The sequence below is a fragment of the Nocardioides sp. S5-5 genome (assembly GCF_054954065.1).
In genome coordinates, this window is record NZ_CP199913.1 from 1182698 (window position 1) to 1239578 (window position 56881).

Genomic DNA, 56881 nt, shown 5'->3' on the forward strand with positions numbered 1-56881 from the left:
GAGCCGCCGCCCGGCACGATCTTCCTCGGCGGGGCCGACATCACCACCCTCGACCTCCACGAGCTGCGCCGCCGGGTCGGCGTGGTCACCCAGCGCACCGAGATCCTCGCCGGCACCCTCGCCGACAACATCACCCTGTTCGCCGCGGTCCCGCGCGAGCAGGTCGTGGCGGCGGTCGCCGAGCTCGGCCTGACCGAGTGGGTGGCCGGACTGCCCGACGGACTCGACACCCTCCTCGGCCCGGGCGGCACGACCCTGTCGGCGGGGGAGGAGCAGCTGGTCGCCTTCGCCCGACTGCTGGTGCGTCACGTGCAGGTCGTCGTCCTCGACGAGGCCACGGCCCGGATGGACCCGGTCACCGAGGCGCGCGTCGTCGCGGCTGCCGACCGGCTGATCAGCGGTCGCACCGGCATCCTGGTCGCCCACCGACTGAGCACCATCGAGCGCGCCGAGGCCGTTGCCGTGCTCGACCACGGCGCCGTCATCCAGCACGGCCCGCGCGACGAGCTCGCCGTCGTCGACGGTCCGTTCCGCCGCCTGCTCGCCGCCAGCGACACCGAGGGCTTCGCCGACCTCGACCCGGCCGACACCAGCGCCGCGGTGGGCGGGCGGCGGCGCACCGGCACGCCGCCGGAGCGGCCCGAGGTCGACGCCGGCTCCTCGCTCGCGCGCGGCACCTGGAACGCCTTCTGGGTGCGCCCGTGGTGGGGTGCCTGGTCGGTCCTGCTCTTCCTCGGCGGCACGATCTTCGCCCCGCTCGGCGCGATCACCGGCTTCGTCTGGGGGCGGATCGTCGAGCGGCTCTCGGCGGGCGAGTCCTCGGCCGCGCTGGTCGGGGTGCTCGTGGTCAGCCTGCTGGTCGCGCCGTTCCTGCTCGCCGACGCCTTCCGGCGCTACCCGCGCTGGTGGATCGAGGTCATGCTGCGGGTGCGGATGTCCGTGCTGCTCGGCCAGGTCCGCGGCCACCGGCTGCCGCGCACGCCACCCGGCGAGGTGGTCGCGCGGTCGATGGACGCCGACCGCTATGCCCGGTACGCCGACCGCTGGGTCGACTTCGTCAACGGCCTGCTCATCGCCGCGATCACCATGGTCGCCGGCGGCACCTGGCTGGCCGGCGGCGTGCTGCTCGTCGTGATGCTCACCAGCGCCCTGGCGTCCTCGATCGGCCGCCCGATCGCCGGCCGCTCGGCGGCGCGATCGTCAGCGGCCCGGGCCCGGTTCGGTCGTGCCGTCGTGTCGGCCGTCGAGTCCGCGCGGACCGTGAAGCTGGCCGGGCGCACCCCGCAGGTGCATGCCCACCTGCGCAAGGTCGATGACGGCCGGGTCGAGGCGGCGGTCTTCGAGCACCGGGTGCAGGCGGTCCTCGACGGCGTCCCCATCGTGATGGTGCAGGTCGGCGTGGTGGCCGCCTGGGCGCTCTACCTGTGGGATGTCTGGGGCCTGGCCACGGCGCTGCTCGTCGCCACGGCGGTCAACGGCTTCGACTGGTTCGGCCGGGTCGCCGGCGCCGTCGTCACCGAGGCTCCCGGCACCCGCGCCTGGCAGCAGGCCACCGCGGGCTTCGCCGGCGGTCGCGACCTGATGGCGATGGCCGACGGCATCGACCTGGTCGGCGGCGTCGCGCCGTCACCCCAGGCGCCCGGCCGGGTGCCGCTCGAACGGCTCGAGCTGGCCGGCTACACCGCGGTCCACGACGACGGCACGATCGGAGCGGCCGGCGTCGACCTGGCCGTCGAGCGCGGCGAGCTGGTGCTGCTGGTCGGGCAGGTCGGCTCCGGCAAGTCCAGCCTGCTGTCCTCGCTGGCCGGCCTGATCGACCACCGCGGCGCGCTGCGCTGGAACGGCCAGGAGGTCGCCGACCCCGAGACCTTCCTGCGGCCCGGCCAGGTCGCCCACGTCGCCCAGGTGCCGCGGGTGCTCTCCGGCACCTTCGCCGACAACATCCTGCTCGGCCACGACCGCGACATCACCCAGCCGATCGAGACCGCCCGGATGGCCGAGGACGTCGCCGACGCCGGCGGACCCGACGCCGTGATCGGCCACCGAGGCGTCCGGCTCTCGGGCGGCCAGGTCCAGCGCCTCGCCCTCGCCCGCGCGCTGGCGGCCGACGCCGAGCTGCTGCTCGCCGACGACGTCTCCAGCGCCCTCGACGCGGCCACCGAGATCGAGCTGTGGGCCGCCCTGCGCGAGCGCCACACCACGGTGATCGGCGCGACCTCCAAGCGCGCCGCGCTCGCCCAGGCCGACCGGGTCGTCGTCCTCGTCGACGGCGTGGTCGCCGCCGTCGGACCGTGGTCGGAGCTCGCCGGTGACTGGGGTCACCTCGCCGGCTGAGACGTCCGACGTCTTGGAATAGGACGCCGACCGGCGCGGTTACGATCCCCCGTGACCTCCTCGCCGACGACCACCTCGACCGAGGGGCGCCCGGCGGTGTCCCATCACCGACCCGCGCTGGCGATCCTGGCGCTCGCGGTCGGCGGGTTCACCATCGGCACGACCGAGTTCATGACGATGGGCGTGCTGCCCGAGATCGCGAAGGGCGTGGACGTGTCGGTGCCCGACGCGGGGCACGTGATCTCGGCGTACGCGCTCGGCGTCGTGGTCGGCGTACCCATCCTCGCGTTCTTCGGTGCCGCCCTGCCCCGCCGCGCGATGCTGGTCGGCCTGATGGCTGCGTACGCCGCCTTCAACCTGCTCAGCGCGGCCGCGCCCGGCTACGAGGTGCTCGCCGCGGCCCGCTTCCTCGACGGCCTGCCGCACGGCGCGTACTTCGGCGTCGCGAGCCTGGTCGCCGCCAGCCTGGTCGTGCCGGAGCGGCGTGGGCGGGCGGTGGCGAGCGTGATGCTCGGCCTGTCCGTCGCCAATGTCGTCGGCGTCCCGCTGGCCACCTTCCTCGGCCAGCAGCTGGGATGGCGCTCGACGTACCTCCTCGGCGGGCTGCTCGCCCTGGTCGCCGTCGCGATGGTGCTCGCCGCGGTCCCGTCGATGCCGGGCGACTCCGAGGCCAGCGGGCGCCGCGAGGCCCGCGAGTTCTTCGGCAGCCTGCAGGTGTGGCTGACCATGGCGGTCGGCGCCGTCGGCTTCGGCGGGATGTTCGCGGTCTACTCCTACATCGCCAAGACGGTCACCGTCGTCGGCGGCCTCGAGCGCGGCACCGTGCCGTTCTTCGTGCTCGCCCTCGGCCTCGGCATGGTGGCCGGCACCTGGCTCGCCGGCGAGCTCGCGGCCTGGTCGGTCTTCCGCAGCCTGCTGCTCTCCGGCGTCACCGGCATCGTGCTGATGCTCGTCTACTACACCGCCGCGCCCCACGGCTGGCTGCTCCTCCCGGTCGCCTTCCTCGTCACCGCGGCCGGCTCGGTGCTCGTCGTCAACCTCCAGCTGCGGCTGATGGACGTCGCCGGCGACGCCGTCACCCTGGGCGCCGCGATGAACCACGCCGCCCTCAACATCGCCAACGCCCTCGGCGCCTGGCTCGGCGGCCTGGTCATCGCCGGCGGCCACGGCTACCGCGCGCCGGCGCTCGTCGGTGCCGGCCTCGCCGCCGTCGGTACGGCGATCCTGCTCGTCTCGGCCCTCGCGCACCGGCGGGCCGCTCCGGGCGCGAGCTGAGCAACGGACGGGGCCGTTACGCCCCACGCGCCCGGCCTGAGAGAATCGCTGCCATGTCCGCCACCACCGAGCACCCGCCCGTGCCGGAGACGGCCCAGCCGGCCGCGCCCGAGGGAGCCGCGCGCCCGCGCGTCCTCTCCGGCATCCAGCCGACCGCCGACTCCTTCCACTTCGGCAACTACCTCGGCGCGACCCGTCAGTGGGTGGACCTGCAGCGCGACCACCAGCCGTTCTTCTTCATCGCCGACCTGCACGCGATCACCGTCGAGCACGACCCGAAGGTGCTGCGCGAGCGGACCCTGCGTGCCGCCGCCCAACTGCTGGCGATGGGCATCGACCCCGCGCGCAGCGCGATCTTCGTGCAGAGCCAGGTCCCGGAGCACGCTCAGCTCGCCTGGGTGCTGAACTGCCTGACCGGCTTCGGCGAGGCGCGCCGGATGACCCAGTTCAAGGACAAGTCGGCCAAGGGCGGCGAGGGCGCCGCGAGCGTCGGTCTGTTCACCTACCCGATCCTCCAGGCGGCCGACATCCTGCTCTACCGGCCGCACTACGTGCCGGTCGGTGAGGACCAGCGCCAGCATCTCGAGCTGACCCGCGACCTCGCGCAGCGCTTCAACTCCCGCTACAAGAAGACCTTCCGGCTGCCGGAGCCCTACATCCTCAAGGCGACCGGCAAGATCGGGGACCTGCAGGAGCCGACGAAGAAGATGTCGAAGTCGTCCTCGTCGCCGTCGGGGATCATCGAGATGCTCGACGACCCGGCCCGCTCGGCGAAGAAGATCCGCTCTGCGGTCACCGACTCCGGGACCGACATCCGCTTCGACCCCGAGGAGAAGGCGGGGGTCAGCAACCTGCTGACCATCTACTCCTCGCTGACGGGTGAGCCGATCCAGGCTCTCGAGGAGCAGTACGCCGGCAAGATGTACGGCGACCTCAAGAAGGACCTCGCCGACGTGGTGGTCGGGTTCGTGACCCCGTTCCGGGACCGCACTCTCGAGCTCCTCGACAACCAGGACCACCTGATGCAGGTGCTCGCCCAGGGTGCCGAGACGGCGGGCGCCGTCGCGGAGAGCACGCTGCGCGACGTCTACCAGCGGGTCGGCTTCGTGGCACCGGTGGAGCGTCGTACGGAGGCAGGCTGATGCCGGTGATCGGCGTCGCCGTCGCCATCCCGGAGCCCTGGGCCTCCGAGCTGGTCGACTACCGGCACCGGATCGGCGACCCGACCGCCGAGGGCGTGCCGAGCCACATCACCCTCATCCCGCCGACCGAGGTGGCCGACGACCTCGGGGAGATCGAGGCGCACCTGGCCTCCGCGGCGAGCGAGGTCGCGCCGTTCCGGGTGCATCTGCGGGGAACGGGTACCTTCCGGCCCGTGTCGCCCGTCGTCTTCGTCAGCCTCGCCGAGGGAATCTCCCAGTGTGAGCAGCTCGCTGCCGTCGTACGGCGCGGGCCGCTCGCCGTCGACCTCGACTACCCCTACCACCCGCACGTCACCGTCGCCCACCACCTCGACGACCCGACGCTGGACGCCGCGTTCGACGACCTGGCCGGCTTCGAGTGCGCCTTCGCCGTCACGGGCTTCCACCTGTACGTCCACCACGAGCAGGAGGGCTGGCGGTCCACCCGCACCTTCCCGCTCGGCTGAACCGCACCGGAGGCTGCCATGACGATCGTCGAACGCGCGAAGGCGAAGCTCGCCGAGCTCCGTGAACGGTGGCCGCTGGTCGACCACGCGGTGCGCACGCAGGAGCACTACGGCGCCGTCCAGGGCAGCCAGCAGGCCGGCGGCGTCACGTACTTCGGCTTCCTGTCGGTCTTCCCGATCCTGGCCCTCGCGTTCTTCGTGGTCGGCTGGGTCGCGCAGGTCTACCCCGACGCACAGGACACCCTCGTGAAGTCCATCGACGAGGTGCTGCCCGGCCTGGTCGGCGACGGCGACGGGCAGGTCGACCTCACCGACATCCAGGACGCGGCCGGTACCGTCGGGATCATCGGCCTGGTCGGCGTGCTGTACGCCGGGCTGGGCTGGCTCTCCTCGCTCCAGTCGGCGCTCACCGTGCTCTTCGAGATGCCCGCGCGGCTGCGCCCCAGCTTCGTCCTCGGCAAGGTGCGCGACCTGATCACCCTGGTCGTCCTCGGCATCGTCTTGTTCGCCAGCGTGATCGCCTCCGCGGTGCTCACCCGGACCTCCCGCGCGCTGCTCGACGCCGTCGGCGTCGGCGCCCAGCTCGGCTGGCTGGTGGCCGTGATCGCGGTGCTGCTGGGCCTCGCGGCCTCGGCAGCGCTGTTCTTCCTCATGTTCCGGCTGCTGGTGCGCCCCTCACTGCCGGACCGGGCGCTGTGGTCGGGTGCCGTGCTGGGGGCGCTCGGCTTCGAGGTGCTCAAGCAGCTCTCCGGCCTGCTGCTCACCAGCACCCGCGGGCAGCCGGCCTTCCAGGCCTTCGGCATCGCGTTGATCCTGCTGGTCTGGATCAACTACTTCTCCCGGGTGATCCTGTACGCCGCCGCCTGGGCCCAGACCAGTCCGCTGGCCGAGCGTGCGCCCGTGCCGGTCCCGGCCGCCACCGCGATCGCGGCCGCCACCTCCCCGCGGCCCGCCGCCGCCCTTCACGACGCTCCGGCCGCCCGCACCCCGCGCCTGCTCGCCTTCGCCGCGGGCGGTGTGGCGGGGGCCCTGGTCGCCCGGGTCGGTCGGCGTACCGCACGGTCTGGGAGACGGGACCGGTGAAGTTCGAGCGCAAGCACGCCTGAGCCCGCCCCTCGCCGACCCGGCGCATCCTTACCTCGAAAACGCGCTGACTCGGCGCAAAGCGAACGCTGTTTCGAGTTCGCTTTGCGCCGGGTCGGCGTCAACCAGACGTAAGAGTGTGCCGGGTCAGTGACCGTTCTTCAGCGCGGTGCGCAGGTCCTTGTTGAGCTGGGAGATCACGTCGAGGGGGATCTCCTTCGGGCAGGCCGCCGCGCACTCACCGATGTTGGTACAGCCGCCGAAGCCCTCGTGGTCGTGCTGGCCGACCATGTCGACGACCCGCGACCAGCGCTCCGGCTGGCCCTGCGGCAGCTCGCCGAGGTGGGTGATCTTGGCGCCCAGGAACAGCGAGGCGGAGCCGTTGGGACAGGCGGCGACGCACGCGCCGCAGCCGATGCAGGTCGCGACGTTGAACGCTCGCATCGCCTTGTCGCGCGGCGCCGGCACCGAGTTGGCCTCGGGGGCCGAGCCGGTGTTGGCCGAGATGTAGCCGCCGGACTGGATGATCCGGTCGAACGCCGAGCGGTCGACGACCAGGTCCTTGAGGACCGGGAACGGCTCGGCGCGCCACGGCTCGATGGTGATGGTGTCGCCGTCGTTGAACGAGCGCATGTGCAGCTGGCAGGTCGTGGTGACCTCCGGGCCGTGCGCCTGGCCGTTGATCATCAGCGAGCACATGCCGCAGATGCCCTCACGACAGTCGCTGTCGAACGCGACCGGCTCCTCGCCGCTGGTGACCAGCTGCTCGTTGAGCAGGTCGAGCATCTCCAGGAAGGACATGTCGGAGGAGACGCCGTCGAGCTCGTAGGTGTGCATCGCACCCTTGGCGGCCGCGTTCTCCTGGCGCCAGATCTTGAGGGTGAGTCTCACTTGTAGCTCCTCTGCTTGAGCTCGATAGCGGTGTAGATGAGGTCTTCCTTGTGCAGGACCGGCTTGCCGCCCTCGTTGGAGTCGCCGCCCCACTCCCAGGCCGCGACGTAGGCAAACTCGTCGTCGTGGCGCAGCGCCTCGCCGTCCTCGGTCTGCGACTCGGCGCGGAAGTGGCCGCCGCAGGACTCGCGCCGGTTGAGGGCGTCGATGCACATGAGCTCGCCGAGCTCGATGAAGTCGGCGACCCGGTTGGCCTTCTCGAGGTCCTGGTTGAGCGAGTCGGGGGAGCCGAGGACACGCACGTTGGTCCAGAACTCCTTGCGCAGCTCCTTGATCTTCTCGATCGCGAGCTTGAGGCCCTCCTCGGTGCGCTCCATGCCGCAGTACTCCCACATGATGGAGCCGAGCTCCTTGTGGATCGACTCGACCGAGCGGGTGCCGTTGATCGACATCAGCTTGGCGACCCGCTCGTTGACGGCGTCCAGGGTCGCCTTCACGTCGGGGTGGCTGTCGTCGATCTTCTCGAAGGGCCCGTCGGCGAGGTACTCGCGGATGGTGTTCGGGAGCACGAAGTAGCCGTCGGCCAGGCCCTGCATCAGCGCGGAGGCGCCGAGGCGGTTGGCGCCGTGGTCGGAGAAGTTGGCCTCGCCGGTGACGAACAGACCGTCGATGTTGGAGCGCAGCTCGTAGTCGACCCACAGGCCGCCCATGACGTAGTGGACGGCGGGGTAGATGCGCATCGGCACCTCGTACGGGTTCTCGCCCGTGATCCGCTCGTACATGTCGAGGAGGTTGTCGTACTTCTCCTCGACGCCCTCCTTGCCCAGGCGCTTGATCGCGTCCGCGAAGTCGAGGTAGACGCCGCGGCGGACCATCTTGGTGGTGCCGTCGGGCTGGGTCTCCTCGATCGCGGGTCCGACGCCGCGGCCCTCGTCGCACATGTACTTCGCGGCCCGCGAGGCGATGTCGCGGGGGACCAGGTTTCCGAACGACGGGTAGATCCGCTCGAGGTAGTAGTCGCGGTCCTCCTCGGGGATGTCTCGCGGGTCCTTGTCGCAGTCCTCGACCTTCTTCGGCACCCAGATCCGGCCGTCGTTGCGCAGCGACTCCGACATCAGGGTCAGCTTCGACTGGTGCGCGCCCGAGATCGGGATGCAGGTCGGGTGGATCTGCGTGTAGCAGGGGTTGGCCATGTAGGCGCCCTTGCGGTGCGCCCGCCAGGCCGCCATCACGTTCGAGCCCATCGCGTTGGTCGACAGGTAGAAGACGTTGCCGTAGCCACCGGAGGCCAGGACGACGACGTCGGCGAGGTGGGTCTCGATCTCGCCGCTGACCATGTCGCGGGCGACGATGCCGCGGGCCTTGCCGTCGATGACGATCAGGTCGAGCATCTCGTGGCGGGTGAACTGCTCGACGGTGCCGGCCGCGACCTGGCGCTCCATCGCCTGGTAGGCGCCGATCAGCAGCTGCTGGCCGGTCTGACCGCGCGCGTAGAAGGTACGGGACACCTGCACGCCGCCGAAGGAGCGGTTGTCGAGCAGACCGCCGTACTCACGGGCGAACGGGACGCCCTGGGCGACGCACTGGTCGATGATGTTGGCCGACACCTCGGCGAGGCGGTAGACGTTCGACTCGCGCGAGCGGTAGTCGCCGCCCTTGACCGTGTCGTAGAACAGGCGGAACGTCGAGTCGCCGTCCTCGCGGTAGTTCTTGGCCGCGTTGATGCCGCCCTGGGCGGCGATCGAGTGCGCCCGGCGCGGGGAGTCCTGGTAGCAGAAGGACTTCACGTTGTAGCCGGCCTCGCCGAGCGTGGCGGCGGCGGCGCCACCGGCCAGGCCGGTGCCGACGATGATGATGTCGAGCTTGCGGCGGTTGGCCGGGTTGACCAGGCGGTTCTCGAACTTGCGGGTCGTCCAGCGCTCGGCGATCGGGCCGGTCGGCGCGTGGGTGTCGACGACCTTCTCGCCGAGCTCGTAGAAGCCCGCGGCGTCGTCGGAGGTCTGGACCGACGGCTGGTTGGTCTCGGTCAGACCGGGGAGGTAGTGGGTTCCTGCAGCCATGTTCGTTGGCCCCTTACTTCTCGATGATGCCGACGAGCACGGACAGCGGGACCAGCGAGAAGCCGCCGGCGACGACGATGGCGACGACCCAGCCGGTCGCGCGGGCGCGGGCCCGGGACGTGGCCGAGTTGGTGAGTCCCAGCGTCTGCAGCGAGCTGAAGGTGCCGTGGTGCAGGTGGAGGCCGAGGGCCACCATCGCGACCAGGTAGATGATCGTCATCCACCAGATGTCGAAGGTGTCGACGACCAGGTCGTACGGGTTGTGGCCACCGGTGTCGCCGTTGCTCGGGTTGATCTTGACGATCGTGAAGTTGAGCAGGTGCCACACGATGAAGAGCAGCAGCGTGAGGCCGCCCCAGCGCATGGTGCGCGAGGAGATCGACGAGCCGGCGTTCTTCTTGGCGACGTACTTCACCGGGCGGGCCGCCGTCGCACGGCGCCAGAGGATCACCGCGCAGGCGATGTGGACGATGATCGCGGCGAGCAGGCCGACGCGCATGATCCACAAGAAGCCCTCGTGCGGGAGCATCGGCTCGCCGAGCTCGCGCAGGTGGTGGGCGTACTCGTTGAACGCCTCCTCGCCCGCGAAGGCCTTGAGGTTGCCGTACATGTGTCCCAGCACGAAGCCGATGAACAGCAGGCCACTCACGGCCATGAGCAATTTCAGGGCGATGGTCGTGCGCGCTGCACGGCTGCCCTTCACTAGTTGAGGACGCGTCGTCGATGCCACGGGGGGCCACGCTACTCCCGCTACTGACCAGTAGGTGACCCGGATCATGTGAGATATGCACGTAAGGCAAGCCTTACCGGCCTGCCGGTCGCCCGGCTCAGGAGGTGAGCCGGACCGCCGCCTCCGGCGTCGCGACGTGGAAGGTGAAGCTCTCCTCGAGGTAGAGCGTCACGGTCTCCGCGTCGTGGCGCTCGTAGCCGAGCGCGATGTCCTGGCCGGCCTCGAGGAGGTAGTCGCCGCCGCGCTGGCTGACCAGTACGCCGCCCGCCAGCCCGGGGGTCCACACGATCGGACCCTCGACGATCCGGCCGAGGTGCTCGCGCAGCGCGTAGCCGCCGTGCTCGGTCGACTCCATCACGACGCGGTACTCGTCGTTGCCGAGCGCGAGGCCGTAGGGACCGCCGACGCCTTGCTGGAGGAGCCGCTCGACGGCGGTCGCGACCGCCTGCGGCCACGCCTCGGGCGTCGTGCCCAGCGGTACGGCGTCGTGGGGTGTCGCGTCGCCGATGCCGGTCACCGCGTCGGCCCAGCCGCGCAGCACGGCGACGTTCTCGGCGGTCGCGGAGTTCAGAGGCTGGGGTAGTCGGTGTACCCGCGCGCCCCTCCGCCGTAGAACGTTGAGGGGTCGGGCTCGTTGAGGGCGGACCCGCTGAGCACCCGTTCGGGCAGATCCGGGTTGGCGATGAAGGAGCGGCCGAAGGCGACCGCGTCGATCAGGCCGGCGTCGAGAAGCTCCCCGGCCTTGGCGGCGGTGTAGTTGCCCGCGCCGACGATCGTTCCGGGGAAGCGCGAACGCAGCGCATGGCGGAACGAGGCGGACAGCTGCGGGCCGCCGGCCCAGTCCGGCTCGGACAGGTGCAGGTAGGCGATCCCGCGGTCGCTGAGGCGGCTCGCGAACTCGAGCGCGATCTCCTCGCCGCCTTCGTCGTTGAGCCCGTTCACCGTCCCGGAGGGGGACACGCGCACCCCGATCCGGTCCGCGGACCAGGCGTCGGCGACTGCGTCGACGACGGCGAGTGAGAAGCGGAGCCGGTTCTCCATGCTGCCGCCGTAGGCGTCGGTGCGCTGGTTCGACAGCGGGGAGTGGAACTGGTGGAGCAGGTAGCCGTGCGCCGCGTGGATCTCGATCATGTCGAAGCCCGCCGCCCGGGCCTGTTCGGTGGCGTGGGCGTAGTCCGCGCCGATCTGGGCGATCTCGTCGACCTCGAGGGCGCGCGGCGTGGGGCAATCCACCCGCAGCGGACGCCCGTCCTCGCCCTTGACCGTGGTCCGATTGCGGAAGGGGAGCGCGGATGCGGACACGGGGAGGTCGCCGTCGAGAAGGCTGGGGTGGGAGACCCGGCCGACGTGCCACAGTTGGGCGGCGATGAGGCCGCCGGCCTCGTGGACGCCCGCCGTGATCGCGGCCCAACCGGCGACCTGCTCGTCGGTGTGGATGCCGGGGGTGTCCATGTAGCCCTTGGCCTGAGCCGAGATCTGCGCCCCTTCGGCGATGATCAGGGCTGCCTGGCTGCGCTGGCGGTAGTACTGTCCCATCAGGGCGGTCGGAACGTCCCCGGCAGGGTCGGCGCGCATCCGGGTCAGCGGCGCCATCAGGATCCGGTGGGGGAGGTGGACGGCGCCCAGTTGCAGAGGTTCGAATAGAGCGGCCGTGGAGGCTGCGACAGTCACGGAGCCTAATCCTTCATGCGTGGGTGGGGAGCCTCGCTGCGACCGGCAGGTCACCGACGTCCCCGCCAGCCCTGTGGCGGCGGTGCTGATCGGTGCCAAACGCCGTTTTGGCGGGCCAGGGCTGTGCGGACTGACTATTCGTCGTCCGGGCCGTGCATGACGGCGCGGAGCAGGCTGGCGTCAGTCCACTCCTCTGCGTCCTTGATCGCGGTGAGGTGCCCTCGGTAGAAGGTGCCGATCCGATCGGAGATCCCTGCGATCTCGCCGGTGTCGGATGAGGCGACCAGGACCGCGAACCCCTCATTGCACATCGCCCGGATCTTGTCGTAGATCTCAGCTCGGGCGCCGACGTCGACACCGCGGGTCGGCTCCTCGACGAGCAGCACGGCGGCCTCGCCGCCGACCCATCGACCGAGGGCCACCTTCTGTTGGTTTCCGCCGCTGAGAACATCGGCGTCGGAGGCCATGCGGGCGGCATCGATGGACATCGCACTCGCCGCCCGGCCGGAGAGCTCCATCTCTGCGCGCTTGCTCAGCACTCCCCAGCGGCTCGACTTGCGCAGCCAGGGTGAGGAGAGGTTCCGGGCCACGGGGACGCGTGGGAAGAGGCCGTCGTGCTTGCGGTCTGCCGAGCAGTAGGCGATGCCAGCCTCGATCCCGGCGGCTCGGCTGCGCAGGCTGACCGAACGCCCCGAGATCCCCACGCTGCCGACGGCTCGCGGATGCTGTGCCGCGATGGCCTGGACGACGACGCCGGCACCGCTTCCCATCTGGCCGGTGAGGCCGAGGATCTCGCCCGCACGCACCTGAAGGCTGATCGGCTCGGCGATACCCGGGGCGAGGAGATCCTTGACGACGAGTCGGGCCTCGCCGAAGGAGTTCGCACGGGCCGGGAAGAGCTGGTTGAGACGCCGTCCCAGCATCATCGAGACGATGTCGTCGACCGGGATCTCGGCCACGGACTGTGACTCCATGTGCTGGCCGTCGCGGAAGATGGTGACTCGGTCGGCGATCTCGTAGACCTCGCGCAATCGGTGCGTGACGTAGATGATCGAGCGACCCTGTGCCGCGAGCGACTTGATCACGCCGAGGACGCGCTCGATCTCGGTGTCGGAGAGCGCGGCCGTCGGCTCGTCGAAGATGAGGATGCCGCTGTCGCGCGCGACCACCCGGGCGATCTCGAGGAGCTGACGCTCCGCGACGCTGAGTCCAGCGAGCACCTCGGAGGGGTCGAGATAGTCGAGGCCGACGGTCTCGAGCAGCGGTCGAGCAGCTGCGGCCAGGGCGCGTCGCCGCCAGATCCGGGGCGCCGCAGCCTGGCCGAGGAAGAGGTTCTCAGCGATGGTGAGGCTGGGGATCGAACTGTACTCCTGCTGGACCACCGCGATTCCCGCCGCCTGGGACGCCGCGCTGGAGCGCAGCGAGATGACAGAGCCGTTGATGCTCACCTGGCCCTCGTCGGGCTCGACCAGACCGGAGAGGACCTTGACCAGGGTGCTCTTGCCCGCGCCGTTCTCGCCCAGCAAGGCCATGATCTCGCCGGGCATGACGGTCAGGTCGACGTCGCGCAGGGCATGCACCGCGCCGTAGCGCTTCGAGACTGCCTTGACCGCGAGTCGCGGTACAACCTGACTGGAGGTGCTCATTGGTGCTCCTATCGCCTTCGTGCCGTGCTCCGTCAACGTACGGAATCAACTCTCTTAAGGCAAGCGTTGAATCAGTAGATGGTTGATTGGTCGGACAAAAATCGATTAAATGGAGTTCCGGGGTCGATGGGCCCACAGTGGATCAGACGTAAGGGGCGAAAATGGGTCAGCTCGACGGGCAGGTAGCCGTCATCACCGGTGGGGCGAGGGGTCAGGGCCGCAGTCATGCGATGCGGCTCGCTTCGGAGGGCGCAGACATCGTCCTGGTCGACTCCTGTGGGCCCAGTGGCGTCGCGGAGTACCCGCTCGCATCTGCGGACGACCTGCGTGAGACCCAACGCGCCGTCGAAGGGCTCGGGGTCAGGGTCATCGCGGCGACGGTCGATGTCAGAGACCTGCCTGGCTTGCAGCGGCTCGCCGGCCAGGTTGCCGAGGAGTTCGGGCGCGTGGACGTGGTCGTCGCCAATGCCGGCATCTCGGCGCCGATGGCCTTCTTGGAGTCCACTGAGGAGAACTGGCTGGAGGTCATCGACGTCAACCTCTCGGGCGTGTGGAGGACCTGCCGGGCGTTCCTGCCGCCCATGGTTGAGGCGGGAAACGGCGGGTCGGTGATCTTGATCGGATCGATCGGCGGGGTTCGCGGCTCGCGCAACATCGCCAACTATGTCTCCGCCAAACATGGACTCGTGGGTCTGATGAAGTCGATGGCGAACGAGTTCTCCGCCGCTGGGATCCGGGTGAACACGGTCCATCCGACAAACGTGCGCACTGACATGATCCTGAATCAGAGTGCCTACAGCGTCTTCGCGCCCGACTTGGTGGAGCCGACGCTCGAGGACGTGAAGCCGCGTTTCGCCAGTGTCAATCTGATCGACGTCCCCTATGTCGAGCCCGAGGACATCAGCAACGCGGTGTTGTGGCTCGCTGGCGATCAGTCGCGCTATGTGACTGGCTTGGAACTGCTCGTGGACGCCGGGTCGGCGGTCAAGCGGCGATGACCTCGTCGCCCATGGGCGGGTCCGATGGCGTCGCCGACGGCAATCCGGCCGGGATCTCGGGGGTCCATCACGTCGGCATCACCTGCCGCAACCTCGATGAGGCTGTGGAGTTCTATTGCCAGGGGCTCGGCTTCGCCTTGGAGCGTCGCTTCTCCCGCGAGGACGAGATGAACGCTCAGGTCGTGGGTGTCGACGTCCGGGTGATCGCCAACGCCTTCGTCCTGGCGCCCGATGGGACCCGCGTCGAACTCCTCCAGTACGACGACGGTGCTGCCGCTGCCTCGACCGCGTCCCCGGGCGCGGTGGCTGCGGCGCACCTGTGCCTGAGCGTGCGGGACCTGGAGGCGGCCAGGGATCGCATGATCTCGTTCGGCGCGCGTGTCCAGTCCCGCGGTCCGGTCCGTGTCGATCGCCCTGACGGCAGCTCGGTGCGGCTGCTCTACCTGCGAGATCCCAGCGGATTCGTGATCGAGCTTTCCGCGTCCTCCTGACCAAGAATCAACTATGGCGTAAGAAACGATTCATTGGTAACGTGTCGTTTGCGGTCGAAAGTCGGCCGGTCAATGCACGAGTGGAGATAAAGATGCGCTTCGCGAATCTCGACGGTCGGGCCGTGGTCCTGGTGGGCGAGGGTCTTGCGGCTGACATCGAGCTGGCCTCCGATGGCCGCTTCGGCCCCGACCCCCAGCACGTCGTCGAGCAGTGGGACGAGTTCCGCGAGTGGGCCTCCACCGCATCGTTCGGCGCTGGCACCCGGTTCGACCAGGCGCAGCTCGGTGCGCCGGTGCCGCGGCCCCGTCAGGTGTTCGCGATCGCGCTGAACTATCGCGCGCACGCCGAGGAGGCGGGTCGAGAGGTCCCGCCGAACCCCGGCGTCTTCACCAAGTTCCCCACCTGCCTGGCCGGCCCGTTTGACGAGATCGAGCTTCCGACCAGCACGGTCGATTGGGAGGTCGAGTTGGTGGTCGTCGTGGGCACCTATGCGCACAAGGTCCGTGCCGAGGACGGCTGGGCCCATGTCGCCGGGTTGACTGCAGGGCAGGACCTGTCGGAGCGGGTCTTGCAGCGGACTCCGGCATTTCCGCAGTTCTCGTTGGCGAAGTCGATGCCGGGTTTCGGCCCGACCGGTCCCGCGCTGGTGACGCCGGAGGAGTTCGCCGATCGCGACGACATCGCGTTGGAGTGCTCGGTCAACGGCGACCTGCGCCAGAAGTCGCGCACGAGCGACCTGATCTTCGACGTGCCGACGCTGATCGCCGAGCTGTCCGCGGTGTGCCCGCTCCTGCCGGGTGACCTGATCTTCACTGGAACCCCGAGCGGCGTCGGCGGCACCCGCAAGCCCCCGGTCTACCTGGGGCACGGCGACGTGCTGGTCACGACCGTCGAGGGCATCGGGTCGCTGGAGAACCGACTCTGGTCGGCGAACGGGTGAGCCGGCGGAACCTCGAGCGAGAGCACGAGGACTTCCGTCAGACCGCACGGCACTTCGCTGCAGGCCTTCCCGCCGGCGGCGAGGGGCTGCAGCGCGGTGATTGGCTGGCCGCCGGGAGCCTGGGGCTCCTCGGGCTCGGCGTTCCCGAACAGTACGGCGGGTCGGGTGTGGAGGACTATCGCTTCAGCGCGGTCCTCACCGAGGAGATCGCCGCTCGTTCGCTGGCCTTCTCCTCCTGCCTGGGCATCCACTACGACATCGTCGCGCCGTATCTGGTGGAGCTCACCACCGAGCGGCAGCGTGCTCGATGGCTACCTGGATTCTGCTCCGGGGAGACGATCGCGGCGATCGCGATGACCGAACCGGACGTCGGCTCCGACATCGCCCGCCTCGCCACCCGGGCGACGCCGACCGCGGGAGGCTGGCTGCTCAACGGAGCCAAGACCTTCATCACCAACGGAGGTTCTGCCGATCTGGTCGTGGTGGCGGCGCGCACCGGAGATCCGGGGCCGCGCGGTATCTCGCTCTTCGTGGTCGAGGCGGACTCGCCGGGATTCTCCCGCGGGCGCGTGCTGGACAAGATCGGCCAGCCGGAGGCGGACACGGCGGAGCTCTTCTTCTCCGACGTCTTCGTCGCCGAGGGCAACCTGTTGGGCCAGGAGAACCAGGGATTCGCGGCGATGATGGGCCGACTGCTGCAGGAGCGGCTGCATGGCTCGATCGCGAATGTCGCGCACGCGGCCTCGGCGCTGGAGATCACCCGTGAGTATGTGGGGGCTCGTCGAGCGTTCGGCACCACCCTCGCGGGGCTGCAGAGCACCAGGTTCCGGTTGGCCGAGCTCGCTACCCAGGTCGAGGTGGCTCGTACCTTCGTCGACAGCTGCGTGGCCGACCACGTGCGGGGCGAGTTGAGTGCGCAACGCGCGGCGATGGTCAAGCTCCATACCTCGGAGATGCAGGGCGAGGTGGTCGATGCCTGCGTGCAACTGCACGGTGGGCACGGCTACATGCGCGAGTCGGCGGTGGCCCGGGCTTTCGTCGACGCACGCATCACGCGGATCTGGGGCGGCGCGAGCGAGGTCATGAAAGAGATCATCGGCCGATCTCTGGTCGAGCAGGGAAGATGAGATGACGCAGACAGAACGAGTGTCCACGGACCTGTTCGCCGTGCAGGACAGCGTTGTCGTGATCACCGGGGGAGGGACCGGGATCGGAGCGGCGCTGGCCCGTGGGTTCGCTGACCGCGGCGCGCATGTGGTGATCTCGGGTCGCCGGGCGGAACTGATCGACCGGGCGCAGGGAGAGATCCGCGACGCAGGCGGCTCCTGCCTGGGCGTGGTGGGCGACGTGACCGATCGCGAGCAGTGCGCGCAGATCGCAGCGGCCGCCGGAGCGGCCTTTGGTCGAGTCGACGTGCTGGTGAACAACGCTGGGGCGGCGAGTGCGGTGCCTGCCTCGCGCGAGTCGCCAGAGGAGTTCGACCGGATCGTCCGGGTGAATCTGCACGGGTCCTACTTCATGGCTCAGGCGTGCCTGCCGCTGATGCCGCCGGGCTCGTCGGTGATCAACGTGAGCAGCGTCTTCGCCCTCACCTGTGGCGGTCTGCCGCAGGCTGCCTACAGTTCGAGCAAGGCCGGTGTCCTGGGTCTGACGCGCGATCTCGCTGCGCAGTGGACCGCCCGGCGTGGGGTGCGGGTCAACTGTCTGGTTCCGGGGCTCTTCACCACCGAGATGACCGATGAGTTCCCGGCCGGCTTCACCGAGGATCTGATCGAGCGCCGGATCCTCTCGGCTCGAGCGGGAGCCCCCGAGGAACTGGTGGGTCCGGCGATGTTCCTGGCCAGTGCTGCATCCAGCTACGTCACGGGCGCGGTCGTGGCCGTGGACGGCGGGCTCCTGCTCACCTGAGTCACGCGGTCGCTGTAAGCCGTTCGCCCTCCCTGTCGGGGTGGGCGAACGGCTTGTCCGCGTTCAGGACTTGACTGCCCCGCCCGCGTCGACCGGCAGACTCACGCCGGTCAGATAGCGGGCGCGGTCGGAGGTCAGCCACGCCACGGCCTCGCTGACGTCCTCGGGCATCACATAGGGCACCGGCAGCAGGTTGAGCTGGCGGAAGTGATCGGTCGCGTCGGCTTCGGTCGGCTGCTCGAGGTCCGGGCGGAAGATCCGGAACATCGACTCGTTGAGCAGCATCGGCGTCGCCACGTTGGTCGGATTGACGGAGTTCACCCTGATTCCGAACGGTGCGAGTTCGTTCGCATAGGTCATCATCATCCCGATCACGGCGTGCTTGGAGGCCGTGTAGTGGATCGCATTGCGCTGGCCCTGCATTCCGGCGAGGGAGCTGACCAGGACGACGGACCCTGCGCCCCGCTCGATCAGGTGGGGGATGGCGGCGGTCATGGTGGTCCAGGTTCCCGTGAGATTCGTCCCGATGACGTCGTGCCACGCCTGTTCCGGAAGCTCCCAGCTGCGGCCGAGTGTGATGATGCCGGCGTTGGCCACGACGATGTCGAGGCCACCCAGCTCGGTCACCGCGCTGTCGACCGCTTCGCGTACCTGAGCGAGCTCGCGTACGTCGGCGACGGCAGGGATGGCTCGTCGTCCCTGGGCGGAGACCAGGGCGCACGTCTCTTCGAGATCCGCGCGGGTCGCCATGGGGTAGGCGACGGTGTCGACGTCCGCGCACAGGTCGAGGGCCACGACGTCGCACCCCTCCTGTGCCAGGCGAACTGCGTGTGCCCGTCCTTGGCCGCGGCCGGCGCCGGTGATCAGGGCGACGCGGGGGGATGTTGAGGTCATTTCTCACCTTTCAAAAGTGTCGAGTATTCATAGCATAGTTGACTATCGGGCTTCGGCTGACTAGCGTCACGCCTCATGAACGAGTCATCCGCGGGCGCTACGTCCCTCGCCGCCGATGCTCCGGCAGAACCGCCGATGTCGGCCCCAGAACACCGCGGAACCGCGTTCGTGCGGGCGCTGTCGGGTACGCCGTGGCAGTTGCCGGCCATCATCGCCGTTCTGAGCGTCCTGCTCGGCCTGGTCACTCCGGGATTCGCCACGCAGGACAACATGAAGGCGATCTTGAGCAGCGCCTCGCTGGTCGGGATCGTCGCTGTCACGGCCACCTTCGTCACCCTGTCCGGCAACTTCTTCTCCCTGGGCACCCAGCAGGCGGCGGTCCTCGGAGCGGTGACCTTCGCCTATCTGATCGGCCAGGGAGTCGATCCCTTCCTCTCGATCGGCGCGGTGATCCTCCTCGGCGGAGTCGTGGGCGGCCTGCAGGGATCGATCGTCGCGGCCGGTCTCAATCCGATCATCACCACCCTGGCTGCTGGCGCGATCATGCTCGCTGTCGTCGATTCGCTCACGCACTCCAACAACGTGAGCATGGGCGACAACGCGGTGAGCTGGCTGGGCGGGACGGTCGTCTTCGGCATCGCACCGGTGGTCTTCGTCTTCGGGCTGGTCACTGCGGTGTTCACCTGGCTGGGCGCGAAGACCGTCTACGGTCGTGAGTCGTTGCTGACCGGAGCCAACCGAGACACGGCGCGGATCAGCGGGATCTCCTTCCCGAAGGTCACCGTGTGGGCCTTCGTCATCGCCGGGGTCGGCGCCTCGATCGCAGGCATCATGAGCGCCTCGGCCATCGAGTCCGCCAACACCCAGTTCTTCGGCACCCTGACCTTCGACGTGGTCGGAGCGCTCTTGGTCGGGGGCACCGCCATCCACGGCGGATACGGATCGCCGATCCGTTCTGCCTACGGCGCGATCCTGATCGCGGTGATCGCCAACGCGCTCCTGCTGCATCAGGTCGAGCACGGCATCAGCCTCGTGGTCCAAGGGATTCTCGTTCTCGGCGTGATCGTCCTTCTTCAGTCGCCCTTCAGCAGGAGGAAATAGCAGATGACTCGCCTACGGGCCTTCGCCCCGAGGTACGGACTCCAGGTCGCCGTCCTGGCGGCGCTGTGGATCGGATTCGCCATCACGACGCCCGCCTTCCGCGGTGTCTCCAGTCTCTACTCCGTGTTGACCGGGTTCGCCGTCCTCGGTCTCATCTCGGTCGGCATGGCCGTCACGGTGTTCGTCGGTGGCTTCGACATGTCGGTGAGTTCGATGGCGGCCCTCGCTGGTGCGATCGCCATCCACGCGGCAGGCCTCGGTCTCGTCGGTGCCCTACTGGTCGCCACGCTTGTCGGTGCGGTCATCGGAGCCCTTCAAGGACTGATGATCTTCCGACTGGCGATCGATTCGCTGGTGTTCACCATCGGAAGTCTCATCCTCTTGCGAGGGCTGGCCTACGTCGCGATGGACAACGCGCCGATCTCGCTGAAGGACTTCGCGATCACCGACCCGCTGCTCGAGCGTTGGGAGTTCCTGGCGCCGGACTCGGTCCTGAGCATCCTCGTCTTCGTGGGGGCCTGGCTCTGGATCTCCTACACCCGGTCCGGTCGGGGCCTGTACGCCTCGGGTGGTGGTCGCAAGGAGGCCATCTCTGCCGGCGTTCCGGTCGGCCGCGCGGTGATGATGGCGTTCGCGTTCTCGGGTGCCTGTGCGGCGCTGGCGGGGGCGATGGCCTGTCTGAAGGGGGGAAGTGCGACTCCGGACTCCTTCGGCAGCGTGCTCCTCTTCGCCCCGGCGGCGATCCTGGTCGGTGGCGTGAGCCTGCAGGACGGTCGCGGCACGGTGCTGCACGTGACATTGGGGGTGGCGATCCTCTCGGTTCTCACCTCGGCGCTGGGCGTGCGCGGTGCGGCGCCGTACACCGTCAACCTGTGGGTCGGGAGCCTCCTTCTCGCCGTGGTCACGCTTCAGTTCGTGGTGGCACGGGTCAATGAGCGTCATGCGCTCGACGCGGCGGAGCGGCGAGCAGCCCAGCTGCTGGACCTGCCGCCGCAGCGCGTGGGCGAAGAGCAGGGCCAGGCGGTATGAGCGGCTCCCCGGGCGAGGGAGAGGCGCGAGACGAGGCAGTCCGACTCCTCGTCGAATACTGCAGGCGGGCGGACGCGCTCGACGCCGCAGGTCTCGGGCGATTGATGGCGCAGGCGAACTACGTCGCCCCAGGGGGCCGCTCGTTGTTCGGTGCCGAGGAGGTGGAGAGGTTCTTGACCTCCCTCTTCGCGGGCGCTCGTCCGGGTCGTCACGTGGTCCGTGACATCCGAGTCAGCAGGGCCGACGACTCCGCGACTGAGTGGAGCGTCGAGTCTCGCTATCGCAAGTGGTCACCTGATCGCACCCGGCTCGACTCGGAAGGGCGATATCTGAGCCGGATCCGTAGCGGCTCGCAGGGCAATGGTGGTTGGGTGTTCATCCGCCACGAGGTCGCGACTGACTGGCGTCGCTGACGGCCTGTATCGACAATCCTGTCAAAGTCGAGCATCAAGTGTAAGATTGATTCATGGCGAGACGTGGAGCGGCTGAGACGCTGGCAATGGACGTCTATACCCAGATGCGCGGCGATATCCTCGCCGGGCGGCTCGAGCCGGGTTCGAGGATCTCCCCGGCGGAGGTGCGCGACCGGTTCGGAGTGAGTGTCGGGGTCGTCCGTGAGGCGCTGACGCGCCTTGCCGAGCAGCACCTGGTGCGCGCCGAGTTCAACCGGGGCTTCCAGGTCGCCGGCATCTCGACCGACGAGTTGCGCGAGTTGACCGAGGCTCGACGCCTGAACGAGTGTCACGCTCTGCGGCTTTCGATCGAGCATGGTGACGTCGAGTGGGAAGCACGCGTCATCGCGGCTCATCACCACCTGCGCCGCAAGCCCGTGGTGGACGGCGATCCGGCGGCGCTCGAGGACTTCGCCATCGCGCACGAGGCGTTCCATATGGCACTGCTCGACGCCTGCGAGAACAGGTATCTCTTCGAGTTGTCCAAGCGGCTCTTCGGGGCCGCGGAGCTCTATCGACGCTGGTCGATCGCGCGTGGTCGAGCGCGTGGGTCGGACGCGAAGAAAGAGCACCTCCAGATCATGGAGGCCGCCCTGGATCGTGACGTCGACAAGGCCGTCGACTACTACGCCAAGCACATTCAGCGGACGGTGGACGTGATTCTCTCCGCCCCTATCACCGACTGAGTTCGTGGTTCTCACTGGCTCGGGCGAGGTCGAACGCTGGTCTGTGACGCCCGAGCCAAGGCATCGACTTTCAATATGAGTGTCGATTCTCAACTAATTATCGGATACCTCTTGCATAGTTGACTGTCCTGCGTAACAGTGAGGCATCCGGTGATCTCGGGACGAGTCCGGATGGTCTTACTTCGCACGTACCGGCGCGAGCCGGACGGTCCCTAGGAGTGGTGTGGTGAAAATGAAGAGGCTGAGAGTCGGCATCGCGGTAGGTGCGGCCATCTCGCTGTTGATGGCTGCCTGCGGGTCCTCGGGCGGTTCATCCTCCGAGGGTGGCAATGACAGCAAGCTTGTCGTGATGTTCGCGTTGCAGCCGTTCGCGCCCTATATCCAGGGCCAGCAGGACGGCGTCAAGAAGACGTTGGAGAAGCACGGATACGAAGTCCGTGTCATCACCAACAATGCGAGCCAGAGCGAGCAGGATCAGCAGGTTCAGCAGTTCCTCGCCTCCGGCGAGAAGGCGGCGGCGTTCATCTGGTGGCCGACGACCTCCTCTGCGGGCATCAATGACACGCGGCTGCTCTCTCGCGAGGCCCCGGTCATCCAGATCAACCAGCAGGTCCTGCCCGAGGGCAAGGAGTACGTCAAGTTCTTCGTCGGCAACCTCGACACCCGCACGGGAACCAACCTGGGAGAGAACATGATCAAGGCTCGGGAGGCGGCGATCGCGGAGGGGCGCGAGCTCCACAGCGACGGCGGCAACATGCTGGTGTTCACCTCCACCGCCGGCCAGCAGGGCGGCATCGACCGCCTGGCTGCCTTCGATGAGGCGACCAAGGGACAGCCCTTCAACAAGCTCGCCGAGACGCACAACGCCAACGCCGACGACGCCTTCAAGGCGGGCACCACTCTGGTGCCCAAGTACAAGTCGGACGGGATCGACTTCATCTACGCCTTCGACGGCCGCCACGCCACCGGTGCCATCAAGGTGCTGGAGCAGAATGGCCTGACCCCGGGCAAGGACGTCACCATTGTCGACGGCAACTGCACGACGCCGGTCGACCCGTACCTCAACGGTCAGATCTTCGCGACCTCCCTGCAGTCCGGGGTGATCGAGGGCATCGCCACCGCGGAGCTGACGGTGAAGTACCTGGAGAACGGCAAGGTCAACGACGGGGTCCAGGAGTTGCCGAACAGCGAGACCATGCCGACCGAGTTCGAGGACCCCTCCGAGGTCAACGCGATCCCGCTGCCGGCAGTGTCCGGCAAGGACGAGTTCGCGGCCGCCGAACTCTGGGGCTATTCGGCCGAGCAGATCTGCAACCAGGAGTACTGAGCGCAGCCGGGTACTCGCCCGTCTGTTCCCCCCAACACGAGAGAAGCCACGAGAAAGCAATGACTGGAATCGCAGAACTCGGACATGTGGGCATCTATGTCAACGACCTCGCCAAGCAGCGGGACTTCTATTCGCGGGTGGTCGGGCTGACCGTCACCGACGAGGACCCCCATCTCGACATCGTGTTCCTCTCCGCCCGGCCGGGCGAGGAGCATCACGAGTTCGTGATCGTCGGCGGGCGCGACGTCTCGGAGGAGGGGAAGCTGGTCAACCAGATCTCCTGGCGGGTCACCAGCCCGGAGGCACTCAAGGCGGCTCACGAGCGGCTGGTCGCAGATGAGACTCGGATCCAGCACGTCGTCACCCATGGCAACGCGATCGGGATCTACTTCCTCGATCCCGAGGGGAACCGGTGCGAGCTGTACGTCCAGACGGGCGTCGACGTGCCTCAGCCCTTCCGGCGCGAGATCGACATCGCGAACCTGGCTGCCGAGGAGCTGTTCGAGGAATCTGCCCGCTTGGTTGCCACGGCCGACAAGCCCTACTGATTCGTCGCTGCAGCGAGGAAGGAAGCAAGCAGCATGCAGAGCACCATGCAGGATCATCGTCAGCTGACCACCAGCTTGATCCTCCAGCACGGTGTGGCCAACTACCCGTCCAGCCGGGTCGTCACGTACGACCCGGCTGGCTCACGGATGCACAGCTATGCCGACATCGGTCGGCGGGCGGCGCAGTTGGCCCACGCCCTGAGTGATCGTGGAGTCCGGTCCGGAGACCGGGTCGCGACCTTCTTGTGGAACACCCACGAGCATCTGGAGGCCTACCTCGCAGTGCCTTCGATGGGGGCGGTCCTTCATACGGTCAATGTGCGGCTCTCCGCCGACGAACTCCGCTACATCGTTCACCATGCCGACGATCGGGTGGTCGTGGTGGACGCGGGCCTGGTCGAACTCGTCGTCGAGATCCTCGCTGAGTGCCCCAGCATCGAGCACGTCCTCGTGGTCGGTGCATCGACGCTGCCGGCGCCGGTCGGCGGAGAGTCGTGGGCCCACTACGAGGAGGCGATCTCGACACGTGCGCACGAGTACCCGTGGCCGGAGATCGACGAGAATTCCGCCGCCGCCGTCTGCTACACCTCCGGCACCACCGGCCGGCCGAAAGGCGTAGTGTACAGCCATCGCTCCACCTACCTGCACACGGTGGGCGTGTCGGTGCCCAACGTCTTCGGGCTGAGCCACCACGACGTCGTCATGCCGATCGTTCCGATGTTTCATGCCAATGCCTGGGGCATGCCCTATGCGAGCTGGATGGCCGGCTGCGATCAGGCGATGCCAGGCCCCCATCTTCAGGCCGAGCACGTCTGCCGCCTGGTGGAACAGGAGAGCGTGACCTTCTCCGCCGGTGTGCCGACGGTGTGGTCCGACACCATCGCCTATGCCCGCAACCACGAGGTCAACTTCACCAGTGTGCGTCTGCTGATCGCAGGCGGATCAGCCGTGCCGCGCAGCCTGATGGAGGAGTACCAGACACTTCTGGGTGTCGAACTCCTGCAGGGATGGGGAATGACGGAGACCTCGCCGGTAGCCGCGATCGCGCGCCCGCCCAAGGACTCGCCCGGCTCCGACCGGTGGCGATGGCGCACCCGGACCGGCCAGATGGTCGCCGGAGTCGAGTGCGCGATCCTGGATGACGACGGCGCCTGGCTGCCGGCCGACGGCGAGTCCGTCGGACAGTTCGCCTGCCGTGGCCCGTGGGTCACCGGTCGCTACCACGGCGAGGATCAGCTGGAGAAGTTCCACGAGGGCTGGCTGCTCACCGGTGATGTCGGCACCTTGGACCAGACCGGATTCATGCAGATCACGGACCGGTCCAAGGACCTGATCAAGTCCGGCGGTGAATGGATCAGCTCGGTCGACCTGGAGAACGAGATCGTCGCCCATCCCAGCGTGCGTGAGGTCGCAGTGGTCGCTATCCCCGACGAGCGCTGGCAGGAGCGACCACTCGCCCTGGTCTCTACCGACACCGCGGTCGACTTCGACGAGCTGCGCACCTTCTTGTCACAGCGGGTTGCGCGCTGGCAGGTGCCGGACAGCTGGGCCGTGGTCGAGCAGATCCCGCGCACCTCGGTCGGCAAGTACGACAAGAAGCTGCTGCGCAGTCGTCACGCCGACGGTTTGATCCAGGTGGTCACCGTGGCAGGCGAGGTCCGAGAGTGAGTGGCGCAGAGGACGAGCGCCGCTGGGCCCGAGTGGAGGATCGTGGCCAGCTCCTCGGAGCCTGGGCACTGTCGTCGTGGGTGTCCTACGCACATCCCAGCGGTGAGATCAGCTATCCGCTCGGGGAGGCCCCCCTCGGCCGATTGACCTACACCGACTCAGGGCAGATGACCGGGCTGATGGTGCGCGGCGATCGTGCCGCGTTCGCCCATCACCGAATGGCCTCGACCGATCGCGAGGCGGGTACCGACGCGGAGATCCGCAAGGCCTTCGACGACATGTTCGGCTACGCCGGTTCCTATGCCTTCGACGACAGCGTCGTCGTCCACACCATCGCGGTCTGTGTTGTTCCGGGGTGGGAAGGGGTGCAGATGGTCCGTGAGGCCCGGATCGCCTCCGACACCGGTGCCCTGCGTCTGACCACTCCGGTGCGCACGGTCCGCGGCAACGACGAGCACTCGGTGCTGGTCTGGGAGCGGATCGGTGCCTGATTTACCGCGACCAACGGGGCGCGGCCGACCAGTACAGAATCAGAAGGAGCCGATGATGCGGGCTGCCGCCATCAACGCCGAGCGCAAGATCGAAGTGCGTGAGGTCGAGCCCGAGCCGCCCGCACCGGGACAGGTCCGGGTCGAGGTCCGAGCGTGCGGAGTGTGTGGGTCCGACCTGCACATGCGCCCCAACGCCGAGCGGTTCGGAGTCGGCTATGTGATCGGGCACGAGGTCGCGGGAGTCGTGGCAGAGCTCGGTGAAGGGGTCGAGAGTCTCCAAGTCGGTGACCGGGTGGCGGTCTACCACTCGGTGGCCTGCGGCGAGTGCCGGATGTGTCGCCGTGGCGAAGACCACTTGTGTGAGAGCGCGCCCGCGCGCTCGATCGGCACCGGGGTCGTTCCCGGCGGCTACGCCGAGAGTGTGACCACCTCGGCCGCGGTCTGCTTCTCGCTGCCTGATGGTGTCGACGACGTCACCGGAGCGTTGGTCGAGCCACTGGCGATCGCTCTGCATGGAATCTCCCGTGCCGCCGTTCGGCCGGGAGACGACGTGGTCATCGTCGGCGGGGGGCCGATCGGAGCCTTGGCAGGGCTGGCGCTGCTCAGCAGCGGGGCAGGCGTGGTCGTGATCGAGCCCAATCCAGCCCGGCGTGAACTACTGGAGAGCCTCGGCCTGCGGAGTTGGGGAGTCGACAGCGGACCCGACGACATCGTCGGCACGCTGCCGGCAGCGCCGCGTGTGGTGCTGGAGTGTTCCGGCACTGCGGCCGGGCTCGCCTCGGGGATCTCGCTGGTGGACTTCGGTGGCGTGGTCGTCCTGTTGGGTCTGCCGCGGCAGCCGCCGACGGTGGACCTGATGTTGGCGATCCGGAAGGAGATCGCACTGATCGGAGCAGTCAGTTGCACCCTGGACGAGTTCGGGACAGCCATCCGGATTCTCGACCGACAGTCCATCGACGCCGCAGCACTGGTGACCCGGACGGTGGGGCTGGAGGAAGTTGATCGAGCGATCGACAGTCTGCTCGAGCGGGAGAATCCGGACATGAAGGTCGTCGTCGTTCCGCACGTGACGAACCGGAGCTGAAGCGGTGGGGGTGTCGGCGGGGGCCGACCGGTCGGGAAGCCGGCAGCCACGACTGGTGCCTGCGCAGCTGACATCCGCCCAGACCGAGTTGTACGAGACGATCCTGACGGGGCCGCGCCGAGACGGCGGCTTCGCCCTCGCAGACGCCGACGGCGCGCTCCGGGGGCCCTTCGGCGGCTTCCTACTCGTTCCCGACCTCGGGCACGCGCTGCAGCAACTCGGTGCGGCCGTTCGGTTCCGGGGTCGCCTGAGTCCTCGGTCACGGGAGCTGTCGATCATGATCGTGGCGGCGCACCGAGGAAGCCGCTTCGAGCTCTCGGCCCACCAGGTCCTCGGACGTGCCGCCGGCCTGTCCCGCGAGGAGATCCTCAGCCTGCGGGAGGGTAGCGTTCCGGAGCTGGCCGACCCGGTGGAACGCGCTGTCGTCGAGGTCACCGCCGCTCTCGCCGACGGCGACCTGAACGACGAGACCTGGGCCCGCTGCGTGCCGCCGCTGACCGCAGAGCACGTCTTCGAACTGACCACCATTGTCGGCTACTACTCCCTGCTGGCCATGCAGATGCGGGTGCTGCGAGTGGACGAGGGCGATCCGGACTGAACGGGTGCCGGCCGAAAAGGGCGGAATCGCAGGTGGCGGTCCGCCGAATTGGCCAGAGTCCTCAGGTGAGGACAATCGGGCGAGGGCGAGGCGCTGACTTGAGCGCGGTGCGCTCGGCGTTGGCGGTTCCGGCGGTCGGCGCGTGTTGTTGTGCGGCGAAGAGGTGTGGGCAAGTCCCACCTGGTCGACCCGTGCGCGAGGTCGCTGACGGCGATGGTCGCGGCACCCCTGGCCGCCCTTCCCGCAGGCGGGCGTTGGCCATCGGTGACCTGGCCAGTGCAACGAGGTGTCGCTGGGTGTCGCGTTGCGGGCGTCGCAGCGCTGTCACCAGCGCACCCTGGTGGCCAGCGTGCGCTGGTGAGTCCGCGCAGATGCCGACGATCCTGGCAGACCTGGTCCACGACGCGCAGAGTGTGCTGAGCGCCGTCGACAAGTTCGACCGGGCCGATGCCGAACCGTTCGTGGAGATGCTGCCGGGCCACGTCGTCGACATGGTGGTGGAGGAGGTGTGGCGCATGGTCGGCGGCAACGCGCTCTTCCTCAGCTAGGTCGTCGGCCAGGCACGATGCGCCGGAACCCTGCGCCGTACGACGTCGGGCTGGGTGACGCAGGGCATCTGTGTCTCGCACCGGTTTCGATGTCTCCATCAAACCCGGTGCGAGACAGCCGCATCCGTCGAGATGACGGAGGTGCTTCGCGACCTTCCAGCTTCCTTGCGGCCTCCCTTCAGTGATCCGATGGCCAGTGAGCTGTCCGCGGGACCGGTCGGTGTCGCGGGTTCGGCGGAGGTCGCGGGTGCGGTGGTGCCCAGCGGCACCGGGTCGTCGTCCGCCGCGTCGAGGAGGTCGACGGTCGGGACGAAGAAGAGGGTGCCGGTGACCGCGGTCGAGAAGTCGAGGATCCGGTCGTGGTTGCCGGGCGGCCTGCCGACGAACATGTTCTCCAGCATCTGCTCGGTGACGCCGGGGTCGCGGGCGTAGCCGATGAAGTACGTCCCGTACTCGCCCGCGCCGACCCGGCCGAACGGCATGTTGTCGCGCAGGATGTCGTGCTCGACGCCGTCCTCGTCGACGATGGTGTTGAGCGCGACGTGGGAGTTGCTCGGCAACACGTCGTCGGGCATCTCGATGTCGGACAGCTTGGTGCGCCCGATCGCCCGCTCCTGGTCCTCGACGCTCAGCGCGTCCCAGGCGCCGAGGTCGTGCAGGTACTTCTGGGTGATGACATAGCTGCCGCCGGCGTACGACGGGTCCTCGTCGCCGATCAGCACGGCCGCGGCCCGCTCGTCGCCCTCGGGGTTCTCGGTGCCGTCGACGAAGCCGAGCATGTCGCGCTGGTCGAAGGAGCGGAAGCCATGCACCTCGTCGACGACGCGGGCGACGCCGCCCAGCCGCTCGGTGAGGTGCTGGGCGAGCTCGAAGCACAGGTCCATCCGGTGTGCCCGGAGGTGGACGAACAGGTCGCCGGCCGTGGCCGGGGCGTGGTGCCGGGCGCCGGTGAGCGCCCGGAACGGGTGGAGGTGGGCGGGCCGGGCCGCGTCGAACAGCCGGTCCCAGGCGTGCGCGCCGATGCCGACGACACAGGTCAGCTCGCCCTCGGGGATGCGGAACCCGACCGAGCGCCGCAGCCCGGACACGTCGGCGAGCAGGGCGCGAACCGTCGCGGTGCCCTCGTCGCCGGTGTCCGGGTCGAGGGCGAGTGTCAGGAAGATCGCCGCCTCGGTGAGGGGCGCGAGGACGGCCTGGGGAGTGGGCACGGAGCGATCCTCGCCGATGTGCGCCCGGCTGGCCAGCACCCACGAGAACACGGTGATCACCGTTGTCTATCAAGCCATGGGCGAATGATGTTTGACGGCCGACGCGCCGCGAGGGACCCTGCAAGCATGAGCAAGTCGCGGCCGGACGTGGACCCCCAGGACGACCTCACGGTCACCCCGCCGAAGACGTACGCCGCCGGCGTGCCCGCCGTCGCCCACGCCATGGAGTACTCCCTGGCCCAGGCCGGGCCCAAGCGGACGATGCTCACCCTGCTCAGCCTCAACCAGGCCGAGGGCATCGACTGCCCCGGCTGCGCCTGGCCGGACCCGAAGCACCGGCACAAGAACGAGTACTGCGAGAACGGCGCCAAGCACGTCAACGACGAGGCGACCACCCGCCGCGTCACCCGAGACTTCTTCGCCGAGCACTCGATCGCCGAGCTCGACACGAAGTCGGACATGTGGCTCAACCACCAGGGTCGGCTCACCGAGCCGATGGTGAAGCGGCCCGGCGCCACCCACTACGAGCCGATCGGCTGGGACGACGCCCTCGGGATCGTCGCCGACGAGCTCAACGGCCTCGCCTCGCCCGACGAGGCGATGTTCTACACGTCGGGCCGGCTCAACAACGAGGCCGCCTTCCTGCTCCAGCTGTTCGCCCGCGCGTACGGCACCAACAACCTGCCCGACTGCTCGAACATGTGCCACGAGTCGAGCGGTTCCGGCCTGGGGGAGACCCTCGGCATCGGCAAGGGCAGCGTCTCCCTCGACGACATCCACGAGTCGGACCTGGTCTTCGTCGTCGGCCAGAACCCCGGCACCAACCACCCCCGGATGCTCTCGGCGCTCGAGGAGACCAAGCGCAACGGCGGCCGGGTGATCGCGGTCAACCCGCTGCCGGAGGCCGGGCTGCTCCGGTTCAAGAACCCCCAGAAGCCGCGTGGCGTGATCGGCCGGGGCACCTCGATCGCCGACATCTTCCTCAAGATCCGCCCCGGCGGCGACCTGGCGCTCTTCCAGATGCTCAACCGGCTGCTGCTCGAGGCAGACGAGGCAGCGGCGCCCGGCTCCGACGATGCCGTGCTCGACCACGACTACATCGCGGCCAACACCACCGGCTTCGAGGAGTTCGCCGCCCACACCCGCACCGTCACCTGGGAGCACGTCCTCGAGGCGACCGGCCTGACCCGTGCGGAGATCGAGGCGGTGCATCGCGAGGTGCTCGCCGCGAAGAGCGTGATCGTGTGCTGGGCGATGGGCCTGACCCAGCACAAGCACGGCGTCCCCACCATCCGCGAGCTGGTCAGCTTCCTGCTGCTGCGCGGCAACCTGGGCCGTCCCGGCGCCGGCGTGTGCCCGGTCCGCGGGCACAGCAACGTCCAGGGCGACCGGACCATGGGCATCTGGGAGCGGGTGCCCGACAGCTTCCTCGACGCGCTCGGCGCCGAGTTCGACTTCGAGCCGCCGCGCCACCACGGCTATGACTCGGTGGTCGGCGTCCGCGCGATGCGCGACGGCAGGGCGCGGGTGTTCGTCGGAGTCGCCGGCAACTTCGTGCGGGCGATGTCCGACAGCGACGTCACCGAGGCCGCCCTGCGGTCCTGCTCGCTGACGGTGCAGATCTCGACCAAGCTCAACCGCTCCCACACGGTGTGCGGCGAGACCGCCCTGATCCTGCCGACCCTGGGGCGCAGCGACCGCGACGTCCAGGCCACCGGCGAGCAGTTCGTGACCGTCGAGGACTCGATGAGCGAGGTGCATCAGTCCCGTGGCCGGCTCGACCCCGCCTCGCCCGACCTGCTCAGCGAGGTCGCGATCATCGGCCGACTCGCCCGCCGCACCCTCGGTGAGGGCGGCGTGATCCCGTGGGAGGACTTCGAGGCCGACTACGCGCTCGTGCGCGACCGGATCGCCCGGGTGGTGCCGGGTTTCGAGGACTTCAACGCGCGCGTCGCCGTACCCGGGGGCTTCCGGCTGCCCAACCCGGTCAACGAGGGCCGCTTCCCGACGCCGAGCGGCAAGGCCGTCTTCACCTGCAACGCGCTCGAGATGATCGCGCCGCCGGCCGGCCATCTGGTGCTGCAGAGCCTGCGCTCCCACGACCAGTGGAACACCATCCCGTACGCCATGAACGACCGCTATCGCGGCATCCACGACGCACGCCGGATCGTCATGGTCAACCCCGACGACCTCGCCGAGCTCGGGCTCGCCGACCGCGACCTGGTCGACATCGTGAGCATCTGGACCGACGGCAGCGAGCGGCGCGCGGAGGGCTTCCGGGTCGTCGCCTACCCCGCGGCGCGCGGCTCGGCGGCGTCCTACTATCCCGAGACCAACGTGCTCGTCCCGCTCGACAGCGTGGCCGAGGTCAGCAACACGCCCACGTCCAAGGGCGTGATCGTGCGGCTGGAGCCGGTCAGGGGCTGAGGTCCACCCCGCGCGCGGTCTCGACCAGGGCCTGCGCCACCAGTGACTCCGGCCCGTGACCGGCCAGGACCAGCCCCACCTGGTGGGTGCGCCGCGGCTTCGGCAGCGGGATCGCGCGCAGTCCCTCGGGCACGCCGAAGGTCGGCAGCCACGCGTGCGGCACCACGCTCGACAGGCCCATCGACGCGACGTGCGCGTAGACCGCGGAGACGGTGTCGGTCTCGACGACGACCCTGCTGTCGACGCCGGTGTCGGCGAGGTGGCCGTCGATGATCCGGCGGTTCTGCATGTCGCCGGTCAGCAGGCACAGCGGCGAGCGCGCCGCCTCGGCCCAGGTCACCGTCTCGGCGCTCCCGTAGGCGCCGTCGGTCGGGGTGAGGAAGAGGTAGCGCTCGCGGTACAGCGGGACCACGCGCACCCGGCCCAGCGGCTCGCCGTCGACGTAGGTCATGCCGACGTCGATGTCGAAGTCGTTGAGGCGGCGCACGATCTCGCGTGAGGACATCGACAGCAGCAGGAAGGTGGTCAGCGGGTGCTGCTCGCGCATCGGGGTGGTCAGCAGCGAGGCGACGGTCAGGGCGGTCGGGATCGCGCCCATCCGCAGGGTGCCGGTCAGTCCGCCGCGCATCGAGGCGATGGTCTGGTCCAGCGACTGTCGCTCGGCCAGCATCCGCTGCGCCCAGCGCAGCACCTCGGCGCCCTCGGGCGTGAACCCCTCGAACCGCTGGCCCCGCTTGACGACCTGCACGCCGAGCTCCTGCTCGAGCTTGCGGATGCCCGCCGACAGCGCCGGCTGGGTGACGTGGCACGCCTCGGCGGCCCGTCCGAAGTGGCCCTCACGGGCAAGCGCGGCGAGGTACTCCAACCGGCGCAGCAGCATGGCGGTCACCCTACGGCTCGGCACTCCCTAGAGTCAGGGACGTGAAGCGCCCGCCCCTGATCGCCACCGCCTGGCCGCGTCTGCTGTCCGCGGTCGGCGCAGGCGCCGCGGCCGCCCTCCTCGGCTCGCTCGTGGAGGCGCAGCTCGCCGTGCTGCTGGCGATCGCGGTCGCCGGTGCCGTCTACGTCGTGTTCGGCTGGCTCGTGCTGTGGCCGATGGACGCGGAGTCGACCCGCGTCAACGCGACCCACGAGGACCTGAGCCCCGGCGTCGACGAGGTGGTCGTCGGCGCGGCCGCGCTGGGCGGGCTCGGTGGCGTGGTCGCGCTGCTCCTCGTCGGCACCTCGGTGACCGGCCGCGCGGACGCCGCGGTGGCGTTGGGCGGGGTGTTCGCGGCGTGGGCGTCGCTGCACCTGATGTACGCGACCCGCTACGCCCACCTCTACTACTCCGAGGCCCACGGCGGGATCGACTTCAACGGCCCCGAGCCGCCGGCGTTCCGGGACTTCCTCTACTTCAGCTACAACCTCGGCATGACCTACCAGGTCTCCGACACCGCCGTGCGGAGCGGCGCGATCCGGGCCGTCGTGCTGCGTCACTGTCTGCTGTCCTACGTCTTCGGCGCGGCCATCATCGCGACCACCATCAACCTGGTCGTCGGGATCGTGGCCTGAGCTCAGGCCACGACCGGCGCCGGCAGCGGGTACGCCGTCGCGACCAGCGCGTCGACCGCCTCGGCCCAGGTCCGCCGCAGCGCCCGTTCCCGACCGGCGGCGCCGAGCAGGTGGCGGTACGGGTCCGCGGCCACCGCGGCGACCGCGCGCACCAGATCGCGAGGGTCGGCGGGGTCGTACAGGACACCGGTCTGCAGGTGCTCGACCACCGTCCGGGCACCGCCGGCTCGCGGAGCGACGACCGGGACCCCGGACGCGCCCGCCTCGCGCAGCGCGTGGCAGTCGGTCGCGTGCTCGCCGGGGTGGACGAGGACGTCGAGCGTCGGTACGGCCACCGTCAGGTCGCCGACGGACAGCGGCCCGGTGAACCGGGCGCCCGGCAGCCGCCGGGCCAGCCACTCGCGGTCCGGTCCACCGCCGACGACGACCAGCCGGATCCCGGGGACGTCGGCCAGGGCCGCCAGACGCCGTACGCCGGCCGCCTTGTGCAGGCCGCCGACGTACCCGACGACGACCTGGCCGCTGCCCGACCTGGCGCGCGACCAGGACTGGTGCAGCCACGGGTCGCGCAGCGTGGGGGTGAACGCGAGCGGGTCCACGCCCGGCTCCCAGAGGGCGGCGTCGACGCCGAGCTCGGCCGCCCGCCCGACCATCCACGGCGAGGTGACCAGGACCCGGTCGGCGCGCTCGGCGACCTTGGCCCGCCAGTAGTCGGCGGCCAGGTCGAGCACCGGCGACTGTTCGACGGCGAGGGTCGGGACCCCGGCGCGGGCGGCATGCTTGAGCGCCTTGCGGCCCACGGCGCGGGGGGAGTGGACCTGGACCAGGTCGGGCGCGAACCGCTCGATCGCGTCGCGCACCTGCGCCCCCGTCGGCTCCAGCGGCCGGACCCGTACGACGTCGCAGCCGCGGTAGCTCGCCAGCCCCGGGCCGGGGGCGATGATCCGCACCACGTGGCCGTGGTCGACCAGCCGGTCGACGGTCGCCTTCAGGGTCGTGGTGGTGCTGTCGACGGCGGGGTAGAACGACTCGGTGGCCAAGGCGATCCTCATGTCGCCACGGTGGGCCTCCGACATGGCGGGAGGTCACCGGCCGGGTGGCGTCGGGGTGAACGGTTGTCGGTGCCGTCACCTAGCGTGGCGGGCATGGACATGAAGCTCGAGCTGGTGACCGTGCCTGTGACCGACGTCGACCGGGCCAAGGAGTTCTACGTGCGGGCCGGCTTCAACGCCGACCACGACCACACGGTCAGCGAGGAGGTCCGGTTCGTGCAGCTCACGCCACCGGGCTCGGCCTGCTCGATCGCGATCGGCAAGGGACTCACCACCATGCCGCCCGGCTCGCTCGACAACCTGCAGGCGGTGGTCGCCGACGCCGACGCGGTCCGCGCGGAGCTGGCCGGCCGCGGCATCGAGGTGACTCCGGTGGACGACCAGCCGTGGGGCCGGTTCGTGTACTTCTCCGACCCCGACGGCAACCGCTGGTCCCTCCAGCAGCTGCCGGACTGGTCTGCGCACGCCGAGTCGTCGTAGGTCCGGGCCCACGGGATCGCGCATCGGCTACCCGGCAGTAGGCGGAGATATCTCACACCTCGGTAACAGGAGCGCTGTCACAGATAGGCTTGCCGCTTGTGACTGACTCGCCCCTGACGCTGGCGCAGCCCGAGGACGCGCACACGCGCGCCGAGTGGGAGGCCGCCACCGCCGCCGTGCTGCGCAAGACCCGCAAGCTCGGCGACAGCGACCCCGACAGCGCCGTGTGGGACAAGCTGACCCGCACCACCCTCGACGGCATCGGCATCACGCCGCTCGGTCTGCCGGGTGGCCCGGCGACCGCCGTACGTCCGACCCGCCGCGGCGCGTGGGACATCCGCAGCCTGGTGTCCGGCCCCGACGCCCAGCTCGCCAACGAGGCGGCGCTGGTCGACCTCGACGGGGGCGTGACCAGCCTGTGGCTGGCGGCCGACGCCGAGACCGACGTGGCCGCGACGCTGAAGGACGTGCTGCTCGACCTGGCGCCCGTCGTCCTCGACGCGCCGTCGGCGACCACGCAGGTGGCAGAGGCGTTCTTGGCCCTGCCCGGCGCCAAGCATCCTGACAGCAACCTCGGCATCGACCCGCTCGGCGTGATGCTGCGCGACATCCCGCTCGCGGTCGACGAGGCCGTCGCGGAGCTGCAGACGCTGGCGCGCAAGGCGAACCAGAACGACGTCCGTGCGATCGTCGTCGACGCGACCGCGGCCCACGACCTCGGTGCCAGCGACGGGCAGGAGCTCGGCTGGTCGATCGCCGTCGGCGTCGCCTACCTGCACTGGCTGACCGATCACGGTCTGTCGGTCGAGGACGCGGCCGACCAGGTCGAGTTCCGGTACGCCGCCACGGACGAGCAGTTCCCGACCATCGCCAAGCTGCGGGCCGCGCGGGTGCTGTGGGCGCGAGTCCTCGAGCTCAGCGGGGTCGAGAGCCCGGTCGCCCAGCGCCAGCACGCCGTGACCAGCCGGCCGATGCTCAGCAAGTACGACCCCTACGTCAACATGCTGCGTGGCACCGTCGCGGCCTTCGCCGCCGGTGTCGGCGGCGCCGACGCAGTCACCGTGCTGCCCTTCGACAGCGCCAACGGCCGCCCCGACGGCTTCGGCCGCCGGATCGCGCGCAACGTCAACCACCTGCTCATCGACGAGTCCCACGTCGCCGCGGTCGCCGACCCGGCCGGCGGCGCGTACGCCGTCGAGCAGCTCACCGCCGACCTCGCTGCCGCCGGCTGGGCGCAGTTCCAGCAGCTCGAGTCCGAGTGGGAGGACGGCCACGACTTCGACCCGTTCCGCGCCCGGATCGCGGCCGTGGTCGAGGAGCGCGAGGCCGACATCGCCCGCCGCAGGCGCCCGCTGACCGGCGTCAGCGAGTTCCCCAACCTCGGCGAGACCCTGCCCGAGCGCGACGCGGACCCGCTCAACGACCGGGTGCGCCGCTACGGCGCCTCCTTCGAGGCGCTGCGCGACGAGCCCGCCGCGAAGCCGGTCTTCCTCGCCACGCTCGGCACCATCGCCCAGCACACCGCCCGCGCCACCTTCGTGAGCAACCTGCTCGCCGCCGGCGGGATCGCGGTCGAGGTCGCCGGCGCGACGGCGGGCGTCGACGACCTGCGCGCCGCCTACCAGGGCCAGCCGGTCGTCTGCCTCGCCGGCACCGACGCGGTCTACGACGAGTGGGGCGCCGCCGCGGCGGCCGCCCTGCGCGAGGCCGGCGCGAGCCACGTGATCATCGCCGGCAAGGCCACTGCCCTAGGAGAGGGGCACAGCGTCGACGACAGCGCGGCGATGGGTGTCGACGCGCTGGCGTTCCTCAACCGGACCCGGGAGGCCCTGGCATGAGCATTCCGAAGAGCTTCGCGGGCCTCTCGCTCGCCGCCGACCAGGCCGCGGCCGCCGCGCCCACCCCGCCCCGGGGGGAGGGCTGGAAGAGCCCCGAGGGGATCGAGATCGCGCCGTCGTACGGGCCCGCCGACCTCACCGGCCTCGACGCGCTCGACACCTTCCCGGGCCTGAGCCCGTTCCTGCGCGGGCCCTACCCGACGATGTACACCACCCAGCCGTGGACCATCCGGCAGTACGCCGGCTTCTCCACCGCGGAGGAGTCCAACGCCTTCTACCGCCGCAACCTCGCGGCCGGCCAGAAGGGCCTCTCGGTCGCCTTCGACCTCGCGACCCACCGCGGCTACGACTCCGACCACCCGCGGGTGCGCGGCGACGTCGGCATGGCGGGCGTGGCGATCGACTCGATCTACGACACCCGCACCCTGTTCGACGGCATCCCGCTGGACCAGATGTCCGTCTCGATGACGATGAACGGCGCGGTGCTCCCGGTGCTCGCGCTCTACATCGCCGCGGCCGAGGAGCAGGGGGTGAAGCCGGAGCAGCTCTCGGGGACCATCCAGAACGACATCCTCAAGGAGTTCATGGTCCGCAACACCTACATCTACCCGCCGGCGCCGTCGATGCGGATCATCTCCGACATCTTCGCGTTCACCAGCCAGAAGATGCCGCGGTTCAACTCGATCTCGATCTCCGGCTACCACATGCAGGAGGCCGGGGCGACCGCCGACCTCGAGCTGGCGTACACGCTGGCCGACGGCGTCGAGTACATCCGTGCGGGCCTCGAGTCGGGCCTGACCATCGACCAGTTCGCGCCCCGCCTGTCCTTCTTCTGGGCGATCGGCATGAACTTCTACATGGAGGTCGCCAAGATGCGCGCGGCCCGCGCGCTGTGGAGCCGGCTGGTGCGCCAGTTCGACCCGCAGAACCCGAAGTCGCTCTCGCTGCGCACCCACTCGCAGACCTCCGGCTGGTCGCTCACCGCGCAGGACGTGTTCAACAACGTCGGGCGCACCGCGATCGAGGCGATGGCCGCGACCCAGGGCCACACCCAGTCGCTGCACACCAACGCGCTGGACGAGGCGATCGCGCTGCCGACCGACTTCTCCGCGCGCATCGCCCGCAACACCCAGCTGCTGCTGCAGCAGGAGTCGGGGACGACCCAGACCATCGACCCGTGGGCCGGCTCCTACTACGTCGAGAAGCTGACCCACGACCTCGCCGAGCGCGCGTGGGCGCACATCCAGGAGGCCGAGGCCGCCGGCGGCATGGCCGCCGCGATCGAGCAGGGCATCCCGAAGATGCGCATCGAGGAGGCCGCGGCCCGCACCCAGGCGCGGATCGACTCCGGCGCGCAGAAGGTCATCGGCGTCAACACCTTCCGGCTGGCGGCCGAGGACCCGCTGGAGGTGCTCAAGGTCGACAACGACGAGGTCTACCGCCAGCAGGTCGCCAAGCTGGAGCGGCTGCGCGCCGAGCGCGACGGCGGCGACGTCGAGGCCGCCCTGCATGCCCTCACCCGCAGCGCCGAGAGCGGCGAGGGCAACCTGCTCGACCTGGCCGTCGCCGCCGCGCGCGCCAAGGCCACGGTCGGCGAGATCTCCGACGCGATGGAGAAGGTCTACGGCCGCCACCAGGCCGTGATCCGTACCATCAGCGGCGTGTACCGGGACGAGGCCAACCTGGCCAACGACGGCGAGGGCGACACCCTCGTCACCCAGGCCCGCGTGGCCACCGACGAGTTCGCCGAGGCCGAGGGACGCCGGCCGCGCATCCTGGTCGCCAAGATGGGCCAGGACGGACACGACCGCGGTCAGAAGGTCGTCGTGTCCGCCTTCGCCGACCTCGGCTTCGACGTCGACGTGGGTCCGCTGTTCTCCACGCCCGAGGAGGTCGCGCAGCAGGCGATCGACGCCGACGTGCACATCGTCGGTGTGTCGTCGCTCGCCGCCGGCCACCTCACCCTGCTGCCCGCGCTGAAGACCGCGCTGGCCGAGCAGGGCCGCGACGACATCATGGTCGTCATCGGAGGCGTGATCCCGCCCGACGACGTACCGACCCTCAAGGAGATGGGCGCCGCCGCGGTGTTCCTCCCCGGCACGGTGATCGCGGAGTCCGCGCTCGACCTGCTGGCGAGGCTGCGGACGACCCTCGGTCACTGATGCAGGTCGACGACCTGCTCGCCGGCCTGCGTGCCGGGCACCGCGCCACCATGGCGCGGGCCATCACGCTGGTCGAGTCGACCGCGCCTCGGCATCGCGAGACCGCGCGCGAGCTGCTGCTGGCGCTGGCCGGCGACGCGACCGAGCGGACGCCGGCCGTGCGGGTCGGCATCTCCGGCGTGCCCGGCGTCGGCAAGTCGACCTTCATCGAATCGCTCGGCGGCCTGCTGACGGCCGCCGGGCACAAGGTCGGCGTGCTCGCCGTCGACCCGTCCTCGGTGCGCACCGGCGGCTCGGTGCTCGGCGACAAGACCCGGATGGCGACGCTCTCGGCGCACCCGAACGCCTTCATCCGCCCCTCGCCGTCGGCCGGCACCCTCGGCGGCGTGGCCCGGGCGACCACCCAGGCGATGGCGGTCCTCGAGGCCGCCGGGTACGACGTCGTCCTGGTCGAGACCGTCGGCGTCGGCCAGTCCGAGGTGACCGTGTCCGGGATGGTCGACACCTTCTTGTTCCTCACCCTGGCCCGCACCGGCGACCAGCTGCAGGGGATCAAGAAGGGCATCCTCGAGATCGCCGACGTGATCGCGGTCAACAAGGCCGACCCCGACGACCCGGCCCGCGAGCAGGAGGCCCGGGTGGCCGCCCGCGACCTCGCCGGCGCGCTGCGCCTGGTCCGCGGGCACGCCGAGTGGGCGCCGCCCGTCGTCACCTGCTCCGGCCTCACCGGCGCCCGGGTCGACGAGGTCTGGGATCAGGTGCTCCGCCACCGTGACCACCTCGGCGCCGACGGGCTGGCCCACAAGCGCGCCGAGCAGCAGCTCGACTTCACCTGGGCGCTGGTCCGCGACGAGCTGGACCAGCGGCTGCGGCACAGCCCCGGCGTGAAGGCGGTGCAGGCCGACGTACGCTCGGCGCTGCTGGGCGGCGAGCTCACCGCGCCCCTCGCGGCCGACCGCCTGCTGGCGGCCTACGACGCCGATCGCTGAGGCGGCATAGTCTGGAGAGGTGGTGGACGCAGCGCTGACCCTGGTCGACTCCGTCGTCGCGAAGTACGACGACGAGCTGGTCGAGCTGCGCCGCGACCTCCACCGGCACCCCGAGGTGTCCTGGCAGGAGCAGCGCACCTCCGGGCGGGTCGTCGAGCAGCTCGAGCGCTCCGGCTGGCGGATCAGCCGGATGCCGCGCAGCGGCGTGATCGCCGATCTGGGGGAGAGCGGGCCCACGGTGGCGCTGCGGGCCGACCTCGACGCCCTGCCCGTCGCGGACCTGACCACCGACCCCTGGACCAGCACCGTCGCCGGGGTCGCCCACGCCTGCGGGCACGACGTCCACACCACCGCCCTCGTCGGCGCCGGGCACGCGCTCGCCGAGCTGCATGCCCAGGGCCTGCTGCGGGGGCGGGTGCGGCTGCTGTTCCAGCCGGCCGAGGAGGTCATGCCCGGCGGTGCCCGGCACCTGATCAGCCACGGTGCGCTCGAGGGCGTCGCGCGGATCTTCGCCCTGCACTGCGACCCTTCGGTCGACGTGGGCGCGGTCGGCCTGCGGTCCGGTCCGATCACCAGCGCGGCCGACCGGATCGACGTACGTCTCGAGGGCAACGGCGGGCACACCTCGCGCCCCCACCTCACCGGCGACCTGACCTTCGCGCTGGCCAAGATCACCAGCGAGCTGCCCGCCGTGCTGAGCCGGCGGATGGACCCGCGCGCCGGCGTCAGCGTCGTGTGGGGCATCCTCCGCGCCGGCTCGGCGGCCAATGTCATCCCCGACCACGGCATCGCCAGCGGCACGGTCCGGATCCTCGACGCCGAGGCGTGGGCGGCGTGCGAGGCCGTGGTCCGCGAGGCGGTCCTCGACATCGTGCGGCCCTACGGCGTCATCGCCAACGTCGACTACCTCCAGGGCGTCCCGCCCGTCGTCAACGACCGCGCCAGCGTGGCGATGATCGCCGCGGCCGCCGACGACCTGCTCGGCCTGCACCACCGCACCGAGGTGGAGCAGAGCCTCGGCGGAGAGGACTTCGGCTGGTACCTCGTGCAGGTCCCCGGCGCGATGTTCCGCCTCGGCACCCGCAGCCCCGGCGGTCCCACCTTCGACCTCCACCAGGGCGACTTCGAGGTCGACGAGGCCGCCATCGGGCACGGCGCCCGGATGCTCGCCGGCGTCGCGGTCAACGCGCTGGCCCAGGCCTAGCCGCGACGGGCTACGGGGGATCAGGGTTTCGGCCCGCCGGTCCCCGGCAAGGGTGCAGGCATGTCTCGGACCACGCGCACCCCGGCCGCCGCCCTCGCCGCCCTCGCCCTGGTCGGCGCCGCCACCGCCCTCCTCCCGGCGCCGGCCCACGCGGCGCTCACCCTCGACTGCACCGGCGGCCCGGTCACCATCGACGACAGCACCGAGGACTACACGCTCACCGGCGCCTGCGCGGCGGTGATCCTCAACGGCAGCAACCTCTCCGTCTCCCTGACCAGCGCCACGACCGTGATGGTGACCGGCGCGAACGTCGACGTCACCGCCACCGGAGCCCTCGGCCCCGTCGTGGTCACCGGCTCCAACAACTCGGTCACCGCCGCCGCCGCGCCGCGCGCGCGAGTGCAGGCCAGCAACGTCGACCTGCGGATCGCGGCCCTCGACCGCGCGGTGCTGGTCGGCTCCAACAACAAGGTGGTCGCCGAGCGCGGAGCGAAGGTCAAGGTCAAGGGCGCCAACAACCGGGTCACGTACCGCAAGCTGCGCAAGGTCGTGATCCGTGGCGCCAACAACACCGTCAAAGTCCGCGCCGGCAAGACCAAGGTGCGGGTCAAGGGTGCCAACAACGTCGTGCGGGTGCATCGCCGCGGCTGAGGTTGGTGTGGGGATCGCCGCCGAGGAGGTGACTCCCACACTTCTAGCCCGCTGCAACGGCCAAGGAGCGTGGGCAACGGTCAAGAAGTACGGCGCCGCCAGCTCATGACGTCCTGCGCCGGGCTCGCTCATGGGCGACGGACTCCATCAAGCGGCGGATCCTACGTTCGAGTGCGTCGGGAGTCTCCAGATCGGCCCAGGTGATGCGGAGGCAACGCCAGCCGGTGACCTCAGCCACCATCTGTTCCCGGCGCTTCTCACGCAGGATCGCATCGGTGGGGGACTCGCCGGGCTTCAGATGGCGCTCGTACTTCACCCGTCCGTCGAACTCGATCCAGAACCCGAGATCCGGGAACGCGAAGTCCAAACGGGCGACCAGGACCCTGCCGTCCCAGACTTCGTACTGTGCAACGGGACGGGGCAGCCCGCGCCGGAAGCAGAAGTAGTCGGTACGGGTCTCGGCGACCGATTCGACCAGCGGGTTGGCGAGGCGGAGAACCAGGTCTGTCGGGAGTGAGTTCGGCCAGTGGCCCATCGTGGCGTCGTACCGGGCGCGAAGCGCTTCCAGGTCGAAATCGCCTCGATGCAGGAAGTGATTCACGACGACCAGTCCTGCCTCGGCACTGCCGAGCATCGTGACTTCGAGCGACGAGCGGAGCGGTGCCGTGATGAGAAGCCCGTTCGTCTCGACGACGTCACCGGGAAGGAGCTTGCCGGCATGACGGCGCACGCCCCGCTCCCGACGCCCGGCCAGTCCGTCCTCCCGGGTGAGATGAACCTCGCGCAGATCGAATCCCCACAGCGGAGCGGTCTCGAACGGCAGGGACGAGACGTGGCTGAGGATGACCTCGGTGTTGGCCTGGGCGAAGGCGGCGCGACATCGTACGGCGTAGCGCTCGTCCTCGGACATTGCTCGCCAGGTCGGGCCGTCGACGTAGGCGCCGCGGCGCGGCCGCTCGAGATCGCCACGGCTCACCGCGACGGCGAGCGATCTGTCGGTGTGCCCCAACGCCAGGAGCTCGCGTCGAAGGTGAAGGGGAAGCAGGCGTGCGTCGTCGGAGGGCAGGAACATGTCGAGCAGGGTGCCCGTCACTCAAGCCGATCAGGCCGACATCTTGGCGGCTGTGGACAACGGGACGACGGAGCTACTTCTTGGCCGGCTCCGTCGCTTCTTGCCCATTACAACGGGCAAGAAGCGACGGGATCGCCGCCGAGGAGGTGATTCCTGCAGCGGCCCCGCCCTCAGCCCTTGCGGTACGGCACGCCGTCGGCCGCCGGGGCGCGGGAGGCGCCGACGAGGCCGGCGACGGCGATGATGGTGACGACGTACGGCAGCATCAGCATGAACTGGCTGGGCACCGGGGAGCCGATCACCGACAGCGCGAGCTGCAGGTTCGACGCGAAGCCGAACAGCAGCGCGGCGAGCGTGGCGCGCACCGGGTCCCAGCGGCCGAAGATGACGGCGGCGAGGGCGATGTAGCCGGCGCCGTCGGTCATCTCCTCGCCGAACTGCGGCACCGAGACCAGGGTGTACGTCGCGCCGCCGGCTCCGGCGATCAGGCCGGCGATGAGCATCGTGGTGTAGCGGGTGCGGTTGACCTTGATGCCGACGGTGTCGGCGGCCTTGGGGTGCTCGCCGACGGCGCGGACCCGCAGGCCCCACTTGGTGCGGTAGAGCGCCCAGGCGACGACCACGACGGCGGCGTACATGAGGTAGACCAGGATCGTCTGCCGGAACAGCACCGGTCCGATGACTGGGATCTGGCCGAGGACGGGGATCGGCAGCCGGGAGAAGTGCTCGGGGGCGTTGAGCCTGTCGGGGTTCTCGGTGAGCACCTGGCCGAACAGGAAGCTGGTCAGGCCGATCACCAGCACGTTGAGCACGACGCCGACGATGACCTGGTCGACGAAGTAGGTGATCGCGAAGAAGCCGAGCACCAGCGCGACCAGCGCGCCGGCCAGCATCGCGGCGACCAGGCCGCCCCACGGGGAGCCGACGATGGTGCCGACCATCGCGGCCGCGAAGGCGCCGAAGAGCAGCTGGCCGTCGATGGCGATGTTGACGACGCCCGCCCGCTCGCCGAGCACGCCGCCCAGAGCGCCGAACACGAGCGGCACGGCGAGCGTGATCGAGCCGCCGAGCAGGCCGATCACGGTCAGGCTCTCGCCGGCCGCCGCCCAGGTGAGGAAGGCGGTCATGGCGAGGAAGGCGAACAGCCCGACCAGCCACAGCGGCGTACGGCGACCGCGGCTGACCAGCAGCGCCGACGCGGCCGTGCAGGCGGCGAGCAGCACGACGAGCACGACGACCGTGGCCGTGGACGGCAGGGTGATCTCGGGCAGGTCGAAGAAGTCGGTCTCCGCGGCGAGCTGGAAGGTGGTGTCGCCCGAGCGCGCGCCCAGGGCGACCAGCAGCGCGACGAGGACCGTGACGACGCCCAGCATGATGGGGGCCTTGAGCATGGTCCGCAGGGGTACGGCGGCCGGCTCGGCGGCGTCGGCCGGGACCGGGACGGTGATCTTGGTGTCGCTCATGCCGTCGCCTCCTTCGGCAGCCGGAAGATAGCTCGCACCAGCGGGGGAGCGGCGATGAACAAGACGATGAGCGACTGGATGACCAGCACGATCTCGACGGGGATGCCCTCGGCGGCGGCCATCGAGAAGCCGCCCGCCTTGAGGCCGCCGAACAGGATGCCGGCGGCGAGGATGCCGAGCGGGCGGGACCGGCCGAGGAGGGCCACGGTGATCGCGTCGAAGCCGATGCCGGCGTCGAGGTCGACGGTGACGCCGCTGGTCGTCGTGCCGAGGATCTGGTTGACGCCGGCCAGGCCGACCAGGCCGCCGGCGATGAGCATCACGACGAGGTAGGTGCGGCCCACGTCGATGCCGGACGCGCGGGCGGCGTCGGGGTTCTCGCCGACGGCACGGAACCGGAAGCCCAGCGCGGACTTGTTGAGCAGCCACCACACGACGGCGACGGCGACCAGCGCGAGCAGGAAGCCGGCGTGCAGGTTGAACCGGTCGCCGAGCAGCTTGGGCAGGATCACCGACTCGGGCATCGGCTTCGACTTCGGGTTGAGCGAGCCCGGCGCCTGGAGCAGTCCCTGCTTGGAGAGGGCGTAGAAGACGAGGTAGTAGCCGACGTAGTTGAGCATGATCGTGACGATCACCTCGTGGGCGCCGCTCTGCGCCTTGAGGAAGCCGGCGATGCCGGCCCACAGCGCGCCGGCCAGGGCGCCGGCCAGGATCGCCAGCGGCAGGTGCAGCACCGTCGGCAGGTCCACGCTGACGCCGACCCAGCCGGCGGCGGCGCCGGCCAGCAGCATCTGGCCGCGGCCGCCGATGTTGAACATGCCGGCGCGGAAGGCCAGGCCGACGCCCAGGCCCGCCAGGATCAGCGGCCCGGAGAACTTGAGGGTCTCGGTCAGCGGACGGATCCGGCCCTGGAAGCCGTCGAGGTTCGTGTTGTAGACGGCGCCCCGGAACAGCGCGGCGTACGCGTCGGAGATCGAGGTCCACACGGCGTTGAAGAAGTCGCCCGGCCGGGCGCCGATGTAGCCCGCGGTGTCGCGGACGTTCTCGTCGGTCAGCAGGATCATCAGCGAGCCGACGATCACCGCGAGGACGACCGAGAGCACCGCGACCATCGCGTTGCCGGCGACGATCTCGCGCAGCACGCCGTCGAAGCGGCCCGGCTCGTGGGGATCGCGCTGCTCGGCCGGGGTCGGCTCCTCGAGGGGCGCCGGCGGGGTCTGGTCGTTGGTGCTCACGCGGCCGTTCCTTCCGGGCGCTCGCCGGCCATCATCAGGCCGAGGGTCTCGCGCGGCGTGTCGGCCGGGACGATGCCGACCACCTGCCCGCGGTAGAGGACCATGATCCGGTCCGAGAGGGCGACGATCTCGTCGAGCTCGGTGGAGACCAGGAGCACCGGCACGCCGGAGTCGCGGGTCGCCACCACCTGCTTGTGGATGAACTCGATCGAGCCGACGTCGACACCGCGGGTCGGCTGGGCGGCGACGAGCAGGCTGAGGTCACGGGACAGCTCGCGGGCGACGACGACCTTCTGCTGGTTGCCGCCCGAGAGCTGGCTGGCCTTGGCCTGGATGCCGGACGCGCGGACGTCGTACTCGACGAGCTTGCGCTGGGCGAAGTCCTCGAGGAAGCCGCTGCGGACGGTGCCGGCGGACACGAAGGGCTTGCCGTGGCTGCGGTTGAGCATCAGGTTCTCGGCGATCGTGAACCCACCGACCAGGCCGTCGACCTGGCGGTCCTCGGGGACGAAGCCGACGCCCGCGTCGAGGATCTTGCGGACCGAGCGCCCCACCAGCTCGTGCTCGCCGAGGCGGATCGAGCCGTGGACATGGGGCTGCAGGCCCATGATCGCCTCGGTGAGCTCGGTCTGCCCGTTGCCCTGCACGCCGGCGACGCCGAGCACCTCGCCGCGCGCGATCGAGAAGCTGATCCCGTCGAGGTGGGTGTGGCCGTTCTCGTCGGTGACCCGCAGGTCGCGTACGACGAGCGCGTCCGGCCCGGGCTGGGCCGGCTCCTTGTGGACGGTCAGCTCGACCGGGCGGCCGACCATGAGCGCGGCCAGCTCGGCGTTGGTGGCGGTGGGGCTGGCCTCGCCGACGACCGCGCCGCGGCGGATGACCGTGATCCGGTCGGCGATCGCGCGGACCTCGCGCAGCTTGTGGCTGATGAAGACGATGGCGGTGCCCGACGCGCGCAGCTGGCGCATGATCTCCATCAGCTCGTCGGTCTCCTGCGGGGTGAGCACCGCGGTCGGCTCGTCGAACACGAGGACGCGGGCGTCGCGGGAGAGCGCCTTGATGATCTCGACGCGCTGCTGGACGCCGACGGGCAGGGTCTCGACCAGGGCGTCGGGGTTCACGTCGAACCCGAACCGCTGGGAGATCTCCCGGACCCGCTGGCGCGCGGCGTCGATGTCGAGGGTGCCGGCGAAGCCGGTGGACTCGTTGCCGAGCATGACGTTCTCGGCGACCGTGAACACGGGCACCAGCATGAAGTGCTGGTGAACCATGCCGATGCCGGCGGCCATGGCGTCGCCCGGTCCGGACATCCGCAGCGGCGCGCCGTCGAGGATGATCTCGCCCTCGTCGGCCTGGTAGAGGCCGTAGAGGACGTTCATCAGCGTCGACTTGCCGGCGCCGTTCTCGCCGAGGAGGGCCAGGATCTCGCCCTCGTTGACGGTGAGGGAGATCCGGTCGTTGGCGACCAGGGGGCCGAAGCGCTTGGTGATGCCCCGGAGTTCGAGCGTCATGGAGGGATCCTCTCGGAGCGGACGTGGAGAAGCCAGCAGATGCACCGTGAACGCACGGGCGTTTTCCGGAGCGGGAATGCGTCCGGGGGAGGTCGTTGCCGACCTCCCCCGGACCCTGCGTCAGCGCAGGTGAGCCGTCGTCACTTGTCGAGGTACGACGTCACCGGGATGCTGCCGTCGATGATGCCCTTCTTGACCTCGTCGAGCTCGCTTTGGAGCGTCGGGGAGATCTTCGACTCGAAGTTGTGGAACGGGGCCAGGCCGACTCCGTCGTTCTCGAGCGTCCCGACGTAGGCCTCGGCGTCGAACTCGCCCTTGCCCGCGGCGACGACGGTCTCGATGGTCGAGGTCTTCATGTTCTTCAGGATCGAGGTGAGCACCAGGTCCTGGGTGCTCGGGTCGGTCTCGAAGAAGTCGGCGTCCACGCCGATCAGCGCGACGTCCTTGCCGGAGTCCTTGATCGCGGTGAGCGCGCCCTGGTAGATCGGGCCGCCGACCGGCAAGATCACGTCGGCGTTCTTGTCGAGGATCGACTTGGCGGTGTTGGTCGCCTTCTCGTTGGCGTCGAAGCCACCGGTGAAGACGCCCTTGTCGTTGCCCTCCCAGCCGATGAGCTTGACGTCCTTGCCCTTCTGCTGGTTGTAGTAGTCGACACCCTGCTTGAAGCCGTCCATGAAGATGGTGACCGTCGGGAACGGCTGGCCGCCGTAGGTGCCGACGACACCGGTCTTGGTGTAGTCCGCCGCGGCATAGCCGGCGAGGAAGGCGGCCTGCGCGGTGTCGTACAGGATCGGCTTGATGTTGTCGGCGTCCTTGTTGCCGTCGAAGTCGTTGTCGGCCGCGTCGTCGATGAGGACGTACTCGATGTCCGGGTTGGCCTTCGCCGACTCGACGGTCGCGGCGGAGAGCGCGAAGCCGACGGTCACGATCAGGTCGCAGCCCTGGCCGACGAGGTTCTCGAGGTTGGGGGCGTAGTCCTGGTCGGTCTTCGACTGGACGTCCTTGTACTCGGTGCCGAGCTCGTCGGCCGCCTCCTTGATGCCCTCGAAGCTGAGCTGGTTGAACGACTTGTCGTCGAAACCGCCCGCGTCGGAGACGATGCAGGGGAGGAAGTCGTTCTTCGCCGAGCCCTTCTTGCCCTCGTCGTCCGGGGCATCGCCACACGCGGCCAGGGCCGCACTCGCCATGAGCGCCACGGCCGCCACGGCCGTCGTCCTCTTCCAGGTCTTCACAGATGTCCTCCAGATCGACGCCCGGCTCGGAGGGCAGGGCAGGGATAGTGGTTCCGGTACTCCGGTGCATCCTCACCCAAGGACCGCTTGGCGGGAAGCGCCTTCGTCGAAACGGTTACCAACTTGGGACATTTCCCGTCGAAACCTGCCCATGCGGAAGATCCTCGCGACGGCTACGGTGGCCGCGTGGTCGACTGGGACACTCTCACGCAGGCGGCGAACGACATCGCTGCACGGGCCTACGCGCCCTACTCCGGCTACCGGGTGGGCGCCGCCGCGCTCGCCGACGACGGTCGCCTGGTGGTGGGCTGCAACGTCGAGAACGCGGCGTACGGCGTCACGCTGTGCGCCGAGTGCGGGCTGGTCTCGCAGCTGCACGCCACCGGCGGGGGCCGGCTGACCCACTTCGTGTGCGTCAACGGCGCCGGTGAGGTGATCATGCCGTGCGGCCGCTGCCGGCAGCTGCTGTGGGAGTTCGGCGGCGCCGCGCTGGAGGTGCTGACCCCGCAGGGCGTGCTGGCGATGGATGAGGTGCTGCCGCAGGCCTTCGGGCCGGCCGACCTGGACCGGGTCGCCGGCGTGGACACGACTGGTACAAACGCATCGTGAGCAAGCACGATGCCGTCGAGGTCATCCACGCCAAGCGCGACGGAGACATCCTGACCACCAGCCAGATCGACTGGATGGTCGACGCCTATACCCGCGCGGCCGTCGCCGACGAGCAGATGTCCGCGTTGCTGATGGCGATCCTGCTCAACGGCATGGACCGTCGCGAGATCGCCGACTGGACCGCGGCGATGATCGCGTCCGGCGAGCGGATGGACTTCTCCTCGCTGTCGCGGCCGACCGCCGACAAGCACTCCACGGGCGGCGTGGGCGACAAGATCACGCTGCCGCTGGCGCCGCTCGTCGCGGCGTGCGGGGTCGCCGTACCCCAGCTGTCCGGGCGGGGCCTGGGCCACACCGGCGGCACCCTCGACAAGCTCGAGTCGATCCCGGGCTGGCGCGCGCTGCTGTCCAACGAGGAGATGCTGGCGCAGCTCGAGGACGTCGGCGCGGTGATCTGCGCGGCCGGCGACGGCCTCGCGCCCGCCGACAAGAAGCTCTACGCGCTGCGCGACGTCACCGGCACGGTCGAGGCGATCCCGCTCATCGCGTCGTCGATCATGAGCAAGAAGATCGCCGAGGGCACCGGCGCGCTGGTGCTCGACGTCAAGGTCGGCAGTGGCGCATTCATGAAGGACGTCGACAAGGCGCGCGAGCTGGCCGAGGTGATGGTCGCGCTCGGCACCGACGCGGGCGTCCGGACGGTCGCGCTGCTCACCGACATGTCCGTGCCGCTCGGGTTCACGGCCGGCAACGCCATCGAGGTCGCCGAGTCGGTCGAGGTGCTCGCCGGTGGGGGACCGGCCGACGTCGTCGAGCTCACCCTCGCCCTGGCGCGCGAGATGCTCGCCGGCGCCGGCCGCGACGGCATCGATCCCGCTGACAAGCTCGCCGACGGCTCGGCGATGGACGCCTGGCGCGCGATGATCGCCGCGCAGGGCGGCGACCCGGACGCGGCCCTCCCGGTCGCGCGTGAGCAGCACGTCGTGACGGCGCCGGCCGACGGCGTCCTCACCCGGCTCGACGCGCTGTCGGTCGGGATCGCCGCCTGGCGCCTCGGTGCCGGTCGTGAGCGCAAGGAGGACCCCGTGCAGGCCGGCGCGGGCGTCGTGTGGCACGCCCGCCCGGGCGACGTGGTCCGTGCGGGGGAGCCGCTGTTCACGCTGCTCACCGACACGCCCGAGCGGTTCGACCGGGCGCTCGCCGCGCTCGAGGGCGGCTACGACGTGGCCGCGGCCGGGACGCCGTACGTGCCCCGGCCGCTGGTCATCGACCGCGTCGGCTGATCAGGCGCGGTCAGGCACGCTCCCGGGTGCGCCGGGCCAGCTCGGCCAGCGCGGCGGGGAAGATCGACGCCGGGGGCGTGACCAGGCCGGCGCCGACCTGGCCGACGCCGGCGACCTTGCCGGCCATGCCGGTGTTGATCTGCGGCAGGATGCCGGTGCGGCACACGGAGGTGACGTCGATGCCGGTGGCGGCGCCGGCGAAGTCGAGCACGGGGATCGGCCAGCGGTTGTTCTCGCCGATGGTGATCTCGCGCATTCGGCGGCTGGTGGCCAGCGCGTCGGGGACGGTGCCGCCGACGAAGCGCACGATGGCGGGGGCCGCGGCCATGGCGAAGCCGCCGATGCCGGCGGTCTCGGTGATGGCCGAGTCGCCGATGTCGGGGTTGGCGTCGTCGGGACCGTAGTCGCCGAGGAAGAGGCCGTCGGCGAGCTGGGCGGGACCGGTGAACCACTCGTCGCCGGTGCCGGAGACCTGGATGCCGAAGTCGGTGCCGTTGCGGGCCATGGCGACGACCATGGTCGAGCCCGGTACGTCGCGTGCGGCGTCGAGCGCGAGCTTGCAGGCCGGCATCGCGACGTTGAGGAAGAAGTGGTCGTTGCCGCCCATGAAGGCGAACGCCTCGGCGACCTCCTCCGAGGAGCGCGACGAGCGGACCAGCGACGGGGCGAGGTCGCGCAGCAGCATCAGGGTGCCGGCCCGGTTGCGGTTGTGGGCCTCGTCGCCCATCTGCAGCATCTGGCCGAGGATCGCGGTCGCGTCGACCGGCCCGGCGGCGCTGACCGCCTCACCGAGCAGCGGGCCGAGCACGTCGCGCATCCAGCGCAGCCGCTGGAGCACCTCGGGGCCGTAGGCGCCGTACCGCAGCACCTTGCCGAGGCCCTCGTTGAGCGAGCAGTAGGTACGCCGACCGGTGGCGGGGTCCTCGAGGACGAACATCCACATCGAGGGCGAGACCACGCCGGCCATCGGGCCGACCGCGCTGCGGTGGTGGCACGGCTCGAGGGACACGTCCGACCCCGACGCGAACAGGGCCTCGGCGTCCTCCGGGTCCTCGACCAGGCCCTCGAACGCGGCGGCGCCCATCAGCGCGCCGCGCAGCGGGCCGGAGGCGCGGGCCCACTCGATCGGCGGCCCGGCGTGCAGGAACTGGCCCTTCTCGAGGCCGAGCAGCTCGGACGCCGGCGCGACGCCGACCAGCATCGCCTGGACGTCGAGCATCCGCGAGACCGCGAGGGCGTTGGCGTCGCGGCGCAGCGGGTCGGCGGCGACGGTGGCGAGGTCGGCGGCGGTGCCGTCCATCGGCGGCGTCCAGTCGACCCGCTCGACCGCGACGGCCTGGTCGGCGACGGCGGTGGCGAACATGTCGGCGCCGACGGCGGCGACGGCGATCGGGGCGACGCTGGGCAGGGACGTGGTGGTCATCGGGCGCCTCCGGTGAGAGCGATGGCGCGGCGGGTGGCCGCGGCGTTGGACAGGTGGACCTCGGCGCCGGCGGCGGCCAGCGCCTCGGCCTGACGGGTGAGTCCCTGCGGGTCGGTCGAGGTGCCGACGCAGGCGACGACGACGGGGACGTCGCGCACCGCGCGGGCCGCGGCGATCGCCGGCGCGAGCTCGGCAGCGGGGTCGTCCTGGGCGCCGTGGCCGAGCACGACGTCCATCAAGATCACGGCGGTCTCGGGGTCGGCGGCGACCTTGGCGAGGTGCTCGAGGCGCAGCGTCGGGTCGATCATCGGGTGCGCGCGGCCGCGGGTGAGCCCGTCGTCGCCGAAGTCGATCATCAGGTGGCCCTCGGCGACGAGACTCGTGTCGAGCGCCAGCTCGGGCGAGAGCGGGATGTTGCTGCGGATGCCGCCGAGCTCGGCCGCGGCGAGCAGCATCGCCTCGTCGCACAGGGTGCCGCCGACGAACAGGCCGCGCAGCGCGCTGCCCCCGTCGGGAGCGGCGACGGCGGCGGTGCCCCACACCGGCCACTGCGGTACGGCGATCCCGAGGTCGCCCAGCAGGGCCTCGGTCTGCGCGGTGAGGTCGGGCTGACCGGCGCCGAGCAGGGCGAAGCGCACCGGCGTGGCGAGGTCGGCGGCGTACTTCTCGACGGCGGCCGCCACCTCGGCGGCCGGCGGCTTGGAGACGACCACGATGTGCTCGACCGCGGGGTCGGCGTCGAGGCGGTCCAGCGCGGTCGTGGTGGAGATCGCGCCGATGGCCGAGGACAGGTCGCGCCCACCGACGCCGAGCGCGGCGGCGACGCCCACCCCCGCGGCGTCGAGGAGGGCGAGGATCTGCTGGCACCCGGTGCCGGAGGCGGCGACGATGCCGACCTGTCCCGGGGAGACGGTGTTGGCGAAGCCGAGGCCGACGCCGCCGACGACCGCCGTGCCGCAGTCCGGGCCCATCACGAGCAGGCCGCGGTCGCGGGCGATCCGCTTCAAGGCGAGCTCCTGCTCGACCGGCACGTTGTCGCTGAAGATCATCACGTCGACGCCCGCGTCGAGGGCGTCCATCGCCTCGACCAGCGCGGACGCGCCGGGAACCGACACCAGGGCCAGGTCGCCGCCGGCGCGGCGCAGCGCGGAGGCGGTGGTGCGGGGCGGTGCGGTGACCTCGCCGCCCGAGGAGCCCTTGCGGGCCGCGGCGAGCGCGGCGTCGACGGCCGCGAGCGCCGCGGGCAGGGCCGACTCGTCGTCGAGCCGCAGTGCGACGACCATGTCGTTGGTGGTGGCGGCGGGCAGCGTGAAGCCCATGCCCTGGAGCACCTCCACGTTGAGCTCGGTGGCCATCGCCACCTGCGCGGCGGCGACGCCGGGGGTGGCGGCGACGTCCCGGCTGACCTGCAGCAGTGCGACGCTGTCGGCGTAGGCACCGGGTCGGATCTCGACGTGCTGATGCGTCATCGAGTGCTCCCTTCAAGGACTTCATGGGTGATGGATGCGGAGAGTGCGAGGTCGGCGCCGAGGAGCATCCCGGCGCCGGAGGTGTGGCCGACCGCGAGGAGGTCGGCGACCGCTCCGGTGGCGAGGGCGGTGCGGAACGGGGTGATCGCCTCGCCGGCGATCGCGTGCCGCAGCAGCGCGGCGGACAGGACGGTGGTGCGGTGCAGGTGGGCGTGGACCGCGGCCGCCACGGTCCCGGTGTCGCGGCCGGTCGCCCGGGCCGCGACCAGCCACCCCGCCAGCACGTCGTCGCCGACGGGGGTGAGCCCGTCGCCGCGACCGAGCAGCGCCGGCACCGCCGCCGGGTCGCCCGCGGCGAGCAGGTCCAGGGCGTCGGCGGGGAGCTGGTCGCGGGCCGGGGAGACGTCGGCGTGGGCCGGGACGGGAGCCAGTCGTGGGAGCGCGAAGGAGACCAGCCGGGTCACCGCCACGCTCAGGGAGCCGATCCGCAGGACGCCGCCGCCGATGGCGACCGGGTCGCCCACCGCGACGTCGGGCAGGGCGGGCAGCGACGTCAGCACCCCGCAGGGCAGGTGGACCGCACCCTGGGCGAGGACGCCCACGACCTGCCCGCCGAGGTCGGCGTACGCCGCCTGCCGCCCGGCGTGGACGACCACTCCGCTCACCCGCGGGCCGTCGAGCAGGGCACGCAGCGCCGGTGAGCCGGCACCTCCGACCGCTGCTGAATCGAGCCTTCGCACCTCTGGGACGCTAACGGCTGGGTAAGGTGCATCGAATGGTGAGCATTGCCAACGTCCGGGGAGAAGACGGGCAAGAGTTGATAGCCACCGCGGGGGGCGGTATCGCGGACGATGGCGTCATGGACACCGAGGAGCTCGCCGAGGCGCTCGCCCAGCTGGTGCTGGCCGGCGCCGACCTGGACGAGCTGGTCGCCGCCATCGGCGACGCCCTCGACGTCCACGTCGCGATCACGACCACCGACGGGCGGGAGCGCGCGGCGCGCATCGACGAGGCCATGCGCGAGCGGATCTCCGCAGCCGGGCTGACCGACGAGACCGGCCGGCTGCGGGTCGAGTGGCTGGGGGACCGGGGCGGCCACGAGGGTCAGCCGGTGACCGGCGCCCACGTCCACCGCGAGCCGCTCGCCGCGCCCAACCAGGCCCTCGGGCACCTGGTCGCGATCGCCGAGCACGGCATGGTGCCGCAGCAGGTTGTCGCCCTGCAGCGCGCGGCCACCGCGGTGTCGCTGTCGATCACCCGCGAGCAGGCGGTGTCGGCGGTGGAGAACAAGTACCGCGGCGACTTCCTGCGCGACGTCTTCTTGGGCCGGGCCGGCAGCGACGAGTTCGTCCGCGAGCACGTCGTCGGCTTCGGCTGGGACCTGACCCGCCCCACGGTGGTGCTCGCCGCGCAGATCGACCCCCAGCCGTCGTACCAGGCCCCGGCGTCGGTCGAGGACCGCCGCCACTGGCAGGAGCGCTTCGCCAACGCCTGGCGGCAGGTGACCGCGTCGGTCGACCGGGCCATCCCGATCGCCGACTTCGGCTCCGAGGTGGTGGCGGTGCTGCCGGCCGAGGACGTGGACGCCACCGCCGCACTGGTACGACGCCTGGTGGTCGCCGTCGCCGGCGACAAGGGCGGCGGACGTCGTCCGTTCACCGCCGGCGTCGGCCGGGTGGCCGCCGACCCGTCCGGGCTGCCCGACAGCTACACCCAGGCGCGCCGCGCGCTCGAGGTCGGGCGCCGGTTCCGGGGACCGAGCACCACCACCTGGTTCGACGACCTCGGCCTGCACCGGCTGATCGCGATGGTGCCCGACACCGAGGAGCTGCGCGCCTTCGCCCACGACGTGCTCGGCGAGCTCGCCGGGACCTCGGAGGAGGCGGTGACCCTGCGCGAGACGCTGCAGGTGCTGCTCAACACCAACTTCAACGTGGCCGAGGCCGCGCGCACGCAGTTCTTCCACTACAACACGATGCGCTACCGGGTCGGGAAGCTCGAGCGGCTGCTCGGGCCGGTCGCGTCCGACCAGAACCTGCGCCTCGACGTCGCCGTCGCGCTCAAGGTGCTGGAGGTCGTCAGTCGCTGAATCGCGGGCAACTTCCGCCAGCAGTTCCCCCGGATCCTTTGGCGAATGTGGCCAGTGAGGTGTGATCTGGCCCTCAATAGGTTGGTGAGCCTCGGGAGCCCCAGCGGCACCAGTGAGTACAGCCCCAGATTCAGGAGGACTCAGCATGTCGATGTTCAAGTGGGAGGTAGTCGACCCGGCGCCCGGCGAACCCGTCGCGCCGCACCAACGGCTCCCGTGGGGTCGCACCGTCGGCCTGGGAGCACAGCACGTGGTCGCCATGTTCGGCGCCACGTTCGTGTTCCCGATCGTGATGGGTCTCGACCCGAACCTCGCCATCATGTTCTCGGGCCTGTGCACGATCGGCTTCCTGCTGATCTGCAACAACAAGGTGCCGAGCTACCTCGGCACCAGCGCCTCGTTCGTCGCCGGTGTGGCCGCCATCCGCGCCCAGGGCGGTGACTCGGCCGACGTGACCGGCGCGATCCTGGTCGCGGGCGTGGTGCTCGCCGTGATCGGTGTCGCGGTCCACTTCGCCGGATCCGGCCTGATCCACAAGATCCTGCCGCCCGCCGTGACCGGCGCGGTCGTCATGCTCATCGGATTCAACCTGGCCCCGGTGGTCGCGGGCGTCTACTGGCCCCAGGACCAGTGGATCGCGCTGGCCACCGCGGCGTTCATGGTCTGCGCGGCCGTCCTGCTGCCGGGCTTCTGGTCGCGGATCGCGGTCTTCCTCGCCCTCATCTTCGGCTACGTCATCTCGTTCCTGGCCGACAAGATGTTCGGCTCGATCACCTCGGTGCTGCCGACCGGCCCCGACCCGGTCGCCCACGACCGCGTCTCCTGGGCAGGCGTGAAGGCGGCCGACTGGATCGGCTTCCCGAGCGGCAAGCTCGCCGACGGCGTCTCGGTCGTCCACGGCCCGAGCTTCTCGATGACCTTCATCCTGCTCGTCCTGCCCGGCGTCATCGCCCTCATCGCCGAGAACACCGGCCACGTCAAGGCCGTCGCCGAGATGACCGGCGAGAACCTCGACCCCTACATGGGTCGCGCGATCGCCGCCGACGGTGCCGCCACCGCGTTCGCCAGCGTCTTCGGCGGCTCGCCGACCACGACCTACGCCGAGAACATCGGCGTCATGGGGGCAACCAAGGTCTACTCGACCGCGGCCTACTACGTCGCCGGCATCGTCGCGATCCTGCTCGGCCTGTGCCCGAAGTTCGGCGCGATCGTCAACGCCACCCCGGGCGGCGTCCTCGGCGGCATCACCGTCGTGCTCTACGGCATGATCGGTCTGGTCGGCGCCAAGATCTGGGTCGAGAACAACGTCGACTTCGGCAACCCGGTCAACATGGTCGGCCTCGCCGGCGGCCTGATCGCCGGCATCGGCGGCGTCACGCTCAAGGTCACCGACGACTTCGAGCTCGGCGGCATCGCCCTCGGCACCATCCTCGTCATCGTCTTCTTCCACGCCGTGAAGGGACGCAGCGCCGAGGCCACATCGGGAGAGGTGACCAAGAGGCTGTGAAGCCCGCACCGTTCGACTACGTCCGGCCAGGGACCCTGGAGGAAGCCCTCCAGGCCCTGGCCGGGCACCCGGAGGCCAAGGTCCTCGCCGGCGGACAGAGCCTCGTCCCGCTGCTCTCGATGCGGCTGGCCGCACCGGCCGTGCTGGTCGACATCAACGACCTGCCCGACCTGGACCACGTCCGGGTCGGCGCCGACGGCGTCCGGATCGGCGCCCTCGCCCGGCACGCCGCGGTCCTCCGCGACCCCGAGGTCGCCCGGGTGCAGCCTCTCGTGTCCCTCGCGCTCGCCAACGTCGCCCACGCGACCATCCGCAACCGCG

General features: G+C 70.3%; 52 protein-coding genes (2 of these 52 cut by a window edge). 34 read left to right on the top strand and 18 right to left on the bottom strand.

Annotated elements, in window-relative coordinates:
* The 5 genes in view from ACUP6Y_RS05585 to ACUP6Y_RS05605 are tightly spaced (at most 53 nt apart) and all read left to right on the top strand, a layout consistent with a single transcriptional unit that may run on beyond the window.
* Nucleotides 1-2334, top strand: the 3' portion of a protein-coding gene (locus ACUP6Y_RS05585; protein ID WP_462554660.1) for an ATP-binding cassette domain-containing protein. It extends 1170 nt beyond the left edge of the window; only the last 2334 of its 3504 coding nucleotides appear in the window; its start codon lies beyond the left edge, outside the window; its stop codon occupies nt 2332-2334.
* A gap of 51 nt (nt 2335-2385) precedes the next feature.
* Entirely contained in the window at nt 2386-3609 is a 1224-nt protein-coding gene (locus ACUP6Y_RS05590; protein WP_462554661.1) for an MFS transporter, read from the top strand.
* Between the two features lie 53 nt (nt 3610-3662).
* Complete coding sequence (trpS, locus tag ACUP6Y_RS05595; RefSeq protein WP_462554662.1) at nt 3663-4751, top strand: tryptophan--tRNA ligase; 1089 nt, start codon at nt 3663-3665, stop codon at nt 4749-4751.
* Nucleotides 4751-5257, top strand: coding sequence for a 2'-5' RNA ligase family protein (locus ACUP6Y_RS05600; protein ID WP_462554663.1), 507 nt, complete (start codon nt 4751-4753; stop codon nt 5255-5257). The genes trpS and ACUP6Y_RS05600 overlap by 1 nt, the downstream gene beginning before the upstream one ends.
* 18 nt (nt 5258-5275) lie before the next feature.
* Nucleotides 5276-6340 (top strand): YihY/virulence factor BrkB family protein, encoded by a 1065-nt coding sequence (locus ACUP6Y_RS05605; protein ID WP_462554664.1) that lies wholly within the window; start codon nt 5276-5278, stop codon nt 6338-6340.
* Nucleotides 6341-6487: 147 nt separating this feature from the next.
* Here ACUP6Y_RS05605 and ACUP6Y_RS05610 read toward each other — a convergent pair whose 3' ends face one another.
* The 6 genes from ACUP6Y_RS05610 to ACUP6Y_RS05635 form a co-directional block, all read right to left on the bottom strand.
* Nucleotides 6488-7231, bottom strand: coding sequence for a succinate dehydrogenase/fumarate reductase iron-sulfur subunit (locus ACUP6Y_RS05610; RefSeq protein WP_462554665.1), 744 nt, complete (start codon nt 7229-7231; stop codon nt 6488-6490).
* The gene (locus ACUP6Y_RS05615; protein WP_462554666.1) at nt 7228-9291 is read right to left on the bottom strand and encodes a fumarate reductase/succinate dehydrogenase flavoprotein subunit; all 2064 of its coding nucleotides are present in this window, start codon (nt 9289-9291) and stop codon (nt 7228-7230) included. Before ACUP6Y_RS05615 ends, ACUP6Y_RS05610 begins: the two co-directional genes overlap by 4 nt.
* A 13-nt stretch (nt 9292-9304) precedes the next feature.
* A complete protein-coding gene (locus ACUP6Y_RS05620; protein ID WP_462554667.1) occupies nt 9305-9946 on the bottom strand; it encodes a succinate dehydrogenase cytochrome b subunit in 642 nt (213 codons plus the stop codon).
* A 172-nt stretch (nt 9947-10118) separates the two neighbouring features.
* Nucleotides 10119-10592, bottom strand: a complete 474-nt coding sequence (locus tag ACUP6Y_RS05625; RefSeq protein WP_462556636.1) for a family 1 encapsulin nanocompartment shell protein — start codon at nt 10590-10592, stop codon at nt 10119-10121.
* Nucleotides 10589-11692: an N-ethylmaleimide reductase gene (gene nemA, locus ACUP6Y_RS05630; protein ID WP_462554668.1), complete on the bottom strand. Its 1104-nt coding sequence runs from the start codon at nt 11690-11692 to the stop codon at nt 10589-10591. The genes ACUP6Y_RS05625 and nemA overlap by 4 nt, the downstream gene beginning before the upstream one ends.
* Before the next feature lie 134 nt (nt 11693-11826).
* On the bottom strand, nt 11827-13374 hold the full coding sequence (locus ACUP6Y_RS05635) for a sugar ABC transporter ATP-binding protein (protein WP_462554669.1): 1548 nt from the start codon (nt 13372-13374) through the stop codon (nt 11827-11829).
* Nucleotides 13375-13499: 125 nt separating this feature from the next.
* Between ACUP6Y_RS05635 and ACUP6Y_RS05640 the strand changes: the two genes are divergently transcribed.
* The 5 genes from ACUP6Y_RS05640 (at nt 13500) to ACUP6Y_RS05660 (ending at nt 17676) form a co-directional block, all read left to right on the top strand.
* Entirely contained in the window at nt 13500-14336 is an 837-nt protein-coding gene (locus ACUP6Y_RS05640) for a mycofactocin-coupled SDR family oxidoreductase (RefSeq protein ID WP_462554670.1), read from the top strand.
* Nucleotides 14333-14827 carry a VOC family protein gene (locus tag ACUP6Y_RS05645; RefSeq protein WP_462554672.1) on the top strand — a complete coding sequence of 165 codons (495 nt, stop codon included), beginning with the start codon at nt 14333-14335 and terminating at the stop codon, nt 14825-14827. Before ACUP6Y_RS05640 ends, ACUP6Y_RS05645 begins: the two co-directional genes overlap by 4 nt.
* A gap of 92 nt (nt 14828-14919) precedes the next feature.
* Entirely contained in the window at nt 14920-15768 is an 849-nt protein-coding gene (locus tag ACUP6Y_RS05650) for a fumarylacetoacetate hydrolase family protein (RefSeq protein WP_462554676.1), read from the top strand.
* Nucleotides 15765-16895, top strand: a complete 1131-nt coding sequence (locus ACUP6Y_RS05655; protein WP_462554678.1) for an acyl-CoA dehydrogenase family protein — start codon at nt 15765-15767, stop codon at nt 16893-16895. Before ACUP6Y_RS05650 ends, ACUP6Y_RS05655 begins: the two co-directional genes overlap by 4 nt.
* Nucleotides 16896-16914: 19 nt before the next feature.
* Entirely contained in the window at nt 16915-17676 is a 762-nt protein-coding gene (locus ACUP6Y_RS05660) for an SDR family NAD(P)-dependent oxidoreductase (RefSeq protein WP_462554680.1), read from the top strand.
* 63 nt (nt 17677-17739) lie between these two features.
* Here the strand turns inward: ACUP6Y_RS05660 and ACUP6Y_RS05665 are convergent, their stop codons facing one another.
* Nucleotides 17740-18570: a mycofactocin-coupled SDR family oxidoreductase gene (locus ACUP6Y_RS05665; protein ID WP_462554683.1), complete on the bottom strand. Its 831-nt coding sequence runs from the start codon at nt 18568-18570 to the stop codon at nt 17740-17742.
* Nucleotides 18571-18645: 75 nt separating this feature from the next.
* Here ACUP6Y_RS05665 and ACUP6Y_RS05670 point away from each other — a divergent pair, with 75 nt between their 5' ends.
* The 11 genes from ACUP6Y_RS05670 (at nt 18646) to ACUP6Y_RS05720 (ending at nt 28102) form a co-directional block, all read left to right on the top strand.
* Nucleotides 18646-19671 (top strand): ABC transporter permease, encoded by a 1026-nt coding sequence (locus tag ACUP6Y_RS05670; protein WP_462554686.1) that lies wholly within the window; start codon nt 18646-18648, stop codon nt 19669-19671.
* Between the two features lie 123 nt (nt 19672-19794).
* Nucleotides 19795-20700, top strand: a complete 906-nt coding sequence (locus ACUP6Y_RS05675) for an ABC transporter permease (RefSeq protein WP_462554690.1) — start codon at nt 19795-19797, stop codon at nt 20698-20700.
* Nucleotides 20697-21113: a YybH family protein gene (locus tag ACUP6Y_RS05680; RefSeq protein ID WP_462554692.1), complete on the top strand. Its 417-nt coding sequence runs from the start codon at nt 20697-20699 to the stop codon at nt 21111-21113. Before ACUP6Y_RS05675 ends, ACUP6Y_RS05680 begins: the two co-directional genes overlap by 4 nt.
* 86 nt (nt 21114-21199) lie before the next feature.
* Complete coding sequence (locus ACUP6Y_RS05685) at nt 21200-21838, top strand: GntR family transcriptional regulator (RefSeq protein WP_462554696.1); 639 nt, start codon at nt 21200-21202, stop codon at nt 21836-21838.
* 232 nt (nt 21839-22070) lie between these two features.
* Nucleotides 22071-23165: a substrate-binding domain-containing protein gene (locus tag ACUP6Y_RS05690; protein ID WP_462556638.1), complete on the top strand. Its 1095-nt coding sequence runs from the start codon at nt 22071-22073 to the stop codon at nt 23163-23165.
* 59 nt (nt 23166-23224) lie between these two features.
* Nucleotides 23225-23713, top strand: coding sequence for a VOC family protein (locus ACUP6Y_RS05695; RefSeq protein ID WP_462554698.1), 489 nt, complete (start codon nt 23225-23227; stop codon nt 23711-23713).
* 33 nt (nt 23714-23746) lie between these two features.
* Nucleotides 23747-25381, top strand: a complete 1635-nt coding sequence (locus ACUP6Y_RS05700) for a long-chain fatty acid--CoA ligase (RefSeq protein ID WP_462554700.1) — start codon at nt 23747-23749, stop codon at nt 25379-25381.
* On the top strand, nt 25378-25872 hold the full coding sequence (locus ACUP6Y_RS05705; protein WP_462554702.1) for a lipocalin-like domain-containing protein: 495 nt from the start codon (nt 25378-25380) through the stop codon (nt 25870-25872). The genes ACUP6Y_RS05700 and ACUP6Y_RS05705 overlap by 4 nt, the downstream gene beginning before the upstream one ends.
* Nucleotides 25873-25924: 52 nt before the next feature.
* A complete protein-coding gene (locus ACUP6Y_RS05710; RefSeq protein WP_462554704.1) occupies nt 25925-26956 on the top strand; it encodes a zinc-dependent alcohol dehydrogenase in 1032 nt (343 codons plus the stop codon).
* A gap of 55 nt (nt 26957-27011) precedes the next feature.
* Nucleotides 27012-27554 (top strand): carboxymuconolactone decarboxylase family protein, encoded by a 543-nt coding sequence (locus ACUP6Y_RS05715; protein ID WP_462554707.1) that lies wholly within the window; start codon nt 27012-27014, stop codon nt 27552-27554.
* A 371-nt stretch (nt 27555-27925) separates the two neighbouring features.
* Nucleotides 27926-28102: a hypothetical protein gene (locus ACUP6Y_RS05720; protein ID WP_462554708.1), complete on the top strand. Its 177-nt coding sequence runs from the start codon at nt 27926-27928 to the stop codon at nt 28100-28102.
* 98 nt (nt 28103-28200) lie between these two features.
* Here ACUP6Y_RS05720 and ACUP6Y_RS05725 read toward each other — a convergent pair whose 3' ends face one another.
* Nucleotides 28201-29310: a Dyp-type peroxidase gene (locus tag ACUP6Y_RS05725; protein WP_462554709.1), complete on the bottom strand. Its 1110-nt coding sequence runs from the start codon at nt 29308-29310 to the stop codon at nt 28201-28203.
* 126 nt (nt 29311-29436) lie between these two features.
* Between ACUP6Y_RS05725 and ACUP6Y_RS05730 the strand changes: the two genes are divergently transcribed.
* The gene (locus tag ACUP6Y_RS05730) at nt 29437-31737 is read left to right on the top strand and encodes an FdhF/YdeP family oxidoreductase (protein WP_462554710.1); all 2301 of its coding nucleotides are present in this window, start codon (nt 29437-29439) and stop codon (nt 31735-31737) included.
* On the opposite strand, the gene ACUP6Y_RS05735 is transcribed toward ACUP6Y_RS05730, so the two are convergent.
* Nucleotides 31727-32617, bottom strand: coding sequence for a LysR family transcriptional regulator (locus ACUP6Y_RS05735; RefSeq protein WP_462554711.1), 891 nt, complete (start codon nt 32615-32617; stop codon nt 31727-31729). The two genes, ACUP6Y_RS05730 and ACUP6Y_RS05735, sit on opposite strands and share 11 nt — an antisense overlap.
* 41 nt (nt 32618-32658) lie before the next feature.
* On the opposite strand from ACUP6Y_RS05735, the gene ACUP6Y_RS05740 reads away from it, so the two are divergent.
* Nucleotides 32659-33291 carry a DUF1345 domain-containing protein gene (locus ACUP6Y_RS05740; protein ID WP_462554712.1) on the top strand — a complete coding sequence of 211 codons (633 nt, stop codon included), beginning with the start codon at nt 32659-32661 and terminating at the stop codon, nt 33289-33291.
* Between the two features lie 2 nt (nt 33292-33293).
* On the opposite strand, the gene ACUP6Y_RS05745 is transcribed toward ACUP6Y_RS05740, so the two are convergent.
* Nucleotides 33294-34343, bottom strand: a complete 1050-nt coding sequence (locus ACUP6Y_RS05745) for a glycosyltransferase (protein WP_462554713.1) — start codon at nt 34341-34343, stop codon at nt 33294-33296.
* A gap of 93 nt (nt 34344-34436) precedes the next feature.
* Between ACUP6Y_RS05745 and ACUP6Y_RS05750 the strand changes: the two genes are divergently transcribed.
* From ACUP6Y_RS05750 to ACUP6Y_RS05775, 6 genes are all read left to right on the top strand, one after another.
* Nucleotides 34437-34823 (top strand): VOC family protein, encoded by a 387-nt coding sequence (locus tag ACUP6Y_RS05750; protein WP_462554714.1) that lies wholly within the window; start codon nt 34437-34439, stop codon nt 34821-34823.
* A gap of 98 nt (nt 34824-34921) precedes the next feature.
* Nucleotides 34922-36661, top strand: coding sequence for a methylmalonyl-CoA mutase family protein (locus ACUP6Y_RS05755; protein ID WP_462554715.1), 1740 nt, complete (start codon nt 34922-34924; stop codon nt 36659-36661).
* Nucleotides 36658-38823 carry a methylmalonyl-CoA mutase gene (scpA, locus tag ACUP6Y_RS05760; protein ID WP_462554716.1) on the top strand — a complete coding sequence of 722 codons (2166 nt, stop codon included), beginning with the start codon at nt 36658-36660 and terminating at the stop codon, nt 38821-38823. Before ACUP6Y_RS05755 ends, scpA begins: the two co-directional genes overlap by 4 nt.
* The gene (gene meaB / locus ACUP6Y_RS05765) at nt 38823-39812 is read left to right on the top strand and encodes a methylmalonyl Co-A mutase-associated GTPase MeaB (RefSeq protein WP_462554717.1); all 990 of its coding nucleotides are present in this window, start codon (nt 38823-38825) and stop codon (nt 39810-39812) included. The genes scpA and meaB overlap by 1 nt, the downstream gene beginning before the upstream one ends.
* A 19-nt stretch (nt 39813-39831) precedes the next feature.
* Nucleotides 39832-41016 carry an amidohydrolase gene (locus tag ACUP6Y_RS05770; RefSeq protein WP_462554718.1) on the top strand — a complete coding sequence of 395 codons (1185 nt, stop codon included), beginning with the start codon at nt 39832-39834 and terminating at the stop codon, nt 41014-41016.
* A 60-nt stretch (nt 41017-41076) separates the two neighbouring features.
* Complete coding sequence (locus tag ACUP6Y_RS05775) at nt 41077-41667, top strand: DUF3060 domain-containing protein (protein WP_462554719.1); 591 nt, start codon at nt 41077-41079, stop codon at nt 41665-41667.
* Between the two features lie 103 nt (nt 41668-41770).
* On the opposite strand, the gene ACUP6Y_RS05780 is transcribed toward ACUP6Y_RS05775, so the two are convergent.
* The 5 genes from ACUP6Y_RS05780 to ACUP6Y_RS05800 all read right to left on the bottom strand — a co-directional run bounded on the left by ACUP6Y_RS05780 (nt 41771) and on the right by ACUP6Y_RS05800 (nt 48180).
* The gene (locus ACUP6Y_RS05780; protein WP_462554720.1) at nt 41771-42760 is read right to left on the bottom strand and encodes a hypothetical protein; all 990 of its coding nucleotides are present in this window, start codon (nt 42758-42760) and stop codon (nt 41771-41773) included.
* 149 nt (nt 42761-42909) lie between these two features.
* Nucleotides 42910-44202 carry an ABC transporter permease gene (locus tag ACUP6Y_RS05785; RefSeq protein WP_462554721.1) on the bottom strand — a complete coding sequence of 431 codons (1293 nt, stop codon included), beginning with the start codon at nt 44200-44202 and terminating at the stop codon, nt 42910-42912.
* Entirely contained in the window at nt 44199-45437 is a 1239-nt protein-coding gene (locus tag ACUP6Y_RS05790; protein WP_462554723.1) for an ABC transporter permease, read from the bottom strand. Before ACUP6Y_RS05790 ends, ACUP6Y_RS05785 begins: the two co-directional genes overlap by 4 nt.
* Nucleotides 45434-46948 carry an ABC transporter ATP-binding protein gene (locus tag ACUP6Y_RS05795; protein WP_462554724.1) on the bottom strand — a complete coding sequence of 505 codons (1515 nt, stop codon included), beginning with the start codon at nt 46946-46948 and terminating at the stop codon, nt 45434-45436. Before ACUP6Y_RS05795 ends, ACUP6Y_RS05790 begins: the two co-directional genes overlap by 4 nt.
* A gap of 140 nt (nt 46949-47088) precedes the next feature.
* Entirely contained in the window at nt 47089-48180 is a 1092-nt protein-coding gene (locus tag ACUP6Y_RS05800; protein ID WP_462554725.1) for a BMP family lipoprotein, read from the bottom strand.
* A 186-nt stretch (nt 48181-48366) separates the two neighbouring features.
* On the opposite strand from ACUP6Y_RS05800, the gene ACUP6Y_RS05805 reads away from it, so the two are divergent.
* Both ACUP6Y_RS05805 and ACUP6Y_RS05810 read left to right on the top strand, forming a co-directional pair.
* Complete coding sequence (locus ACUP6Y_RS05805; RefSeq protein WP_462554726.1) at nt 48367-48789, top strand: cytidine deaminase; 423 nt, start codon at nt 48367-48369, stop codon at nt 48787-48789.
* Nucleotides 48783-50072 (top strand): thymidine phosphorylase, encoded by a 1290-nt coding sequence (locus tag ACUP6Y_RS05810; protein WP_462556640.1) that lies wholly within the window; start codon nt 48783-48785, stop codon nt 50070-50072. The genes ACUP6Y_RS05805 and ACUP6Y_RS05810 overlap by 7 nt, the downstream gene beginning before the upstream one ends.
* A 10-nt stretch (nt 50073-50082) precedes the next feature.
* Here the strand turns inward: ACUP6Y_RS05810 and ACUP6Y_RS05815 are convergent, their stop codons facing one another.
* Genes ACUP6Y_RS05815 through ACUP6Y_RS05825 form a run of 3 tightly spaced genes read right to left on the bottom strand, consistent with a single transcriptional unit; the run spans nt 50083 to nt 53704 of the window.
* Nucleotides 50083-51495: a YlbE family protein gene (locus ACUP6Y_RS05815; protein WP_462554727.1), complete on the bottom strand. Its 1413-nt coding sequence runs from the start codon at nt 51493-51495 to the stop codon at nt 50083-50085.
* Nucleotides 51492-52964 (bottom strand): FdrA family protein, encoded by a 1473-nt coding sequence (locus tag ACUP6Y_RS05820; RefSeq protein WP_462554729.1) that lies wholly within the window; start codon nt 52962-52964, stop codon nt 51492-51494. The genes ACUP6Y_RS05815 and ACUP6Y_RS05820 overlap by 4 nt, the downstream gene beginning before the upstream one ends.
* The gene (locus ACUP6Y_RS05825; RefSeq protein WP_462554730.1) at nt 52961-53704 is read right to left on the bottom strand and encodes an oxamate carbamoyltransferase subunit AllH family protein; all 744 of its coding nucleotides are present in this window, start codon (nt 53702-53704) and stop codon (nt 52961-52963) included. Before ACUP6Y_RS05825 ends, ACUP6Y_RS05820 begins: the two co-directional genes overlap by 4 nt.
* A 119-nt stretch (nt 53705-53823) precedes the next feature.
* Here ACUP6Y_RS05825 and ACUP6Y_RS05830 point away from each other — a divergent pair, with 119 nt between their 5' ends.
* The 3 genes from ACUP6Y_RS05830 to ACUP6Y_RS05840 form a co-directional block, all read left to right on the top strand.
* Nucleotides 53824-55053 carry a PucR family transcriptional regulator gene (locus ACUP6Y_RS05830; RefSeq protein ID WP_462554731.1) on the top strand — a complete coding sequence of 410 codons (1230 nt, stop codon included), beginning with the start codon at nt 53824-53826 and terminating at the stop codon, nt 55051-55053.
* 145 nt (nt 55054-55198) lie between these two features.
* On the top strand, nt 55199-56560 hold the full coding sequence (locus tag ACUP6Y_RS05835) for a uracil-xanthine permease family protein (protein ID WP_462554732.1): 1362 nt from the start codon (nt 55199-55201) through the stop codon (nt 56558-56560).
* Nucleotides 56557-56881, top strand: the 5' end (the start) of a protein-coding gene (locus ACUP6Y_RS05840; RefSeq protein ID WP_462554733.1) for an FAD binding domain-containing protein. It continues 542 nt past the right edge of the window; the window shows 325 of its 867 coding nt (coding positions 1-325); its start codon is at nt 56557-56559; its stop codon lies beyond the right edge, outside the window. The genes ACUP6Y_RS05835 and ACUP6Y_RS05840 overlap by 4 nt, the downstream gene beginning before the upstream one ends.

Bases quoted from the DNA above. Each gene is read 5' to 3' on its own strand.
- trpS (WP_462554662.1), top strand. From the start codon at position 3,663: ATGTCCGCCACCACCGAGCACCCGCCCGTGCCGGAGACGGCCCAGCCG.
- ACUP6Y_RS05600 (WP_462554663.1), top strand. From the start codon at position 4,751: ATGCCGGTGATCGGCGTCGCCGTCGCCATCCCGGAGCCCTGGGCCTCC.
- ACUP6Y_RS05605 (WP_462554664.1), top strand. From the start codon at position 5,276: ATGACGATCGTCGAACGCGCGAAGGCGAAGCTCGCCGAGCTCCGTGAA.
- ACUP6Y_RS05615 (WP_462554666.1), bottom strand. From the start codon at position 9,291: ATGGCTGCAGGAACCCACTACCTCCCCGGTCTGACCGAGACCAACCAG.
- ACUP6Y_RS05620 (WP_462554667.1), bottom strand. From the start codon at position 9,946: ATGGCCGTGAGTGGCCTGCTGTTCATCGGCTTCGTGCTGGGACACATG.
- ACUP6Y_RS05640 (WP_462554670.1), top strand. From the start codon at position 13,500: ATGGGTCAGCTCGACGGGCAGGTAGCCGTCATCACCGGTGGGGCGAGG.
- ACUP6Y_RS05645 (WP_462554672.1), top strand. From the start codon at position 14,333: ATGACCTCGTCGCCCATGGGCGGGTCCGATGGCGTCGCCGACGGCAAT.
- ACUP6Y_RS05650 (WP_462554676.1), top strand. From the start codon at position 14,920: ATGCGCTTCGCGAATCTCGACGGTCGGGCCGTGGTCCTGGTGGGCGAG.
- ACUP6Y_RS05665 (WP_462554683.1), bottom strand. From the start codon at position 18,570: ATGACCTCAACATCCCCCCGCGTCGCCCTGATCACCGGCGCCGGCCGC.
- ACUP6Y_RS05670 (WP_462554686.1), top strand. From the start codon at position 18,646: ATGAACGAGTCATCCGCGGGCGCTACGTCCCTCGCCGCCGATGCTCCG.
- ACUP6Y_RS05680 (WP_462554692.1), top strand. From the start codon at position 20,697: ATGAGCGGCTCCCCGGGCGAGGGAGAGGCGCGAGACGAGGCAGTCCGA.
- ACUP6Y_RS05685 (WP_462554696.1), top strand. From the start codon at position 21,200: ATGGACGTCTATACCCAGATGCGCGGCGATATCCTCGCCGGGCGGCTC.
- ACUP6Y_RS05690 (WP_462556638.1), top strand. From the start codon at position 22,071: ATGAAGAGGCTGAGAGTCGGCATCGCGGTAGGTGCGGCCATCTCGCTG.
- ACUP6Y_RS05695 (WP_462554698.1), top strand. From the start codon at position 23,225: ATGACTGGAATCGCAGAACTCGGACATGTGGGCATCTATGTCAACGAC.
- ACUP6Y_RS05700 (WP_462554700.1), top strand. From the start codon at position 23,747: ATGCAGAGCACCATGCAGGATCATCGTCAGCTGACCACCAGCTTGATC.
- ACUP6Y_RS05710 (WP_462554704.1), top strand. From the start codon at position 25,925: ATGATGCGGGCTGCCGCCATCAACGCCGAGCGCAAGATCGAAGTGCGT.
- ACUP6Y_RS05720 (WP_462554708.1), top strand. From the start codon at position 27,926: ATGCCGACGATCCTGGCAGACCTGGTCCACGACGCGCAGAGTGTGCTG.
- ACUP6Y_RS05730 (WP_462554710.1), top strand. From the start codon at position 29,437: ATGAGCAAGTCGCGGCCGGACGTGGACCCCCAGGACGACCTCACGGTC.
- ACUP6Y_RS05735 (WP_462554711.1), bottom strand. From the start codon at position 32,617: ATGCTGCTGCGCCGGTTGGAGTACCTCGCCGCGCTTGCCCGTGAGGGC.
- ACUP6Y_RS05745 (WP_462554713.1), bottom strand. From the start codon at position 34,343: ATGAGGATCGCCTTGGCCACCGAGTCGTTCTACCCCGCCGTCGACAGC.
- ACUP6Y_RS05750 (WP_462554714.1), top strand. From the start codon at position 34,437: ATGGACATGAAGCTCGAGCTGGTGACCGTGCCTGTGACCGACGTCGAC.
- scpA (WP_462554716.1), top strand. From the start codon at position 36,658: ATGAGCATTCCGAAGAGCTTCGCGGGCCTCTCGCTCGCCGCCGACCAG.
- meaB (WP_462554717.1), top strand. From the start codon at position 38,823: ATGCAGGTCGACGACCTGCTCGCCGGCCTGCGTGCCGGGCACCGCGCC.
- ACUP6Y_RS05775 (WP_462554719.1), top strand. From the start codon at position 41,077: ATGTCTCGGACCACGCGCACCCCGGCCGCCGCCCTCGCCGCCCTCGCC.
- ACUP6Y_RS05785 (WP_462554721.1), bottom strand. From the start codon at position 44,202: ATGAGCGACACCAAGATCACCGTCCCGGTCCCGGCCGACGCCGCCGAG.
- ACUP6Y_RS05795 (WP_462554724.1), bottom strand. From the start codon at position 46,948: ATGACGCTCGAACTCCGGGGCATCACCAAGCGCTTCGGCCCCCTGGTC.
- ACUP6Y_RS05815 (WP_462554727.1), bottom strand. From the start codon at position 51,495: ATGACCACCACGTCCCTGCCCAGCGTCGCCCCGATCGCCGTCGCCGCC.
- ACUP6Y_RS05820 (WP_462554729.1), bottom strand. From the start codon at position 52,964: ATGACGCATCAGCACGTCGAGATCCGACCCGGTGCCTACGCCGACAGC.
- ACUP6Y_RS05830 (WP_462554731.1), top strand. From the start codon at position 53,824: ATGGACACCGAGGAGCTCGCCGAGGCGCTCGCCCAGCTGGTGCTGGCC.
- ACUP6Y_RS05835 (WP_462554732.1), top strand. From the start codon at position 55,199: ATGTCGATGTTCAAGTGGGAGGTAGTCGACCCGGCGCCCGGCGAACCC.